Genomic DNA, 57,671 nt, shown 5'->3' on the forward strand with positions numbered 1-57,671 from the left:
ATAGTAAGATAATGGCTAGGATAGCCTTTTTAGTTTGCCTGAAATTTGTCAAAGTTATTCCAATCAGCATAATGAAAGTAAAAGAAAAGACAAACTGGAGGTTTAGACCAGTTTGTCTTCAATCTGAAATCGCTACTTAACGTGGCGATTTTTCTTTTTTGAGGGTTTGAAAAGCTATGATGGCTATGGAATAACTAACTACGGGAATGATTCTCCAGGATTTTATGAAAAATGGTTATTGCTTTCCATTCAAGGCACAGCGACTACTTCTACTTTTTCACCGCCCAGTAAGATAAGATAGGCATCAATCTGTTCAATACGGTAGGCTTGGCGTAGGGCCTGTGCGTAAAGTTGCATTTGGTGCTGGTAGCGATCGATCAGTTGCTTAGGGTCTTGGTAGCGATCTGTCTTATAATCAAAGACAACAATACGATCAGCCAACAAGATATAACCATCTATAATGCCGCGTAGGACAAAGTCTTCCTGGCTAGCAGGATCTGTTTTTAAGCTGGCAAAGGCAGCTTCGCGATGTAAAGTTACCTTGTGGTCCTGGATAAACTGGCCTAGTTCTGTCTGGTTAAAGAACTCATAGACTTTTTGAGTATCAAGGGCTTCTTTGACTGCTGTATCGGCATTGACCGCTTGACGGGCTGCTTCGATAACAGTATGGCTTATCGGTACTTCTAGCGGGATACGCTGCATGAGCTCGTGCATCGCTGAGCCGATTTGACGTGCTTCTACCTGTTTTGCTTGGTCAAAATCAGGTAAAGTAAAATCCCCTGCTCTAGCGGCTTGACTATCCATGATTTGCACGCCATCCAAATCCATAATCGGCTGGTAAAATGCTTTTAATTGACTTGGGGTTCGGACGGTTGGTAGATTGATCGCTGCTGCGTACGTTTGATTTAAGGCATTGACTTCTTCTACCATTGCTATGGCTTTTGCGATTTGCGGACTCTGTCTAAGATCTTTTAGGTCAGTCAGATCAAGCCTTGATCTTGGCTGGAGTGTACCGATTGCCTCGTCAGTCAGTTCAGACGCGCTAACATAGGCCACCTGATAGTCTAAGTCCTTAGCTGAAAAGGCGCTAGCGATTGCCAAAAGCCACTCTTGAAAAGACAGTAACTTTTCACGAAGGTCTGTGGGTAGCACCTTGCCTGGACTGCTTGTGGGGTACTTATCCTGCAGCTTACTTTGGCTGCCTTTTCCGACAAAGTACAGGCCTTTTTCAGCCCGAGTCATCGCTACATAGAGGAGCCGCATTTGTTCAGATAACGTGGCATGGCGCAATTCTTGTTTATTAAGCTGATAGGCCACTGTTTCAATAGCTACCTTAACACTTGCTAGCTGCTTTTCGTGCAGCTCTTTTTTTAAGTCGGTCAGCCATTTAATCCCAACACCCTGGTTACGGTTCAAAATCACAGGTGCATGAACATCTGTAAAACTAAAGCGCTGATCACAATTCATGATAAAAACATAGGGAAACTCAAGGCCCTTAGATTTATGTATCGTCATCACTGATACAGCATCTTTAGGCTGCTCAATAGGGACATCAGCCAGGTCATTGTCAGTTTCTAGGATGCGGTCAATCATTCGAATAAATCGCGATAATCCCTTAAAACCTGACTGCTCGAATTGTCCAGCACGAATGGCTAGCGCATACAGATTAGCTTGTGCTTGTTCGGCTTTAGCGCTTGTTCCTACATAGTCAAAATAGAAGCGGTCATTGTAAATTTGCCAGATTAAGGCATACAAAGAGTGACTCAGCGCATACTGACGCCAGGCTAAGAGCTGGTAGTGAAACCGTTCAATCTGCTGGTAGAGCTCCTCTGTGATCAAGTCAGGATGACTGCCTAAGCGGCTCAGGCTGTTTTTTAATTTGCCATAAAAGCTCTCAGCAACCTGATCTGGCTGAGACTGTAAGGCTATCCGAGCCAGCTGGTCTTCTGTAAATTGGAACATGGGTGATTTGAGCAAGGCGACTAAAGCATAGTCGTTGAGAGGGTTATTAATGGTGCGCAAGGTATCTAGCATGACCATGACTTCTACTGATTTGAGGTAATTAGCCTGACCACCATCGCCTACTACAGGAATACCATAGGCAGCAAATGTTTGAAAAATCTGTTCATTGCGGGTCCTTGAGCGGACCAACAAGGTTATATCAGAAAATGCAACCCCTTCTTCTTGATGGAGACGACTAATTTCTTTTACAACTAACTTGACCTCAAAAGCAGATAATTGTCCCGTTTCTTGATCAGGGGGCTCTTGGCCATCTGCTGCTTGTTCCTCGCTAGCCTCTTTTGTATCAGTATCATAAATCAGTAATTGAGGCACTATCCCACCAAGTTCTTGTGTTTGAGTGTCACTGCCTGCAAGCAGCTCATGCTCTTTTTCATAAGTCACATCACCAATTGTCTCATCCATGAGATGCCTAAAAACACTATTAGTTGCTGCTAGGACTTTGCTGTGACTGCGGAAATTCTCTTTTAACACAATGAGCTTGCCTTTTGTGGGATCCTGTTTAAACGTTTTGAATTGATGATTAAAAATCTGAGGATCAGCCTGGCGAAAACGATAGATGGATTGCTTAATATCGCCGACCATAAAGCGATTATGGCCATTTGCTAATAATTCCAAGAGGCACTCTTGCATATGATTATTATCTTGGTATTCATCGACCATGACCTCATGGTATTTGCTTTGAAAAGCCCTTTGTAGGTCCTGATTTTGCCGAAGAATATGAATAGCTAAATGAGCAATATCAGCAAATTCATAGCTATTTTCCCGTTTTTTGAGTTTGAAATAATGCGCTGAGAAATCACCCACAAACCTTTGTAAAATATTTAAAGCTGGTAAACTCTCTGGCTGATGGGCTATGATAAGCTCCAAATGGCGGAGCGTTTTTATCTGGTCCTGAAGGCTTCTAAAAACAGGATATTTGATACCTGAAACGGTTACCTGGTCCGAAGAAGGCAGCAGGGCGGTCAGATCCTGCGCCAGCTGACCTAGATGAGATTTACTATAGTAAAAATCAAAATGATTGGCCCACTCTTGCAAACTTTCAATAATAGCTAGATGCTTGGTATATTTGGCTGTTGGTTTACCCGTTTTTGTCGTTTGGCTATAATCAGGCAAATCTGTCACATCCTGTAAGGCATTCGCCGTTTGCAACATCACCTCAGTTAATTGTTGAATTAGCGTGTCTGGCAAGGCAGCATAGTCCTGATAGGTTTTTGCCCCGCGTAAAAAGACCTCCTCCAGCCAATAGCTGGGGTCAGCCGTTGACTGGGCAAACTGATAAGAGGCAAATACAACTTGCTTAAAACCAGCCGAATCTTTGCGCTGTCCTGAAAAATTTTTCACCAATTGGATAAAGGTGGACTGATCAGGACCTGCCATGTATTCTTCAAAGAGCTCTTGGTAGACCTGATTTTTCAAAATATCTTGCTCAGACTGGTCTTGGAGGATACGATAACGCGGAGCAATTCCAATGGTATAGCCGTATTCTGAAACTAACTTTTGAGTGAAGCTGTCCATGGTTCCAATATCTGCTCGTTCTATGGCTTCGATTTGTTCATTTAAGTAGTTTTTCCAAGCTGGATCTTGCTGTTTTTTAAGTTCTGTGACTAATTTTTGGTGCAGCCGTTCTTTTAGTTCAGTGGCTGCTTTGACGGTAAAAGTTGCGATAAACAGGGAGTCAATCGGTATTCCGCGCAGGATTTTATCAACGATACGCTCAACCATAACAAAGGTTTTACCTGAACCAGCCGAAGCAGAGACAAGTATATTTTGGCCACTGCTATAGATGGCTTCGATTTGTTCTGGTGTCCGTTTTTGAACCTTATCAGAATGCAGCTCCTCTTCTTGGAGCTGTTTGATTTTGGCAGCTGTTAAAAAGGGTTCAAACCTCATCATGACTTTCTCCTTCTTGCATTAAGGCCAAAAAGCCCTCTTTTTTATTCTTAGCAGGCAATTTCACCAGATGTCTGGCTTGAGCCAAATCAAGGTCTGCTTCAAACCCGGTGATCGCCTTTAATTGATCGCCTTGGACGGTTTTACCATCTTGTGTATAAGGATTAATCAGAAAATGTCCCTTGGTGATTAGCTGTTTTGCCCGCTCAAATAAAGCCTGGTTATAGGTTAGCATTAACTCAATTTCCGCCTGACTATAAAGGCTATTGCGAAGGTAATAGCGACCATTGGCTAGATGTTCTTTTGCCTCTTCCATAAAAATGCCGCGATAAGTCAGTTCCTGATAGACTGCCTCAACTAACTTACCACCGATTTCTTTAAACTGATTGAGTTCCAGTTTTGGTTCATGCATATGAAGATACATAGCACCGTAAAAAGGGCGCTGAGCTTGCTCACTTGCTTGCAAGGCTGATAAATAAGTAACCAATTGTGAATTGAGGCCATTGTAGAATTTACCAATATCAAAATTAGTCTGACTAGATTTATAATCCACCACTCCTAACTGACCATCTGCTAATTGGTCAAGCCGATCAATTGTCCCACTAATCTGGAGGTGATCTGATAAGGGTAAGATAAAGTGTTTCTCACGTTCTAAGACCTGTAAATCAGTTTGCTGCTCCAAAATCGTAGCTGTTGACCAAATAATGTCTTTTAAAATTTCAAAGTCATAGCGACCTTCAGCCGTTGTTTGGTAATAAGTAGCAATATCTCGGTAGTGATTAGCTTGTTCAATAGCTGCCGCAACCTTTTGGTCAAATGGTACCGCACTGTGATCTGATAAAATCAATTCAAACACTTTATGTAGATAAGTACCATGATTATTGGCCTTTGCTTTAGAAGTTTCAAGCTGGTGTAAACCTAGTACATATTGGAGGAAATACTTGTATTGGTTGTTATAAAAGCTCGTTAAGGCAGAAGCAGAAAGCTTTAGCGGTTGTTCTGGCGGGAATATAAGAGCTAAAACCTCTGGTGAGAGCGGCTGTGTTTGTAAACGTTTAGAAGCACTAGGCCAGCTAAAATGCTCCCTCTCTAAACGACGTTTGACATAACGCAGCATGACTGTCCAAAATTGGCGTTCCCCATCATTTAGTTCTTCCGTCACATCTCCTTGATTAATCGCAACCACGCTGGATAAGAGGGACTTGAAATTGCCAATATCAGTTGCTTCCATTGAGAAGCGATTTTTCCCGATAGTAGTCAAAGGAATGCCTAATGACAGCAATTCTTTCAGATAGGGTGATAGCTCTTGGCTGACATCATTTAAAAGCGTTGGAAAGCTAATCACCAGCTCTTGGGTCGCTGACTGATACAAAGACATAGCAGTAAAATGATTCTTTTGGCTATTATCATAACTTGGTATTGGCATTTGATGCAGGGCATCCTGGTGCTCATTGCTAGCAAGGCGTTCTTGATCTGAAATCAGAGTAGTGTTAAGAGCTGGTTTTGGAAAATACGACCGAGACATTCCAATAGCATACACAAATTTATTTGTATGTGGCTCAATGAGGTCATAAGATTTGATGGTCACCACATCAACAGTGGCAGGTACAACCCGGTAAGTTGCCGCCTGCATGCCAGCTCTAAGCACGGCCAAGCAATGCGACAGCGTCATTTTTTCTTGTGCAAATAAGGAGAAAAATTGCTCAAGCAAAGCTGTAAAAGCCTTCCAAACTTCCAAATCTTTGTCCTGCTCAAGTGCTGGTTTAGTTAATGATATAGCCTGAAATTGCTGGGGCAACTGGATAGCTACTAAAAAATCTCGGACCTGTCTGACCAATGCAGCTGCCGATTGAGCTCTTTGACTTAACAGAGTTTGGAGCGGTTGTACCACTTTTTTTCTAATCTCATTTAAGAACGCCAAATCAAAAGTAGCACGACCTTGCTGGTCATAGCTCGTTTTAGTAAAAGGCTTGGCAAAATCCCCTAGACCATTTAGGTCTGCATAATTGAGATAGTATTCCAGCTGGTCACTTTCTGGTTGCGTTATCCCTCCAAAGAGGCCCGATTTCAACAGATGACACAAGTCATCAGCGCGCCAATGATATTTTTTGAGGCGATAAAGGGACTCAACAAATTGGACCAGTGGATGATTGGTCATGCTTTCAGCTTTTCCTAAATAATAAGGAATCTCATACTTATCAAAAATCGGACCGATTTGCTGATAATATGTCTCCACATCACCCAATAAAACCAAGTGATCCTTGTAACGGTAGCCTTGATTGAGCTTTGCACGGATGGCTTTGGCGATGTGTTCAATTTCTTCTTTTTGGTTAATGGATTCCCACAGGGCGACCCTACTTAAATCAGCAGCGGAAAAATCAACTGATGTCTCCGTGAAATCATGCTGCGCTTCGACAGCTTTTCCTAATTTCTGAAAGGTTTGAGGATAAGTATCTGTATCGGCTAAATACTGTGGCTGCACCTGATAGCGACCGGCCAGCTTAAGGAGAAACTCTAGACTGGCCTCATAGACATTACCTTTTGTATAACTAGCACGAAAAGCCTTCTGGCTACAGTAAGCACCTATAATGACTTGCTGGCAGTAGCGATGAAACAAGTCAACCAAGGCTTCTTCTTCAGCTGAAAAACGGGTGAAACCATCAATCACAATTACTGTTTTAGCCAGTCTATCATTCAATTGACCTGTCAAAATACTTTTAGCAAACAGGCTTAAAGGACTACTTGCTGTCAAAGCATTCGCCTGCATAAGGTCCGTGACCCGCGCAAAAATGGTGCTTAATTCGCTGGTCTTTCTGGGGTTATCCAAAATCAGATCGCTAATAGATAAATGTGACTGTCGTAGCTCTTTAAATAAATCAACCAGCTGGTCAATAAAGCCAAAATCTTCTTTGAGAGCATAAAACATCGGAAGGTCTTCTTGATCTAATTGCAATAAGGCTCGATAAAACAGCATGGTCAGGCCACTATCATCCACTGGCTCTGACTCAGTCACCTGATCTAGTAAAAAATAACGAGACATCTGGGCAAAACGGGTGATCACAATATCAAAAGATGCCTGCTCTGGTAACAATTCTAAGACTGTTCGTTCTTTTTCAAAAGATAACGAATTGGGGGCAATATAAAAAACCCGGTAGCCTTTTTTAGCAAAGGCGTCCGCTTCTTTTACGAGCAATCGGGTTAAATCGTGGTGCATTTCTGTGTATAAAAGTTTCATAATGCTCCTTTATCAGTTCGACGAATCAATACTCTTATTATAGCAAAATGCGAACAGGAATGCTCAGTCAAAATGCATAAGAACAGCCAGACAGCACGACCACGCAACGTTTCTAGTAAAAGAGTCCCTCACAAAAAGCAAGTAACACAGCTAAGCCAGGGAATAAGAAAGAAACGGCACCGCCCCTTTGTTTTATCCAAGGAGTCGGAGCCTCAAGCCTAGCTGACAAGCTGTTTCTACACCAAGAATCACAAAAACAGCCACCTGTGGTTGAGCTAGGTCTCCGTAACAAGCTCAAATCAACTAAGTCCTCGCAAAAAATCCAACCCCACTACAATCAGCTAAAGGTCTAACTAAAATCGGCTAAAAATCCTAACCAGTCCAAACCAGCTCAAAATCCTGAACCTGCCAGCAAAAAACAGCAGGAAACACAAGCCACAAAGGCTGAGGCTACTCTGCTGCTAGTTGTTGTAAGAGTGACGCAAAAGGCTTAGATCAAAAAGGCTTTTTGCTTAGAGTTATACTTGCTTGCCTGTCTCTTAGATTCGCTAGCTAGGAAATGGTAGAGGCCATACCTAAACGTCGTTATTGGTGAGTAAGTTTATCTAACTCACTGACTAAAAGGTCTTGGCGCTGCTGAGTGCGCCTTGTCGCACCTAAAAAGATAAGCAATAAGACCATAAGTACAATGGCTGCAATAAATGAGGCGATATAGATGGGTTCAATTTGTAGAGCATCAGCAACAACCATGGCATTTCCATTTTCATTTGGCACACGGTGTCCTCGCACGAGCAGCCGATGCGTATTAACACCGTAGGGCGTACAAGTTACCAAAGTTTGATAGTCCTTGCCCTTAACAATCTGTAAATCTCTTAAATCATTTGGCCTAACAATTCGAATTTGATCAACTTCATAGCTATAGGAGTGATTTAAAATACTGACTGTCCATCGGTCGCCTATTTTTAACTTATCAAGATCTGAAAATAAGCGTGAAGAAGGCAAACCGCGGTGACCTGATAAGATTGCATGGGTTGATTGACCACCGATTGGGAGACTACTGCCTTCAATATGCCCGATAGAGGTTTGTAAAACCTTGTCATTGGTCCCATGATAGAGCGGTAACTTGACATTGATCTTTGGAATCGTGATATACCCCATGTTGCCGGTTTGATCAATAGACAATTGTGAATTATAGGCTTCGCGTTCTTTGGCTGTTAAGTGCCAATGAATACCACTGCTTTCAAATTGGCTATTATATTGCTTAGCACGCTGTAAAATGCTCTCATACGCTTTTGTATCCATGTGTGTCACACGTTCTTGGTAAGTCATGATTGCTCTTGATTGGTGAAAGGAATTCCAATAATTAGCAAGTAAAGGATAGACCAACAAGCCTACCCCCACAAGCAATATAGCGACAAGCACAATGGTGCTAAGATGTTGTCGGATTTTTTTCATTGATGTTATCGTTGTCCTGTCTGACTTAGTGCAATAAGTTTAAGATTGGAGGCGACGTTTGGCGACAAAGATGACACCCACTGTAATAACTAGAATCCCTCCAATTGCGTAGAATAAGATTGTACCAATACCACCTGTTGATGGAAGTTCCGAGCCTTTATTATTTTTCACTGTAGGCGTGACCAAAAGGTTATCTGAGTTAGTCGCGTCACTCGCCCCACTACCAAGAGTAATGGCTTGTGGCTCAGACAATAAATTATAACCGGCGGGAGCTTTTTTCTCTACTAAATAGTAGGTCCCTTCCTTTAGGCCTGTGATGGTCACTAAGCCATCTGCGTCAGTTTTGTACTCAGTCGCTTGATCTTGACTACCCCAGGCCACATCGTCAGGATTACTGAAATCCAAAAATTGCCCAGCAGCATTTTTCAAGATAAAGACCGCACCAGAAAGAGCAGCATTACTTGAGCCATCAACTTTTTTAATGGTGATTTGACCCTCTCTGACAGTAACCGACTTACTTGGCGCGTCTGTTTTGTCATTGGGATTTATCGTAGCCGTATTCGTATTACTAGGTAGATCGCCTGAACCTGGCTTAGCCGCCTTTTTCAATACACCTGTATAGGTAACTGTAATGGTGTTAATGCCTTTATAGAAAAAATCATCAGCTGCGCCATTTTGGTTGTTTTCTGTCGGTGTATTTGTGCTTGCCCAAGGAATCGTCAGCGTGAAGGCATCATTAGTTTCAGTGAGGGAGTAATGACCTTTTGACTTGTCCGTTCCTTGTGTCAAGGTGGTGATTTGGCCAGCCGCATCAGTCACCGTTACAGTATAATCTTTATTTAAAGCAATTGCTGCCGCATCAGGTATCTTGTCTTTGAGGACATATTGATAAACTTTTTGAGCGCCATCATAATTAACAGCATTCTTATAAGTGATTGTGTACTTAATGGTGTCACCAACAGAATAAGAGGTTTGATCAACCGTTTTGCCACCGCCATCACCCCAACTGGCATTGGTATTTTTTTCATGAATGGTGGCATTTGGTGAAACAGAGGTGACCATGACCACCGCACCATTATTGACATCACTTGCAACATAATAATAACCATAATCACTGACTGTCAACACTTCTGAACCATCTGCATCATTTTCAGTGGCTGTTTTGACAGGTGTCTCTTTTGCCGAAATTGCCTTAGCCCAGTTAGCAATATCAGTTGCTGAAGCATTGTCTTTTTTACTCACATAAGTGCGTCCGCCGTTGACTGTGGTGGCAAATAGAGTATCAAACTTGTCAGAGGCTTTATAGGCTTCTTCTTTTCCTGCTGGAATCATGTATGCGACGCCATCTTTATTGGCATCACTTGCACTTGAATCTGCAATGTCAGCATCAAAGATTTTATAAGCACTGTAGGTAGCACCTTTTTGAGTATCGGTAACAGTGATGGTTCCTGTCATTGCAGCGATAACTGGGACAAGCAAGGGTGAGGTAGTTGTCCCTAAGGCGAGAGCTACTACTAAAAGTAATTTTATTAATCTCTTTTTCATTTCTAATTCCTCTATATCTTTTTACGAACGTAAATGCTGCTTGACTACTTTTTTATAATATAAAAGTAAGCCAGCGGGTAAGGCCAGCAAAAGCCCAACCACTAGATAAATGTAGGTGCCAATACCACCTGTACTTGGCAACTCAGTGCCTTTACTATTTGTTATTTTAAAGGTAAAGACTGTTGAGCCATCTGGGAGGGCAACCCTACTTGGGCTTATACTGTTGCCATCTTGATCCAAACTCACATCTGTAGCAATCACTAAGGTTGCCAGATCTTTCTTTGGCAAGAGGTAACCCGGCGGAGCCTGAGTTTCTGTAAAATAGTATTTCCCCAAAGGTAATTCCACATAATTTTCATTACCAATAATTAAGAAACCTTCCTTGTTGGTTACGACATGGGTATAAAGCGGGGTACTTTCCTTATGTCCTGCTGCGTCGGCAGCATAAATATCAAAAACAGCGCCAGCTAAAGGTTCATCCATCTTTTCGGCATTGACTTTTTCTAGTCGAACCTTTTGTTTAATGCGCGTGTTAGTAAAGGTAATAGCCACATCACCTTTTACTGTAAGCGCAACTTCCCCATCAAGATCATAAGCCTTATCACTTGCACCATTGGCCAGATTTGTTTCAACCACATGCTCAGTCGCTTTAAATTCATCCGTTACTTGTTCATTAATGCGGATTGCCGTCCCATAAGGAACATTAACAAAGGTCTTGGTTTGCCCATCTTTAAGTGCCAAGTTGGCCTGTTGAAGAGAGTTACTGGTTTCAAAGATAAATCGGCGTGCCTTGTCTTCTTCAAGCCCAACAACCGTCTTTGAAACACTAACAGTGTATGTCTTTGGCTGCCAAACAGCGTAAAGGATATTTGAAGCATCTGGCTCATTGTCAATTCCAATGACTTGGCCAGCCTTAAATTCAACATGACCTGTGTTGGCTAAATCTTTATCATGATTCCAGCCAATTAGATTGTAGCCTTCTCTTGCAAAATAGTCATTTTCTGGTATTGTTGTGGTACTGTTCAAATCCATTGACGGCAAGGTAACCTGATTGACCACACTACCATCAGCCAAGGTTTTTGTACCGCCATTACCATCGTATTTAATCGATGTATCCCCTAATTTAATATCACCTATAGGAATAATCACGGGGTTGATGGTAATATTCTTAGCAGCATCTGCTAAGTGCGCATCAATGACGATGGAATCATAGGGATTGTACAGTTTTCCATTGTACCACCAGCCACGAAAACGGTAACCATCTGGCATGGTCGGGCGTCTTAAGAGCGCAGAGTGAGAAGCATCATCATAGGAATCAGCATCGATTGGTTCATTACTTGTTTTAACCTGATTACCTAAAGAGTCTGTAACAGGTTTTCCATCAAAACCAACCGCATTATTGCTATAAATAAGGTGATAGTCTCCTACTTTGCGCCAAATGGCTTTGATGGTTATGTCCTGAGTAACCGCACCAGAAAAATTATAGGGACGCATGGTTCCATCGGGATTCACATAATACCAGCCAATGAGTTTGTAGGCATCTTTTTCATACTTGTAGCTTGGACTTGTCCTAACATTAGGCAGTTCAGTATTTTTAGTGTAGTAAGCTGTTTTTGTCTTAGCAGGGTCGGATTCTCTGGTATCGTATTTATAGTAGTAAGTGCCGGTAGAATCTTCAAGGTAATCACGTGAAATATCTTTATAGTCCGGGATATGTTCACCATAATAAAGGTCCAGATAAGTTTCGTCTGCTGGTGATAGTTGCCCACCATTTGGATCAATGTTAACCTTGTATTTAATTTTTTTCCAACCCGCGTAGACTTTCACGTCATGGGCAGGCATAGCCGTATTAAAATTAAATTCCTGGGTTTGCGCCTGATCCTTATACCACTTCCCATCCCAGACATAGCCTGGTAAACTTGGTTTTGGCTGATTGACGGTTGTAACTGGTTTAAATGTAGATAAATTTTCTTCGTATAAGACATCTTTAGCCTCAAAATTAGGCAAAGCTGTATTATCTAAAGGATCAAGATAGTGAATTTTATATTGCTTGCGCTCATACCAAACCTTCAAATTAAGGTATTCTCTATAATAACTGCCATAATTATCATAATAGGAATCGGATACCGGAATAGTTGTATTCACACTGGTTTGTTGTCTAGCTGCATCAAAAAGGCTATTGTCTTGATAGAGACGTTGGTAAAATTTTACATTAAAACCAGTGTACTTTTCTGTAAAGGTAAAGACATCTGCTCCTGCTCCCCCACCTGTATCAGACAAGACATAGCTACCATCCAAGGCCTGTTTGTAAAACAAATAGGTTTGGACTCGCTGCCCTGCTGGGTATAGTCTAATGTCATAAGGATTTGCGCCGCGAACATTCCCAGGGGCAATAAATTCACCCAAATAGCTCATACCAGTATAACCAGAAGTGGTTAAATAGCGCCAAGAGCCGGTTTTCCATTGATAGCCATTTGCAGCCAAGGTTGTCCCATAAAGACCGGTATAGGTTTCTGCATAGGATGAATTGGTCCAAGGATAGTTGTTATTTAAGTAATCCCTTTCAGCATAGCCTCCTTTTGCAAAGCGTATGGTTACCAGCTGACGATCATAATAGACATTTATCACACTGGAACCATCATCTTTAATCATGACACTGGTCTGAGTAAAGGTATCATTGACTTTGAAACCTTTTGGCAAGTTAGCATTTATATCTGCCAACGATAAGGTCTCACGGCTCAGTGCTAAGCCTGAACGTGTTACCTGGCCAGCATATTCATAGTTTTTTTGCGCATCTGTTGCTGTCTTACTATCAGTAATGGATTGCTGCCAGTAATTAATGGTATAGGTTGTTTGGGCAGGAGCCCAATGAGCATATAAAACGGTATCGCTCGTTAGGTATTGATTAAAGTCAAATAAACTACCACCATTTTCAGCCGTATACCAGCCAGTGAACGTATAACCCTTTCTGGTCGGATCAGTTGGTTTTACGGTAGAAGCCAGCTGATCAGTCGTCAAACGTCTAGGAGCCACGTAGGTAACCCCAGTTGATAGGTCTCCTGTATCAAAATCCATTTTATGGGATTCTTTAAAAACGGGATATAAATCAAGATCTCCAGAAACAGCCAAGGCTTTGATTTCAGAATCCGTTAAGGGACTACCATCTGCTGTTTTTGACCAGCCAACAAACAAAAGGGTTGAGCTTGGTGGGGTTACCTTGTAGGTACTCAAGTCAGCCGTTCCTTTTCCACTACTGTCTAGAGGCACCTCATAACGTTCGTAGATATTTTTACCCGCACTATCATCAAATAAGGTAACGGTGGCAATCTTATTCATAAAGGGTCTAACGATGATTTCTTTCGTTTGAGTTACCGTAACAGGTTGCCCAAAAACAATAGGATCACCATATTTTCCTGTTGCTAAGTCATAAGTGTACCAACCATTAAAATGTTCCCCTGGCTTAATAATTGGAATTCCCACTTCACCAAGTGATTCTCCGTTTTTAAGGATTTGCTGATGCGTTTGCAAGCCAGAATCCGTTAAAAAATGATAGTCAGTTCCATCGTTATTTTGAAAATGATACGTGAATCGAGGAACGATGCTATTATCTGCTTGCACGATGGCATAAATAGAGAAAGAATTGGTTTTAAAAGCGACATCGCTTCGACTTTGTTGGGACTCTGCGCTAGCTTTTGATGCTAAAACTTCAGTTTGCCCATCATCTTTAAAGTGGACAATTTGCAGCTCATCATCTTTGGCATCCAAGGCGTGATCATAAGTGACGTCAACCTTGACAGCTTCAGCTGGCTCTATTTCTTTACCGTCTGATAAAATGCTTATGTCATAAAGCTTAAACGTTTTGATCTCTTTATCTTGCTTTTCTACCTGAGCCAGCGCTTTTGCTTTATAGCTTTCAAAGGCATGATCTTGTCGCTTTAATTCTGTCACTTTTAACTCTGCATTGTTTGGGATATTGGCTGCTTTGGTGAAACTAACCGTGACCAAATAATCAGCTCCGCGATAAGACAGGGGCGGTTGCTGCTCCTGCTCTTTAGCCCTATCACCTGCTTTTTCTTGGTTAGCAATCGAGCTGTTTGCTTTTACTGGAGCATCCGATGACTGCTGTGCTATAGAACGTGCTGAGCTTTCTGGCTGATTAGGCCGCAAGCTTAGCCCAACCTCACTAGTCTTGCTACTATCAACTGTAATAGCAGGTAATAGTAACAAGTAAGTGGTCAAAAAAATTGTTAAAGGTACCAATACCCACAAACCAATCTTCCATCGCCGCTGACTTTGTCTATTCCCTAGTGAGTCTATAATCAAAGCATGGAACTTTTTTAGCATCTACTATTTTCCCTCCAAATCTAATGAATAAAACCAAGTTTATCTAAAGGCCAAATTCTAAAAGCTACCTTTCCAACCAGCTGCTCTTTAGCAATATCGCCAACAGCGGTGTTACGCGAATCAATGGATGCTTGGCGATTATCACCCATGACAAAAATTTTCTTATCTGGTACTTGATAAGGGTACTTAATATTATTCTTTCCTAAAGCTTTATTAAGGACATAGGGTTCTTTGAGCTGCTTTTGATTGACATAGACATTACCTCTAGTGTCGACATTCACCCAATCTCCTGATTGGGCAATGACTCGCTTAACCAAAACCTTATTATTATAATAAAAGGCAATCACATCTCCTGTTTTAAAGTCTGAGCCTTTAACCGTTAGCACCACATCTCCTGCAACCAAGGTTTTATTCATCGAATGACCATAAATGCGTAAAACGGGTAGCCATAAAACGGCTATTAAAATAGCACTTGCAGCAACCGCCATAAGCACATACACCGTATTTTTCACTACCTCTACAAAACGCTTTCGATAATTCAAGCGGTCCAGCTCCTTAGCCAACGTCTCTGAATTAATCTTTTGTGTCATCATCCATCCCTTTCACAGCTGACTGTTCCTCTATATTGGCCAAATAAATATCCGCTGCTGCTTGGGCGGCTTCAAAAATACCGCTTAATTGCAGAGCGGCTTCTGCCAGGTTGCCGGATGCCTTTATTTTAATTGACCGACTTTCTAACTCGGATTTCATTTTATTGATTTCTTGTTCTTGTTTTTCAATTAAAATTTGCTGCTCCAACATCATTTCGAGCAGCTCTTTTCTTTTTAATTTTTTTAAAATTGTCACTTACCTCCCATCTTTAACACAAAAAGTTCAGTAAATTCTACCAAATGCGCTTCTAATTGTCGAAAAATAATACTTTACTTAAACACATATAATCTATCAAATTTTTTATTATTCGTCAATTCGTAAGATTAAATTTTTAGAATTATAGTTTCTGACGTCATACATTGGACCTGATCACCGTTCCCTTATTCCCTAAACCAATTAAGCTAACTCTTGGGCAGACATAGGATGGTTTGTCACAAGCACTTGCCAAAGTGTGGTATTTTCTTCCCAGCTAAAGAAAAAAGATTGAAGAAAATGACCAAAATGGACAATATCTTCAATCTGAAATAGCTTTAGTGCCAATTAATTTTGTGAAGGGGTAATAAGTAAAATGGAACCAGTTTCCTGAAAGAGAAGCAAATTTGCTAATGTGCTTGAGTAACATAGAAGCCAAAGCTACACAGTTCATCTCATTCATTCCTTGTAGTGTTAGAGCAGTTTTAAGGATAGACAAGGCAGGTTAGAGTCACAGCCGCATTAGGAGCTGCTACTTCTTTGCCCACTATTTACTAACTGCTTATGCTAGCTGCTCTCATACCAAAGCATATCTATTATTTTAGGTATTCTGCTCTAATGTTAGCTGTTAATATCTATAGACTACTGAGCTTTGGCTTTTACCCAAGTGTCTTGGTCAGCCAAGAGGCCTTTTTTTCGAACATGAGAAACATGACGATTGCCTAAAACATAAAAACATAGAGGCTCTTCTTTCCAATGATCGCTGCACGTTACCCCAATCCGGGCACGGCTGCCGATGACTTTAGGCCTTGCTCCCATTTTTAAAGTCAATTGAGAGCTTGCTAGTGACTGGCCATCAAAAACCTTAGTGATATTAGCTAAGCGGGTCAATTTTCCCGGGCCATTGGCCTCAGGTAGCTGCCCTTTTGTCTCCAAAGCTCGTATCAAAATCGCCTCTGGAATGTCTTTTGGACGTGTGACAAGGTTTAGCATATAATAACCATACATCTGATAAACATACCAATGACCTGCCTGCAAATACATGGCTTCGTTACGAGGAGTTCTGCGACCCTTAGCACTATGACAAGCACTGTCATTTACCCCTAGATAGGCCTCTGTCTCGACAATTCGCCCAAGGCATATTTCACCTAGATAGAGGTCCATACCTAATAATTGCTTAGCACTTGCTTGGGTATCTGTCAAAAGCAAGTCATGAAACGCGGACTCCATACCATCCTCCTTTTGGTTATAGTCTTTTCAAAGCTTCAGCTCAAGTAAGCTAGTCGTGATAAGCCCAGAAAGAAGCAAGTGGCTGCACTTGCTGTGCCTAACGCTCAGCCAGCTACTCCTATTAATCGCCCGCGTGCCTCCTGGCCTTGGTCTCACCAGGAAAAATGCGCCAAGAATTCAGCTAAGTGATCACACAGATACTAACGAATCTCGGCTTGAACTTCCTCTACTAAGGATTTGGTAATCTTCTCCATGTACTTAGCAACTTCTTCATCTGTTAGGTTATCTGTCGGATTTTGGAAAGTTAGACTGTAAGCCATTGATTTAAAACCAGTCGCAATTGTTGGGCCAAGATAGACATCAAAAAGTTTCACTGCTTTAAGTCGTTTAACCCCAGCTAGATTAATCGCGTCCAAAATCATTTGATGGCTAGTGTCTTGTGGCACCAAAAGAGCAATATCACGACTTACAGCAGGGTACTTAGTAATGTCTTCAAAGACAAATTCTTCTACCATCAAGCTTTGGATAAGGGCTAAATCAAGTTCGGCCACATAAGTCTCTGTAATACCATACTGACTTGCGACCTGTGGATGCACCTGCCCTATTATCCCAACCAACTGGTCTGCAACAAGAATTCGTGCGGTACGACCAGGATGCATGTGAGCCAGGTTGGTTTCTCTCTCAAATACAGCTGAGATACCCAATCTCTCAAAAAGCATTTCCAAGATACCTTTGGCATAGAAGAAATCAACTGGTGTAGCTGGTGTTTGAAAGTCTTTTTCACTGACTAGTCCTGTGACTGCAAAAGCAAAATGTTCTATCTCTTGTGGCAAGTCAACTTGTGGGTCCTGCCCTTGTTTAAAAATTTTGCCAATTTCATAAACAGCCAAATTACTATTTTTACGAGCCCGATTGTAGGCTAAGGTATCCAAGATCCCTGGAATAAGGCTTTGCCGCAGCGTAGAACGCTCAACAGACATTGGCCACATCAGTTCTGTTAATTGACTTGGCGCGAGGGTAAAACTGACTGCCTTTTCTTGAGTGGTTAAAGCATAAGAAATGATCTCATTAAGCCCTGCACCTTCAGCTAAACGTCGAACCTTGCGGCGTAAGGTTTGCATAGCTGTCAACTCACCACTAGTGCCAGCAGTTTGAGGTAAGGTTGTCGGAAGCTTATCGTAGCCATACAGTCTCGCAATTTCTTCTACGAGATCTGCTTGAATCGTAATGTCCCACCTACGGCGTGGAACTTCGACTGTAAAGGCTTTAGCATCCCCATGAATGGCAAAGCCAAGTCGATCAAAAATAGCCATCAGATCAGCGTAGCTGAGTTCCGTGCCTAAACGGACATTCACATAATCCAAAGTGGATAAAACAGGTACAGGTGTGCGATCAACACTACCTGCTTGGACAACACCCGATAAGACTTGACCACCAGCTAGTTCTTCTAATAATGCTGCTGCATAATCTAATGCGGTGAGAACCGTATCATGATTGATGCCTTTTTCAAAACGCGAAGAGCTCTCTGAACGTAGGTTTAAACGGCCACTTGTTTTACGAATAGCTTGGCTGTTGAAGACTGCTGCTTCAAGGACAACCGTTGTTGAGCTGTCATCAATTTCTGTCGCTTGGCCACCCATGACTCCAGCCAGGGCGACCGGTTGATCCTCAACCGTAATCAAAAGATCACCTGCCAGCAACTCCCGTTCTTCGCCATCTAAAGTCACTAAGGTTTCACCTGTCCGTGCCTGCCGCGCAGCAAGGTGACTACCGCTGAATTTAGCATAATCAAAGGCATGCATGGGCTGGCCAAAGGTTAAAAGCACATAATTAGTGACATCCACCACATTATTAACCGGTCGAATTCCAGCATTCATGAGACGATTTTGCAGCCACTGCGGACTGGGCGCAACGGTGACATCTTCGACCACACGTGCAGCATACATGGCAACCTGATCAGTTTCGATACGGACTGAGAGCTTCTTAGCAGCTGCTGCTGACACTTCATGAGGGGTTTTATCTGTAAACGTCAAAGCCTTATCATAGATAGCTGCCACCTCATAGGCAACACCTCGCATGGATAGGGCATCGGCACGGTTTGGCGTAATAGATAATTCAATAATCTCATCATCCAAGCCCAAATAGTCAAAGACACTCTCACCTGGAATAGCATTATCTGGCAAGATCTGGATACCATCCACAAATGCTTTAGGAATAATGCTCTCAGGCAAGCCTAATTCTTGAAGGGAACAAACCATACCAAGTGATTCCATGCCGCGAATTTTACCCTTTTTGATTTTGTAATTATCGGCAATACGCGCACCTGGTAAAGCAACAATCACTTTAAGATCAGCAGCAATATTTGGAGCACCACAAACAATTTGGCGCGGCTCATCCTCACCAGTGTCAATGAGACAACGGTGCAAATGGGTATCTGGCACGTCTTCACAAGTTAAGACATGACCAACTACTAGCTTAGAAAGACCAGCTGATGGGACAGTAATCCCTTCAACTTCAATGCCTGTTGTCGACATCTTTTCTGCTAGAGCTGGCGCTGGAACATCAATAGCGACAAGTTCTTTTAACCAATTATAGGATACTAACATAACTTTTTTCTTTCTATTTTGCAAAAATAACCTAAGTAGGCCAGGGCTTATTTGAATTGTTTAGAAAAACGACTATCACCAAGGTAAAAACCACGAATATCATTAATACCATAGCGGAGCATGGCAATGCGTTCTTGTCCTAAACCAAAGGCAAAGCCAGAATAGCTCTTTGCATCAACACCGGACATTTCTAAGACCCGAGGGTGCACCATTCCTGCTCCTAGGATTTCAATCCAACCTGTTTTTTTGCAGACATTACAGCCCTTGCCCCCACATTTAAAGCAAGAGACATCCACTTCGACTGATGGTTCTGTAAATGGAAAATAAGAAGGCCGTAAGCGAATCTTGCGATCTGCTCCAAACATTTTTTGAATAATCAACTCCAAGGTGCCTTTTAGGTCAGCCATTGAGATAGCTTTGCCCACCACTAACCCTTCAATTTGATGAAATTGATGAGAGTGTGTCGCATCATCTGTATCGCGGCGAAAAACTCGGCCTGGCGAAATCATTTTCAAAGGCCCTTTTGTAAAATCATGTTGATCCAAGGTCCTTGCCTGCACCGGAGAAGTATGTGTTCTAAGAAGGATTTCTTCAGTAATATAAAAGGTATCTTGCATATCACGCGCTGGGTGTCCCTTAGGCAGGTTCATGCGCTCAAAGTTATAGTAATCTTGCTCTACCTCAGAGCCATCAATAATTTGAAAGCCCATCCCTAAAAAAATATCTTCAATTTCTTCACTAATTTGAGTTAAAATATGGCGGTTTCCACTGGCTATCTGACGGCCAGGCAAGGTGACATCTAGGCTTTCAAGTGCTAACTGGGCCTGGATTTTTGCTGCCGCAACAACCTGAGCTTGTGCCTCAAACGCAGCCGTCAGCACATCACGAACCTGATTGACCTGCTTGCCGACAAGAGGACGCCTATCACTTGGTAAATCCTTCAAACCTTTTAGTAACTCAGTCAAGCTGCCCTTTTTCCCTAAAACAGCCACCTTTAACTCCTGCAATTCCTTTGATTGATCGCCAACCATTGCTTGCAGCTCTTTTAAGGTTTGCGTTTTTAGCTTTTCTAATTGTGCTTGTAAATCCATAATAACCCTTCCTTGTTGGTAAGAAAAAACGTGCCTCAGCTCCATTCACCTTCGGAGCGTTGACACGCGGTACCATCCGTTTTTATCTGAATAGTCAGACCTTAATTGGCTTGTCTTATGCGTGAGTGAATTCCTAATGCTTTGCTTAAGAAGGCTTTCAGTCTATGGCCTTCAGTCCCTGATAAGTTCCCTATTAGTACTAGTCTCACCGACAACTATTTAATTAACACTAGTGTATCAAAATTTTCTGATTTTGACAACGACGACTTTTTAGCCACAGCTAGACAAAAGCTGCGCAGACAGCGTTCGCTACTGGGCAGGTGATTGTTGTGGGCTACTTTTTGCTGAGGCTAATCTGGCCACTATAGTAATCAACCTCTAGGCCTTTTTGCACATTAGGGACAAAGACGTTAAATTCTAACGAGCCATCGGCAGCTTTGGCTTCAATATGGCTGCCGCGCGCCAGCAATTCTTCCCCCTGATAAATCAGTGTTACTCTATAACGCACCCGGTGATGCTGGTCCAAAGCTCGACGAACGAGTGATTCATAGTAGTTTTGTCCCGTCGAATCAGCGGCGTTTGCTTGATTAGCCCAAGCAAGCTGTGTGGCGATGTTTTGGGGATTACTGGTTGAGGCATCAAAGCCTTTTAGACCACCAACCAAGGCATAAGCCAAGACATGACCCCGATCAACAGCATGGTCGTAGGTTCCAGGTAACTGGTGCAATTGGTGCCACCCTGCTGGCTGAAAGGTGGTATAGCCCTGGCCGAGTTTCTGACGATTTTGGTATTGGCGCGTCTGTTTGCTTAAAAGGGCATTGCCTTGTGTTGGAACGAGGCGACCTTGTACGTGTTTTGTCTGGTTAACAGCATAGACCTTACTACGCACATTAGCATCTAGATTAGTCCGGTTTTGATTGATAATAAAGGCTCCTGCGCCATTCCAAGTAATAGCAGAGCCCAGTTGTTTTCGTACCTGCGGGGTTAAGACCGAACTTGCTAAAGCTTTTGAAGGGCGGGCTGGATTAGCTGAATCACCAAAAAATGCACCAGGCAAGGGCTGCTTAACCAACTGATGGTAAAGATTTGTAAAAAGCTCTTCTTGATCTTTTTGGCCACTTAGAGCTAAATAGCCAAAGCAAAGCATTACTAAAATCACTAATAGCAGATTAATCTGCTTTGGGTGAAAAGGTTTTTTTGACATGGTTCCTCCAAAGAAAAAGTAGGCCAGAGCCTACTTCCCAGTAAATTTGTGAACTAATTCTGCCCATTTAGCCAGTGATAAGATTGATGTCACATGCTGTCCATCGCCAATCACACCATAGCCAATCATTAGACCAACTGCTAAAAATAAGACAGCAAGCAAAGCGACAAGAAAGATAAGGGATAACTGCTTTAGGACATATTGCCAACCTGTTCTCATTGATTAGTCCTCACTAATACGTTCGATATTAGCACCTAATTGTGCCAACTTTTGATGAAAATGGTAGTAACCGCGATCTAAGTGTGATAGCTTGGTGACCGTTGTGGTGCCCTTTGCGACCATGCCCGTCAAAATCAGCGCTGCACTAGCCCGCAAATCCGTAGACATAACTGGGGCGCCTTGGAGTTCCTTACCACCATGAATCATAGCAGTATCCCGCAAAATCTCTGAATGTAATCCCATCCGGCGCATCTCTTCCAAATGTTGGAAACGGTTCTCAAAAACAGTCTCAATCATGGTAGATTCCCCCTTAACTACCGCCATCAAGGCCGTAAACTGGGCCTGCATGTCCGTTGGAAAACCTGGATGGGGCATGGTTTTGACGGTAACTGGTTTTAAACTAGCTGTATCAGCTTGTACACGGATACCCCGTGCTTCTTCGGTGACTAAAACCCCCATCTCCAATAATTTGGAAATTAAGGGACGATTATGTTCCCAGACAGCATCTCTAATCAAAACATCACCAGAGGTCATTGCAGCAGCTACCATGAAGGTACCCGCTTCAATGCGGTCTTGGACCACATCGTGTTCTGTCCCGTGGAGCTGTTCCACACCCCTGATAGTTAAGGTTTCGGTGCCTGCTCCCTTGACACTAGCGCCCATTTTGTTGAGCAGCTGAGCTAAATCGACGATTTCTGGTTCTCTTGCTGCATTTTCAATGACAGTTGTTCCTTGCGCTAAGGTAGCAGCCATCATCAGGTTTTGTGTTGCTCCGACTGAAGGAAAATCCAAGTAAATGGTTGCGCCCTTTAAACGATCAGCTGAAGCTGTAATATCCCCGCCCGTCTGACTGATTTGAGCACCCATTGCTTCTAGTCCCTTGAGGTGAAGATCAATCGGGCGACTGCCAATGGTACAACCACCCGGCATTGAGACCTTAGCGTGGCCATTTCTGGCAAGTATTGGCCCTAAAACCACAATAGAAGCCCGCATTTGGCTTACATACTCATACGGAGCAACGTCCAAAATATCACGAGAAGCATCCACTGTTATTTCATTTTGCTCTTCATCAAATGTAACGGCAATGTCAAGCCCCCGAACTACATTATTCATGGTATAAACATCTGATAAAATCGGAACATTCCGCAGTATTGTTGTACCTTGTGATGGTAAAATTGTCGCCGCTAATAAAGGTAGCACTGCATTTTTTGCCCCTTCAATGACGACTTCACCTTTTAGCTGGGTTTGACCACCTTCAATAATAATCTTATCCACCCGATAACTCCATTCTTTTTTTCCAATCCTATAATAGAAATTATATCATATTTCTTGATTTGGCACCCTGTCTTGACCTTAAAACAGAGTATGTCCCATCTGGACGAGCTCTAAGATAAAGTGGCTAACAAGATAACCTAAAACAATAGCCAGGAAAAAAATAAAGAGTTTGAGTTTACCAAGATTCTCTGGAAGACGACGAATAAAGCGCGACCAATCAAAGAGACTCATCAGTAATTGGTAAGAAATCGCAATAAAAAGCAAATGACAGGATAATATTAATAATTGATTCAGATAATTCATAACTCTATTATAGCAAATTCCAATTAGTTTAAACAGCTAAAAAAGAGTCTTTCACAAGACCCCATTTTATTTATTACCAACATTAATTCGGTTAAGGGCACGGCGCAATGCCACCTTAGCCCGACGAACGTCATCAATGTTATGTGTTGATTCCCCTTGCGCAATTACACGTTCTGCTCGTAATTTTGCTCGCTCTGCACGGCTTACGTCAATATCACGATCACGCTCAGCAGAATCCGCTACAATAGTAACTTTGTTATTTTTTACCTCAATAATCCCACCATTGATAGCAATCCAGTCAACCTTATCTGATTCACCAACACGGCGAATTTTCATTTCATGAATCGTGAGTGGTGCAATCAAGTTGATATGTTCTGGCAAAACTCCCATCTCTCCTTCAGGCGTTTCAACCGAAATAAAAGTTGCATGGTGATCATACTTAATACCATCAGGTGTTACTACTTGAACAGTCATTTGGGTCATGGCATCACCTCACTAAAAGCCCATTTTTTTGGCTTTTTCGAGAACATCATCAATGCCACCAACCATACGAAAGGCGTCTTCGGGAATCTCATCATGTTTACCATCAAGAATTTCCTTAAAGCCACGTACTGTATCTTCAATAGAAACATAGGAACCGGGTTGTCCGGTAAATGTTTCGGCAACGTTAAAGTTTTGTGACAAGAAGAACTGGATACGGCGTGCTCGGCCTACCAAGGTTTTTTCTTCATCAGACAATTCATCCATACCAAGGATGGCGATGATGTCTTGTAATTCGCGGTAGCGTTGAAGAACACGTTGAACTTCTGTTGCTACTGCATAATGCTCTTGTCCAACAATTTCAGGTGTTAAGGCCCGAGAACTTGAGGCTAATGGGTCAACAGCAGGGTAAATCCCCATTTGCGTCAATTTACGTTCAAGGTTAGTTGTTGAATCCAAGTGCGCAAAGGCAGTAGCTGGCGCTGGGTCAGTATAGTCATCGGCTGGCACGTAGATGGCTTGGATGGAAGTAACAGAACCTTTTTTCGTAGAGGTAATGCGTTCTTGCAATTGCCCCATTTCAGTACCAAGAGTTGGTTGGTAACCAACAGCTGATGGCATCCGTCCTAGGAGGGCTGACACTTCAGAGCCGGCTTGAGTGAAGCGAAAGATATTGTCAATAAAGAGCAAAACATCTTGACCTTCGACATCACGGAAATATTCGGCAATGGTCAGTCCAGTAAGGGCAACCCGCATCCGTGCTCCAGGTGGCTCATTCATTTGACCAAAGACCATGGCTGTTTTTTCAATAACGCCTGATTCTTTCATCTCCCAGTAAAGGTCATTTCCTTCACGTGTTCGTTCCCCAACACCGGTAAAAACAGAAATACCTCCGTGTTCTTGCGCGATGTTATGGATCAGTTCTTGAATCAAAACGGTTTTACCAACTCCGGCACCACCAAACAAACCAACTTTTCCCCCTTTTAAGTAAGGGGCAAGTAAGTCAATAACTTTAATTCCTGTTTCAAGAATTTCTGAAGCAGTTGATAGTTCATCAAAAGCGGGAGCTTTTTTATGAATAGGTTCGCGAAGCGCTTCTTGGTCAAATGGCTTTTCAAGGTCAATGGTATTCCCCAAAACATTGAAAACCCGCCCTAGCGTTTCTTTACCTACTGGCACGCTAATTGGCCGGCCGGTATCAAGAACTTCTAAGCCCCGTGTAAGCCCATCAGTTGATTCCATAGCGATAGTTCGAACCATCCCGTCCCCAAGTTCAAGAGCAACTTCAAGAACGATTTTTTGTTGTTTATCACTATCTTTATAAACTATCAATGCATTATTAATCTCTGGTAGTGCATCGCCACTTGCAAACACAACGTCTACAACCGGACCAACTACCTGAGCAATTTTGCCTGAGCTCATTTATTTCTCCTTCATATCAATTTTGCAAAGAATATGATAACTAAGCTTCTATCATTATCCCTTTAGGTAACTCATCTCTTGTGATAAGTTTTTTATAACTAGTGCATTTTTTAAGTGCTTACCGTCACATTAGTCAAGTGCATTTGCTCCCGCTACAATTTCGGTAATTTCTTGCGTAATAGCTGCTTGACGCGCTCGGTTATATTGAATAGTCAAATCATTAATGACACTTGTGGCATTATCCGTTGCAGTTTGCATCGCTGTCATACCGGCTGCATGCTCAGCCGTTTTGGCATCGATGATTGCCCCATAAATCAAGCTTTCAGTAAACTGAGGCAATAACTGATCAAGGATAAGGTCTTTATCTGGTTCCAATTCAAAGCCTGTCACACCCGTTTTTGTTGCTTCTTCGGCAACTAAGTCAGAGATGGGCAACATGCGTTGAACCCGAACTTGACTGGTCAAGCTATTAACATGGTGATTATAGCAGACATACAATTCATCAAACAGTTCGTTTTGATACATTTCAACAGAGTGGGCAATAATTCGTCGAACATCTTCAAAACTTGGTTGATCCTGTAAACCACGTAATTCAAAAGAAACGTTCATTCCTCGTGCCTTAAAGAAATCAGAACCAATACTGCCAATTGAGATGATGGCATAATCATCTGCAGCATGATATTCTGCAATCATATCCATAACAGCTTTTAAAATCTTGGAATTATAACCACCGACTAGGCCCTTATCAGAAGTAATGACAATATAGCCTGTTTTTTTAACTGGACGTGAGGCCAACATTGGGTTATCAGTGCCAGAGTTAAGCTCTGATTTCAATAAGTCCGTTGTGATTTGACGAATTTTCGAAGCGTAAATTTGAAAATCGCGGGCGGCTTGCTCGGATTTTACAAGTTTAGCTGAAGAAACCATCCGCATGGCACTAGTTATTTTACTTGTTTTCTCTGTTGAATTAATTTTAGCTTTAATTTCACTTAGAGAGCCTGCCATACTAGAATCCTCCCTTATTCTTTAAAGTTAGATTGATCTTTAAATGCTTCAATAGCAGCCTTAAGGTCATCCTCATTAGGAAGATCTTTTGTTGAACGAATGGTCTCAAAGAGATCTTGATAGTGGGCATCAAAGTAATCATAGAGTGCTTCTTCAAAAGCAAGAATATCATTGACTGGCACATCATCCAAATAGCCATGTGTCAAAGCATAGAGAATGACTACTTGCTTTTCAACCGGTAGCGGTTTATGCAAGGGTTGTTTCAAAATTTCCACTGTTCGACGACCGCGGTTGAGTTTTGCTTGCGTTGCCGCATCAAGATCAGAACCAAATTGGGTAAAGGCTTCTAACTCATGGTAGGAAGCAAGGTCCAAACGCAGGGTCCCGGCCACTTTTTTCATGGCCTTGATTTGGGCTGAACCACCAACCCGCGATACAGATGATCCTGCATCAATCGCTGGACGGATCCCTGAGTTGAAGAGATTTTCTTGCAAGAAGATTTGCCCATCGGTGATGGAGATAACGTTGGTTGCGATATAAGCCGAAATATCACCTGCTTGGGTTTCGATAAATGGCAGCGCTGTGATGGAGCCACCACCTAGGTCATCTGATAACTTAGCAGAACGTTCTAACAGACGGCTATGAAGGTAGAATACATCCCCAGGATAAGCTTCACGACCTGGTGGACGACGAAGCAAGAGTGATAATTCACGATAAGCAACAGCTTGTTTAGATAGGTCATCATAAACAATCAAAACATGCTTGCCATTGTACATAAACTCTTCGGCCATCGCCACACCTGCATAAGGAGCAATAAAGAGCAAGGGCGATGGTTGTGAAGCAGATGCTGTCACCACAATGGTATAATCAAGGGCACCATACTTACGTAATGTTTCGACTTGAGTGCGGACTGTCGATTCTTTTTGGCCAATTGCCACGTAGATACAAATCATATCTTGACCCTTTTGGTTCAAAATTGTATCAATCGCAACGGACGTTTTACCTGTTTGCCGGTCACCGATGATTAATTCGCGTTGGCCACGACCAATCGGAACCAAGGCATCAATGGCTTTTAAACCTGTTTGCAAAGGCTCAAAAACGGATTTACGTTGCATAACCCCTGGTGCTGGATTTTCCACTGGTCTAAAACCGCTAGTTTTAATGTCACCAAGACCATCAACTGGTTGACCAAGCGGATTGACCACCCGCCCAATAAGTGCCTCACCAACTGGTACTTCCATGATTTTGCCGGTACGCTTGACAACATCACCTTCGCGGATTTCGTAGAAATCTCCTAGAATGATTATCCCAATGTCATTGGTTTCTAGGTTTTGGGCCATGCCATATGTACCATTTGCAAATTCAAGGAGTTCACCGCTCATGGCATTGTCAAGTCCACGAGCACGAGCAATCCCATCACCGATATAGGTGACAACACCAGTTTCTGTGACATCGAAATTTGGCTGGAAGTTTTCAATTTGCTTTTTGATTAAAGCGCTAATTTCTTGTGCATTAATTGCCAAAAGTCACACCACTTTCTATACTAATTTGGATTTAAATTCTTGTAATTGACCACGAATGCTGGTATCAATTACTTTATTATTGACACTAATGATAAAACCACCGACAATGGCAGGATTAATGTCTTCAATAATTTTAGCGGCTTTAACGCCAACTTTTTTCTCAACGATTGTACGGATTCGATCCTTTTGTTGGTCTGTTAAAGGAACGGTTGTCGTCACCTTGACCTCGAATTCATTTAATAGCTGAGCGATTTTAAAAGAACTAGCCTTTAATATAGAATATAAGAGGGCTTGACGTTGATTTTGTATAATGACATCAAGAAAATTATTCATATATGTTGAGCTTGAGTCTTTTAATAATCGAAGGATTTCTTCTTTATATTCTTGTGAAACAGCAAAGCTGCCTAGTACCTCATCCAAATCTGTTTGCTCAAATACTTGAATCAAAGCAGCAAGGTCTGTCTGCAATTGATCAAGCATTTGATGCTCATAATAGACTTCAACAAGGCTCTTTGCATACTGTTCAACAAGAGCTTGTTCTTTTTTAGTCATTAAGCTTCTCCTAGATCATCAAGGTAACGATCAATGAGCTGACTTTGCGCTTCTTTATCTAAATGAGCGCCCATGATACGTTCAGCTAATGTGACGGTTAAATCAGACATTTCAGCCTTGACACTTGAGATGGCTTCTGTTTTGCTTTGAGCAATATCAGCTTGCGCCTTGTCTTTTAAGCGGCTTGCTTCTTCTCTTGCTTCATCAATGAGCTTATCACCTTGTGCTTGACCGATTTCTTTGGCATCAGTGATAATTTTGCTAGCGTCTTCTTTGGCACCAGCCAACTCCGTTTGACGTTTTTGCTCTAACTGCTCAGCTTTTTGACGGGCTTCTTCAGCTCCGTCAATATCTTTGGCGATTTTTTCGGCACGCGCAGCAAAGATACCTGTAATTTGTTTCCATGCAAAAAGTCTGATGAGAACAAGTAAAAGGATGAATGAGCCAGTAGCAATAATGATATTACCTAAACTTGTACTATTAATGAGTAATGACATCTGTAACTACCTCCTTTCTTATTCTTCCTCATGATTAACTTTCTTACCAATATAACTTGATGATAGTAAGACGAATACATAGGCTTGAATGGCTGAAATAAAGATTGAAAAGGCAACCCAGATAACATTAATAATAAAGGCAACTGGAGCCGCAAAAACACTAACGTGTGCAAAACGCAGTAACAAATCAAGCACAATTTCGCCCGCATAGATATTACCAAATAGCCGAAGGGTTAAGGAGATGACACTCGTAAACTCTTCGAGGATATTCATCGGTAGCATAATTGGCACAGGTTCAATGTATTCTTTTAAGTACCCTTTAATGCCAGATTTGCGAATCCCTTCAAAATGAACAATCACTGCAACTAAAAGAGCTAGACCGAAGTCAGCTGCCGCATTAGCTGTAGGAGATGTCCAAAGATTGTATTCACCAATCTCAAGCTTGGTCATAAGACCAATGTTATTGGCAATTAGGACAAAGAAGAAAAGGCTGAAAGTGAGGAGGCTATAATTACGATTATATTTTCCTAAATTTTCTTTGGTGATTCCTTGGACAAATTCAAAAAACCATTCTAAGACATTTTGTTTCCCTTTTGGTTTGATAGTCATATTCCGACTGGCCCAAAAAATAAAGCCAAAAGCAATGACAACGGTCAAAAGAGACATGGCAAGAATAGTTAAGTCAAATGTAATGCCAAAGATTTGCACTGTTGGATTCATTAATTTTTCCAACCTTACCCCTCCTTTTCTATATTAACTAATCGGCAACAATTAGTTAACGAAGAAAGTAGAAGCAAGTAGTACGAAGAAAGTCCCTTCGATAAAGGCAACACCTAGGATTAATAATGATTGTAATTTAGAAAACATCTCTGGTTGACGAGCAGCCGATTTAGCAACATTGGCAACCATGATACCTTCACCAATACTTACGCCCAAAACAGCAATACCGAGTGCTAAAATTTTTAAATTCAACATTTGAATTCTCCTTATAAATTTTTTTACCCTGCTATTCTATTCCTTAAATAGCAGAATGTCAACCGAAATTCGTAATTGGATTCGCTTTCTTAAACCAAAATTTACCTATTATAATATGTTCTTATTTATTATGGTTAATAGATGCAAAAAGTGGCAATAAATTCTTAAAAGCCTGACCATTCTTGATGATTAATAGCAGATTAAGCCTAAATCCCATGAGCAAAAAACGGCCCAAAGCCGTCTTTGTTTCAGAAAAAAAGCAGTTCTAAGTAAGGAACGAGTTCTCACAAGATAGTATGGTAGAGCTCAAGATAGGCCTGGCTAGCCGTATCCCAAGAAAAGTCCCGTTTCATAGCATGTTCTTGTAGGATAGCCCAGTCATCTGGTTTATTGGTGTAAACTTCAAGTGCCATTTGAAGGGTTTTAGTTAGCCAATAACCGTCAAATCGCTCAAAGCCAAAGCCTGTTCCACTATGATCAAACTGATTATAGGCTTCTACGGTATCTTTGAGGCCACCGATTTGGTGGACAATTGGCAAAGAACCATAGCGCATAGCCATCATCTGCGACAAGCCACACGGCTCAAAAGCACTAGGCATCAAAAAGATGTCACTAGCAGCATAGATGTTTTGCGCCAGCGATAAGTCAAAGGTAATATGAGCTGACATCTTTTTTGCATAAACTTGACTAAACCAAGCAAAGGAATGCTCGTAGTCAGGATCACCTGTGCCAAGCACCACTAATTGGACATCGTGCTTGAGAATATGGTCGAGTTCTTGGACCACCAGATCAAAGCCTTTTTGCTTGGTCAAGCGTGAAACAATCCCAATCACAGGCACTTCGGGCCGTTGAGGCAGTCCCAGACGTTCTTGCAGGGCTTGCTTATTTTTAGCTTTGCCACTTAAATCAGCAACCGTATAATGATAGGGAATCAGGTTATCTGTTTCGGGATTAAAGAGTTCTGTATCAATACCGTTGAGAATCCCTGAGAGTTTACCTGCCTCCATGCGCATCAGCTGATCTAAGCCTTTACCAAAGGCTGGGGTTCTTATTTCCTTGGCATATGTGGGAGAGACCGTTGTTACCTGATCGGCGTACAATACCCCTGCTTTCATCCAATTGAGGCAGTCATGCCAGCGTAGAGTGCCATCAAGGTAACGTTCATTTCCGACACCAAACAAATCCCCCAGCATGCCTGGATCAAATTGGCCTTGAAATTCAATATTATGAATAGTAAAGACCGTTTTGATCGACCGATAGGCAGAAAGCCAATGGTACTTTTCACGCAAAAGGTAGGGAATCATCGCCGTATGATAATCATGCACATGTAAAATGTCAGGGATAAAGCCGATACGCTCCATGCTCTCAAGAGCTGCTAACTGAAAGAAAGCATAGCGTTCACCATCATCCCAATCACCATAGACATGCCCTCTGAAAAAATAATATTGATTATCAATGAAATAAAAACTGACACCCTCTTTAATGATTTTTTTAAGGCCGACATATTGGCGTCGCCAACCGACTTGGATGTCAAAGGACAAGACATCTTCCACTTGGTCGTGGTAGTTGTAATCAACCATATCATAGTAGGGCAAGATGACCGCAACTTCCTGACCGTGCTTAACCAAGGACTTAGGTAAAGCACCAATCACATCACCTAAGCCACCTGTCTTAGCAAAAGGTGCTCCTTCTGCGGCTACAAATAATACTTTCATTTTATAATATCCTCTGTTACATGTGTACCTTTTGGAATAACCAGCGGTTTTTCCTTTGTTCCGCGAATGGTCACACCATTATCAACCTCAACTAACTTATCAATAATCGCATACTCAATGGTTGTTCCAATACCAATTCTTACCTTGGGAGCTATAATACTATTTGCCACTTTAGTATTGACATCAATATAGCAATTACGAGAGACAATTGAATGGTCTACATGGCCCTTGATAATACTGCCTGAGGCAAACTGGGAATTATTAACATAGGATTCCTCAGCAAAATAAGTGGCTTCTTCATTTTTAATGCGCGTGTAAATACGCTGGTTAGCATACAACAAAGCATAGAACTTATCTGGCTCTAGCATATCCATATTAGCATCATAATAGGATTTTGCTGAGTGGATATTGGCTAGATAGCCCGTATATTCAAAAGCCAGGGCACCTTCACTAATGGTTAAGTCACGCAACAGATAACGCAGATTCGCCGGATTCTCCTTGCTAGCTTCTTTTTCCATTTGCTCAATGAGCCAGGGCGTGTTAACAATATAGATACCTGTGGACATTTTTTCGTAGGCAGTTGGTGCAAAAGCCCTACTCTTACCACGGACTATATCCCTTGTTTCATCAATGTCTAAAATATCATTGACATCAGTAATCAGCTCTTTTGGTGTTTTTTTATAAACAACCGTGATTTGCCGTTGATTGGCCTGATGCAACTGAATCACTTGTTCCAATTCTATATTACAGATAATATCACAGCTCATATAAATGGTTTGGTCAGAGCCAGAGCGTTTTAAGTAGGTTAAGATTTGATCGTAATAATCAGCATCTGCTTCAACAGATGTACCTTTGGAACGATAAAAACCTAGAAAAGAATGGCTAAGCAGGGTATTTAAGCCCCATTCGCGGCCACTACGTACATGGTCAAAGACCGAACGGATATTCTCTCCGCGGAAAATGCCATAAATATTGCGAACACCCGCATTCGCCAAACTAGAGAGGTGAAAATCAATCAAGCGAAATTTACCATCAAAAGGTAGGTTAGCAAGCGGGCGTGAATCAGTCAGACCTTCCATTTCATCATAGCTCATGGCGCTGCCTAGTATGGCGGAATATTTGTCAATTTTCATTTGTAACCCCCACTACTTCCTTATAACCAGTAACCTGGATTTGATCGGTCCCATCAATGACGACATTATCGCCAATTTTAGCACCTTCACCAATGATCGCTCGCTTAATTACTGCTCCTTCACCAATCGTGACATTGCTCATAATAAAGGAATCGCTCACCTGCGCATGCTGTTTCACCTGAACATTCGCTGATAGTATCGAATGGTCAATTTGACCCGAAATATAGCAGCCATCTACAACCAAAGAATCATTGACTTGGGCTCCTTGCGCAATAAAATTGGGTGGTGCAATATGGTTACGTGAATACATTTTCCATGAGCGATCGCGGCTATGGAGTTCATTATCTTCACCGATATATTCCATATTAGCTTCCCAGAGAGATTCGATGGTTCCGACATCCTTCCAGTAGCCCGCAAATTCATAAGCATAGACCCGCTCACCAGAGTTTAAGTAAGTTGGAATGACATGCTTACCAAAATCAGACATGTCCAAATTGTTCTTTTCAGCATCCACTAACATGCTACGGAGGCGCTGCCAACTAAATATGTAGATCCCCATTGATGCCTTAGTTGATTTAGGCTGCGCTGGTTTTTCTTCAAATTCGACAATTCGGTTATGGCTATCAGTGTTCATAATGCCAAAACGACTAGCATCTTTTAGAGGAACATCTAACACTGCCACAGTAAGACTAGCCTTATTAGCCTTATGGCTTTGCAGCATTTCGTCGTAATCCATTTTATAAATATGGTCGCCCGATAAAATCAAGACATACTCTGGATTGACACTGTCAATATAGTCAATATTTTGATAGATGGCATGACTGGTCCCCTGAAACCATTTATTGCCCTCGGTTGCTGAATAAGGTTGCAAAATTGTGACACCAGCATCAATGCCATCCATCCCCCAGGAGGAACCGTTACCAATGTGGTTATTGAGCAAGAGCGGCTGGTATTGGGTAATCACACCAACATTTTGGATGCCTGAGTTGGCACAATTTGACAAGGCAAAATCAATAATCCGATAACGCCCACCAAATTGCACTGCAGGTTTTGCTATCGTTTGCGTTAGTTTACCAAGCCGGGTGCCTTGGCCACCGGCTAGTATCAAGGCTAACATTTCCTTTTTCATAAGCAGATCTCTCCCCTTCTACTTTTTACGACGTTTGATTTTCCAAATACTTGCCCCAAGTGCTGGCAATGTGAAACTAAGGGTTTGCTGGTAGTCTTTCCATGGTTGTGTGAGCGTAGCCGTCTGTGGATTATGCTCTTGCCAGACGCCGCCAAATTGTACCATTTCAGTATTAAAAACTTCTTCATATATCCCTTTTTGAGGGACGCCAATCGTAAAATTTCTGCGCTCAACAGGTGTCATATTAAAGACACATAATAACAAGTCTCCCTTGTCATTTTTGCGGCAAAAACTTAGAACGCTTTCTGAGGCATTATCAGCATCAATGATTTCAATACCATCATAATTGTGATCATTTTGCCATAACATATTATGGTCACGGTAGAATTGATTTAGGGTGGCAGTAAAACCAAGCATCTTCTTATTTAGTTCGTCGTCTAAATTTTGCCATTCAAGTTGATCATCGTATTTCCATTCCAAAAATTGGCCAAACTCTGAACCCATAAAAAGTAATTTTTTGCCTGGATGACAGACCTGATATGTTAGTAAATTGCGAAGCCCGGCAAATTGATTGTAGCGATCACCCCACATTTTATGCATAAGACTCTTCTTACCATGGACAACTTCGTCATGAGAAAATGGTAAAATGTAATGTTCCTTAAAGCAATACATAAAACTAAAAGTGAGAAGATTAAAATCAAATTGGCGATGAATGGGATCTTCAGCATAAAACCGTAAAATATCATTCATCCAGCCCATATTCCACTTATAATCAAAACCTAGCCCATTTTTTTCGATAGGATGGGTAATAGGCACGTATGACGTTGCCTCTTCTGCGACCAGCATGACATCAGGATAGAGGTCATGGATGGTCTGTGTCAGTCGCTTTAAAAATGCAATTGCTTCTAAATTTTCATTGCCACCATAGATGTTAGGTTGCCAGGGTCCTTGATCGTAGTCAAGGTAGAGCATATTACTAACCGCATCAACGCGCAAGCCATCTATATGGTAATGTTCAATCCAAAATAAGGCGCTAGAAAGTAAGAAAGACTGAACTTGGTTTTTACCAAGATCAAAATTCAGAGCACCCCAGCCCACATTCCTGGCTCGGTCAGGATCTTGATACTCAAAGGTTGGCGTGCCATCAAAGTAAGCAAGGGCATCATCGTTTTGTGTAAAGTGACCAGGCACCCAGTCAACCAAAACGCCGATGTTGTTGAGATGGCATTCTTCAACGAAAGCTTGAAAGTCCTCTGCTTGGCCAAAGGTTGCTTCAAAAGCAAAGTAACCCATCAACTGATAACCCCAGCTCATCCCAAGAGGATGAGCCATTAGAGGCATGAACTCAACATGCGTATAGTTCATCTTCTTGAGATAGGGAATTAAGTGTGCTTGAAGTCGTTTCATATCATAAGGCTGGCCTGCCGAATCCATCCGCCAAGAATTAGCGTGCACTTCATAAATGGAAACCGGCCGGTTCTTATGACCAAAGCGTTTTCTGCGCGCCATCCACAAACCATCACGCCATTTTTTCTTAGCTAGGTCCTTGACCACGGCAGCTGTACCGGGACGCTGTTCAAAGGCAAAAGCTAGCGGATCAATTTTTTCGACCCATTGGCCGCTCTGACGCTTGACCAAATATTTATAGAGTTGACCTGGGACTGCCTTGGTAGTGAAAACTTCCCACACACCAGCTTCGTTTCGGATCATTGGTAACTTATGAGCCATCCAGGCGGTAAAGTCACCAATAAGATAGACTTCTTTGGCATGTGGCGCCCATACCCTAAAGACATAGCCCGTCTGGGTATCACGCTGGCTGCGATGGACCCCCAAGTATTCTTGCACACGGATGTTCTCACCAGTGCCAAAGGTATATAAAGCTAGCTCGTCATTCATTTCCTGCTACCTTTCCTTGTGAATTTTTTCGTTAAAAAGAAACAAAAATAACCTGAAAACTCAGGTCATTTTGGTATGTCAAGGATCACCACTGACAATTCATTCATTAGAGAATCTGAAAATTGAAAGCGCTTATCGTTACTTTCAATTATAGCATAGTTGGTCTCTTTCAGCAAACGTTTACGATTATTGGTGAAAATAATTTTAAGCTTCTGCTTATCTTCAACCGTAAAGCTGATAAAACCGCTATTTGGCTTAGCTGATTCAATGTAAACATGCTGCCTAATCTCTGAAAATGTAGGATATGAAAAATAGGGTGATTTCGTTTTCAATGCGAGCAGTTTTTTTACAAATGCAATGGTTGGTTGCTCACGGCTTACATAATCCCAATTAATTTGATTGACGTCATCAGAAGCATTATAAGAATTCATGGCCCGTTCTTGATCTTCTTGAGTTAGCTTTTGGCCTAAACCAGTCGGATATAGCTTGGTTCTTAAAAATTCTTGGCCAATTTGCATAAAAGCTATCCCCTGCATCAAAAGATTAATAGCAGTTGCTACTTGTACACGCTGGCGGTGGGTATCATCACTGTCTTTAGGATGCAAAGCCCATAAAAGATCGTTAAGATTGTAATTGTCGTGTGCTTCAACATAGTTTATTATCTGACTAGGGCTTTGGTAGGTGCCTATTTCATCACTACCTAGGAGGGCTTTGGCAAGAAGGCCTTCGCTGGCTAGACCCGACACAAAGCCTTTTTCTAGCGAGCCATAAACTTCTGCTCCCTTAATAGCATTTCGTTCATCATCATTAAAAAAGCCAATCCCTGGCAGTTGATCAGCGTTACGCTTGATTGCTTTTTGCTGTGACGGCAGACCATTTCCCATATCCCAGCCCTCACCATAGATCAGAATCCGTGGGTCAACAGCATCAACTGCTGCTCGGATACGCTGCATGGTCTCTACATCATGTAAGCCCATTAGATCAAAGCGAAAACCATCAATATTATATTCTTGCAACCAGTAAAGAACCGAATCAATCATATACTTGCGAAACATCTCTTTTTCACTAGCTGTTTCATTGCCACAACCAGAACCATTTTGAAAGCTACCATCTGGGTTCATTCGGTAGTAATAATCCGGAACAGTTAGTTGAAAAGCAGAATCCTTATTAGAAAAAGTATGATTATAAACCACATCCATAACAACGTTTAGACCAGCATTGTGATAAGCTTGGATAACTTCTTTTAATTCCTTGATTCGGGTTGCTGGCTGGTCAGGATTGGTCGTAAAACTAGCGTCAGGCACATTATAATTTTCAGGATCATAGCCCCAGTTGTAGTTATACTGGCCGCTGTGGTCAAAGGTGTGATGGTGGTCAAATACTGGCTGCAATTGAATATGCGTAATACCAAGTGTTTTAACATAATCAAAGCAGGTGCTATCTCCAAAGCGGTTTTTAGTGCCAGTTTCAATCAAGCCCTTAAACTTACCGCGATGTTTAGCAGAAACACCTGAACTCACTGATTGGGAAAAGTCGCGCACATGCATCTCATAAATAACAGCCTGGTTCGGATTCTCTAAGCGCCAGCTAGCGGCCTGACCATGCCTTACTTGAAACCCCTTAGGCACTAGCTCAGCTTGGGCAACCACTACTGAGCGTTGACCGTTGGCCGTCGTAGCAATTGTATACGGATCACGAGAATCAGCAAATGTCCGTTTGCGATAATAGATGCGATAACAATAGGCCTGATAATTATAATCGCCTTCAAGTTTTAAAAACCAGACACCATGAGTATTCTTACGATGGTCATTCGGGTCACTGACACTGCCACGGCCCATTTCTAAAACCGCCGAGACACTAGCATGTGCAGCCGTTGAATGATACAAAATCAATTGAACCCTTTCTGCCGTAGGCGCCCACAAGCGAAAAGAAGTTTCAAATGGAGAATAGCGAAAACCTAACCAGTCATCAAACCCCCATTTTTTGTCAAAAGCTTGGCTGTTAGTTGCCATATCATAGGCATCACGTTTGCGCCTCTTGTAGTGTTTGCTTGCTACTGCCGCCTGACGTGAATAATAAACCCTAGCATCCCCATCAACAAGCCAGACCTCAGTTTTAGGCAGGCCCTCGGTTCGCTGGATAGCATAATCCCCCGTCTGGCTTTGCCAAAACTGTTCTTTAACGATGACGTAAACTTGGTTTAGAAAATAAGGAGCATCATAAGCTAGGCAGGCAACTGCCCCAAAGCTGTCATAGCGTGAAAAAGAGGCCTCTTGACCTGCCTGACCATCTTGCCACTGCCATAGATTGTGCTTAAAATAATTTCCGCTGGGAGTGTGGTAATGTACAATAACAGTATTTTTCATTGCTCAGCCCATTGATTGCCCTGCTCTTCTAAATCTTCGACTTCATGGGCAAATTTCTTAGCAAAATCATCCAGTTCTGCCTCTTTGGGATTAATAGTATAGGCATCATCAGAAATCAAATCAGTATCAGCAAAGAACGTAATATGATTTTTTAAGTTTTGCAAAACAATCGGAGCATCACCACCGTACTCACCATCCAAGTTAATCATCATGCGTTCATTGTTTTGAGGCTCAATAATCACTTTTTTTGTTTTAATATACTCAACACGGCGATCCTTGATGTGCTTTCCGCCATCTATTACCAGTCGCAACAAATGCACAATTTCAAATAAATTAGCTGTTTTCACCAATATTAAAGTGAATTTGCCATCGTCTAGTTTTGCGTCTGGAGCAATCTGTTCAAAACCACCCACAGAGTTAGTAATAGCCGCAAAAATCATTGAGACCTCGCCTTCAAAAACACCCTTATCATGGGTGATTTTAACCGGTACATTTGTCACGCGAGGCAATAGCTCAACACCCTTTGCGAGATAAGCCAGGTAGCCAAACATCGTTTTTAACTGGCTGGGCACGCTGTAAGTCAACTCCGTTAAGCTACCCGCGGCAGCAATATTAATAAAATAATGGTCTTCTCGAGCTTGGCCAATATCCATCTTGATCAGTTGGTTTTTACCAATGATTTCAGCAGCTTTAAGCGGATTGCCACGAGGGATCTTCAAGGCCCGCGCAAAGTCGTTAGTTGTCCCCGTAGGAATAACAGCGATCTTTGGTCGGCGCTTTAAGGGAGCAACGCCGCTTACAACTTCGTTAATCGTTCCATCACCACCAGCAGCGATGATAAGATCAAAGCCGGCCTGACTAGCCCGTCTAGCCTCGTTTAGGGCCGAATGTTTTTGAGCTGTTGTTTGAAAAGCTGAGGTCTCATAACCAAAGCCTTCAATAATATTTAAGACATCAGCCACATTTTTTTTCATCATTTCTTGACCAGATGTCGGATTATAAATGAGACGAGCTCTCATTTGTTTTTTCATGTTTATACCTCACTACTACAATTGACGGAGCCAATCTTCATCTTGTATCTCAATACCAAGCTTGAGAGCTTTATCTAATTTTGAGCCGGCATCACTACCTGCAATCACTAAATCCGTTTTCTTAGACACACTAGAAGTGACCTTAGCTCCTAAGGCTTCTAATTTGTCTTTGGCTTCTATCCTGGTTAACTGTTCTAATTTTCCCGTCAAAACGACCGTCATGCCAAAGAGCTGTGCCGTTTTATCTAATTTTTTCCCAAGATAGTCAAGATTAACACCAGCCACACGGAGTTCATTTACCAGCAGATGCACTTCTTCCTTAGCAAAATAACGAACTAAAGAATCGGCAATCACACTCCCTAGGCCATTAATAGCGGCAATCGTCTCCCGCTTAGCTTGCATCAAATGCGGCAGTGTTTCAAACTCTTCGAGCAAAAGACGGCTAGCTTTCGCACCGACATGCCGAATACCCAAACCAAACAAGAGTTTATCAGCCGAATTAGCTTTCGAAGCGGCAATAGCAGCTAATAATTTGTCCGCTGACTTTTCTTGTACCCCATCTAGGGCTAGTAAATCAGCCTGGGTTATATGATAAATATCAGCCACATCTTGAATTAAATTTGCAGCAAAAAGCTTATCAACCATCGCTGGACCCAAGCCAGCAATGTTCATAGCATTGCGGCTGGCAAAATGTTCCAAACCACGCTTTACAAGACTCGGACACAAAGGATTAATACAGCGTAAGGCCACCTCTTCTTCAAGATGAACAAGCTCACTGTGACACGATGGACACAGCGTGGGGATGACTAATGGTTCTTGGTGGCTGCGCTTATCTGCCACCACGCGCAAAACGGCAGGGATAATATCACCAGCTTTATAGACCACAACCGTATCACCCAGCCGAATGTCCTTTTCGGCAATGTAATCAACATTATGAAGAGTGGCTCGACTGACTGTTGTTCCGGCCAACTGCACAGGGCTTAAATTAGCTGTAGGGGTGACCACGCCAGTACGGCCAACAGTCCAATCAACCGAGAGAATTTTAGCTTCTTTTTCTTCAGCAGGAAACTTATAGGCAATGGCCCAGCGTGGGGCTTTAACTGTAAAGCCAAGCTCTTCTTGCATGGCTAGGCTATCAACCTTAACCACAATGCCATCAATCTCATAAGAGAGCTGTTCACGCTCCGTTTCGATGGTTTGAATAAAGTTCCAAATGACTGCCATATCACCCGATGCTTGGCGCGTAGGGTTGACAGAAAAACCCAGCTCATGTAGCTTTTCTAGCACAGCTGTTTGACTGCTTGCTTGGCTTGGGCTAGCTTCTTGATATAAAAAGGTGCCTAATTGGCGTTTAGCTACCACTGAGGTGTCCAACTGCCGCAAGGTCCCAGCGGCAGCATTACGCGGATTAGCGAATTCTGTTTCACCATTTTCGTGCCGCTCTTGATTAATCAACATAAAAGAATGCCTGGGCATGTAGGCTTCTCCTCGAACGGTAATATCAATGGGTTTGTTTAACTGCCTAGGAATGTCTTTGACCTGTTTGAGGTTTTCTGTGATATTTTCACCCACACTCCCATCACCACGCGTAGCTCCAGTCACTAATTTACCTTGCTCATAGCTTAGGGAGATGGATAAACCATCAATCTTTAATTCAGCAACATATGTGGCATTAGGAAACTCTGTTTTAATCCGGCGATCAAAAGCTAGTAATTCCTCGTGCGAAAAGGCATCTTGAAGGCTATATAAGGGATAAGGATGTTGGTATTTTTCAAATCCTTTGAGAATTTGCCCGCCAACAGCCTGTGTGGGACTATCTTTTTGGACCCATTCGGGGTAGCTAGCTTCTAGATGTACTAATTCTTGATACAAGCGATCATACTCAGCATCAGACACCGAAGGGTTGTCATTTGTATAGTATTCGTGACGATAACGATTTAGTAATGCGGTTAACTCTTTTATTCGTTTTTCCATATCTTTATTTTATCATAAAAGTAACCTTTTGCATGGCTGGCCGCTACTGAATTCCTTAAAAGCTTAGCAGGAAAATGTCTAAGCGGTGCGACTCTTGCTCGCTAGGGGACTTATGCTAGCAAGACCAGACTTTGCTTACTAGTTTTGAGCCTAGCTAAAAAAGACCGGATCAAATCCAGTCTTTGCCAAAATCAGTTCTTGTTTAGCGACAGCTCTACTTCGTGAAGTCAATCCGCTTGGCCATCTTGTCAATGATAATCGAGCCAAGCAAAAGCGAAGCCAATTCACCCACCGCCGTGGTAAACCAGGTCAATAAGAATGGGGCATTAAAAAAGCTTAATTCAATAGCGACGGTAATCATGGATGCTGCAAAAAATAGGGAAAAGTAACAAAAGGCCTTGTTTAAAAAACCATGAAAGAAATAGTCCTTTTGATAGCGTTTGAAAAGCCAAACACCCAAGCTCACAAAGACTAAGGTTGATCCACCACCAACGAAAACATCAATTAAGCCAAAACTGTAAAGGTTAGCAATCATGCAACCAATCGTTACTGCATAGATGTATTTCTTATTATAGAAGGCTAAAAAATTCAACATTTCCGAAACGCGAAATTGGTACATGCCATAAGAAATAGCATTGAGGGGTGGGGTAATGGTCAAAACCACATAAAGGGCAGCAACCAAAGCTATGTGAACATAATCACGAACAGTATAATGTGTCATTGTATCTCCTTTGACGTACGACAAATCCCTTTTATGGGATGAGTGACGTGTGTAATATGCTTGGTGAAAGGGAATAAGCACCAAGGGTTGCCAGGCAACGCCCCTATTATATCACGCTTGTGCTCTTTTCGGATAGTCCTTTTAGACTTTTTCTTATTTTAAATAGCTGTTTAGGGGTTCGTTTTTCATTTGCGATACTGGCTAACCACAGGTAAAATAGCAGGCTAGACGGCTACTGGCACCAACAGGTGATAGCCACCATCACCTTTTTTTATCAAAGAAAAGAAGCTAACGCAACTCATCCGAGTTGGTTACAAGCCCAGATACAACTAATCAGCCTAGCCAAACAAAAAAACAGATTGAAATAAACAAGGCGCCTTTACCTGCTTCAATCTGTTTAAAATCAGTTTTTTAGGCTATTTGACTTTCATAATCCGAACCAAGTTAGACCGTTCTGCTTCTTCTAATTTCAACTCAATGTAGTGAATGGTTTCCTCTAATTGGGGTATAATGGAATATTCTAAGCCATTGACCCGCCGGCGGGTTTTTTCGATTTCATCAGCCATGAGCTGACAGTTTTTTTCAACTTCTGCTAGCCGCAACAGCTTGGTGAGCTGTGCTTCCATTTTTTGAATCGTATTATCCATTTCACTGTTGGAATTAAGAAAACTATAGGACAGTTGATTGGCGCTGTCTGTTGACGTTTCATTGATTAGAAACCGGGGAACGTGAACACTCATGATATTATCAACTTCAATAATTAACTGGGCTTCTCGCACAGGAACTGAAAATAACTCTTCAATCATCGCATCATTTTCAAGAGACTTAGCTAAAACAAATTCTTGCATATTATGCTGAAGCACAGCTTCAACTTCCTGGCGAAGGCGCGCATTTTCTCGTATCAGATCAATAAAATGACGCATGAGCTCATCGCGTTTATCTTTGAGGAGTTTATGCCCTCTTTGTGCTGTTTTTAAACGTTTTTTTAGGCCATTTAGCTCCATGCGGGTTGGTTTGACATTTAATCTTACCATTGACAAAAACCTTTCTAATACATTAGGACCTTAAGACGACACCTATCAAGCAGAGAAAAGCTATGCCTTACTTTCACCTAAATAATGGTCAAGCATCTCGTCTTTAATCCGTTTTAATTCGGTTCTTGGTAATATTGCCAATAGCTCCCATCCAAGATTTAAGCTTTCCTCAATACTGCGGTTAGTGTAAAAACCTTGGTTAATATACTCCGCTTCAAAGCGATCAGTAAATTGCACATATAATTTATCCGTCTTTGATAGGGCTGATTCTCCCAAAACGACAGCTAACTCCTTGGCTTGCTTTCCTTGAGCATAGGCAGCAAATAATTGATTCATCGTTGCAGCATGATCAGCTCGGGTTTTTCCCTCACCAGAACCTTTATCCTTTAAACGCGAGAGCGATGGCAAGATATTAATGGGCGGACGAAAACCATTATTATAAAGTTCGTGTGAGAGAATGATTTGACCCTCTGTGATATAGCCAGTTAAATCAGGAATAGGGTGCGTAATGTCGTCTTCAGGCATCGTTAAGATCGGAATCTGTGTGACAGAACCTTTCTTACCAACTAACCGTCCCGCACGTTCATAGAGGGTTGAGAGATTGGTATACAAATAACCGGGATAACCGCGCCGACCTGGCACCTCCCGGCGAGCAGCCGAAATTTCCCGCAGAGCTTCACAATAGTTGGTCATATCAGTCATAATGACTAACACATGCATACCTTTTTCATAAGCTAGATATTCAGCGGTGGTCAAGGCAATACGAGGAGTTGCTATCCGCTCAATAGCAGGGTCATTGGCTAGATTCATAAATAGGACTGAGCGATCAATAGCACCTGTTTTACGTAAATCATTCATAAAGAACTCGGCTTCTTCAAAACTGATACCCATAGCAGCAAAAACCACTGCAAAATGGTCGTCTGTATTGAGTACCGTGGCATGGCGCGCGATTTGTGCGGCCAATTCATTATGAGGTAAGCCAGAGCCTGAAAAGACTGGTAGTTTTTGGCCACGAACCAAAGTATTCAAATGGTCAATCGCAGAAATGCCCGTCTGAATAAATTCATCAGGATAGTCTCTAGCAACTGGATTGATGGCTTGACCATCAATGTCCAGGTATTTTTCAGGGAGCAAGTCAGGTCCATCATCAATTGGTCGACCCAAACCATCGAAAATACGACCAAGCATATCCTCAGAAACGGCTAACTCAAGCGGATGGCCGGTAAAACGTACTTTTGTCTTAGCCAGATTGATACCACTTGAGCTCTCAAACAATTGGACCATGGCCTTGTCTTCTTGTACTTCAAGCACTTGGCCTTGACGTTTTTCACCATTATGCATCCTGATTTCAACCAATTCATTATAATGTACCCCTTGAACGTGATCAACAATCATCAAAGGACCCACAACCTCGCTAACGGTCCGGTATTCTTTAATGGCAGGCATGCTAGATTCCTCCTTTTTCTAAAACGTGATGAATGTCTGATTTAATGGTTTGAGCTAAATCAAGAATTTCTTGCAGCCGGTCCTCAGCGATGAACTTACTACGAGCAATCCGATCACGTAGGGTAACCGTTCCTTCCATCAGCTCTGTAAAATAAGCTCCTAATGATAAAGCCTTTGTAGCTTCTTCGTTAAAGAGCAAAATATTACTTAGCATTGCCTCTTGCTTAGCAAAGGAGGTAAAGGTATCTACACTATCAAAAGCATTTTGTTGCAAATAGTCTTCGCGAATTTGGCGCGCGACAGCCATGGTCAGGCGGTCTTGCTCTGATAGGGAATCAAGTCCCACCAAGCGAACAATTTCTTCGAGGCTTGCTTCTGCTTGAAGAATCGTCATGGCCGCCGTCACCTTTTGTATCCAGTTACTCTCTTGGTGCTGACTGATATACTGGCCGACCTGGTCACTATAAAGCGAATAAGAAGTTAACCAATTAATAGCTGGAAAATGTCGGCGTTGAGCAAGCGGAGCATCTAAGCCCCAGAATACTTTAACAATCCGTAAGGTATTTTGAGTAACTGGCTCTGAAATGTCTCCTCCAGGGGGTGAAACAGCCCCAATAGCTGTAATACTCCCTTCTCTTCCTTGACTGCCCAGAGTTCGATAACGGCCTGCGCGCTCATAATACTCAGCAATACGACTACCTAAATAAGCAGGATAGCCCTCATCACCTGGCATTTCTTCTAAGCGGCCAGACATTTCCCTAAGTGCCTCAGCCCAGCGAGAGGTTGAATCCGCCATAACAGCAACAGAGTAACCCATATCGCGGAAGTATTCGGCAATCGTAATCCCTGTATAAATCGAAGCTTCACGTGCTGCTACTGGCATATTTGAGGTGTTAGCAATCAAAACTGTTCGTTCCATAATCGAATGGCCCGTACTAGGATCAATCAATTCTGGGAATTCATTTAAAACATCGGTCATTTCATTCCCACGTTCCCCACAACCAATGTAGATTACAATGTCCACATTAGCAAATTTAGCTATCTGGTGTTGGACAACTGTCTTACCAGCTCCAAAGGGCCCAGGAACGGCAGCCGCTCCGCCTTTTGCCACTGGAAAAAAGGTATCAATAACACGTTGGCCAGTAATTAAAGGTTCAACAGGCATGAGTTTTTTGGCTACCGGACGGCTCTTGCGCACAGGCCACGTTTGCATCAGTGTTCCTTTGTAAATACTGCCATCAGTTTGCTCAATTTCATAAACCACTTCATCCACACAAAAGGTGCCAGCCTTTATAGAGAGAAGCTTACCAGATACCTGGTTGGGTACCATAATCCGATGCTCCACCACTTGTGTTTCTTGAACTGTTCCTAAAACATCCCCTGTCACTACTTTTGTACCAACTGCAAGTGTTGGCTGAAAAGCCCATGCCCGCTCACGATCTAACCGCGCAACATCCACCCCACGAAGCAGAAAGTCACTAGATGTTGCCTGTTTGAATCGATCAAGTGGGCGTTGGATGCCATCAAACATCTCAGATATTAATCCTGGGCCCAATTCCACTGACAAAGGACTACCTGTAGAGATAACAGGTTCCCCAGGACCAAGCCCTGAGGTTTCTTCGTAAACCTGAATAGAGGCCTGATCCTGGCGCATTTCAATAATTTCACCGATTAGACCAAGCTGGCCAACACGGCAAATATCCTGAATATTTGCTTCTTCCATCCCAGAAGCCACGACAAGTGGCCCTGAAACCTTTATAATTTTTCCTTGGCGCAAGTTTCTCTCCTTTATTTCTGTTAAAAAGATTGTGTCCACGTCCTTAACTCTATATGCCGTTAGCAGACGACTCGCCTGCCCTGTTTGCTTTTAGAGGATATTTTGACCAACCGCACGTTCTACCCGCTCTTGAACACCTTTCATCCCTAATTGCAGATCAGCTTTATGAGTCGGTATAATCGTGACAGCTGGTAAGAGTTGTCCCTCATAATGGGCAAGGGTCTCAGGAATCATTGCAGCTATATCTTCAGTGATATAGATAATGCCAAAATCACTTTGGGCAAGTTTTCTAAGGGTATTGGTCGCCTCTTGGACTGCAAGAACAGGGAAAGTCTGAAAGCCAATCATATGAAAAGGTAAAATCGCATCCCGATTTCCAATGACTCCAATCTTATAAGCTTTATTGGCCATAAATAGGTCGCATCCTTTCTTTAATGTGTGCCATTGGCAATTGGTTAACAAGAGCAGAAAGTATTAAACGGATATTTTTGACTTCAAATTGCTTCCCTAGCAGGTAGCGCGGCAAGAGATAAGGCCCATCACTGTCATATTTAGCCTCATCAAATAAAGCAAAGAGCAAATAGTCACTGAGGTACTCTAACTCTGGCAAAGACAAGGCTCCTTGACTGAGCTTGGTTTGATAGTTTCGTAAATCATGAGCATACGGATTGGAAATCAAGCAATCGAATAAGTCATTCCAACCTGATCCTGCAAGCAGCTCTTGATAACGATGGATAGGATAGCTTCCCTGACTGGAGATAAGCTGCTTGATAAAGCTATTTGATTTGCCTAATTGCTGAGCTCGGCCCACTGTTATCAGATTATAACATTCAATTATTATCTTAACTGCCTGCATCACCTTGCCATCCTTTAAAGATTGGGCAATTGTCATCAAATGTTTAAAATAGGCTAAATCTGCCCCTATCTCAATAACACGACTATCTTGATAATCCAAATACTCTGCCCAGATAGATTGCACCTCATGTACCATAACAAAAGGATAGCTATCTGAGTTTAAAGTCGACACTAGCTGTTTAAGAGCTGCTTGAGAGCCAATACCAATGGGTAGTAATAGACTGTGCAAGTCTCTTTGACTGGCTTTAGCCTTTAGCAGAACTTTTAAATTGTGATAAGTATAGCGTAAGGTAAACAAGTCCACTAGCTCAGGATAAGGAGACTCCTGATAGGCCCACTTAAAGGTCTTCGCTAACTCCGTCATCAAGGCGTGCTCCACTAAGTCTAGTTGTCCAAGACTATTGACAGAAAGCTGATAAGGCGAAGCTTGAAAAAGCAAACCAAGTCTTTCATTATCTGGTGAGTTTAGCATTTGGGAAAATTGCTCAGCAGTAAATAAGTCTTTTTCTTTCACACTTATAGTTGTATTAACCTGTGTAAACCGACTCGTGTCCATAAGGCCTCCTAATCTTCGTTAAATAATGTTTTAGCAATTAAGGAGCATTCTTCTTGATAAATCGAAGCTATCAGATCATGGTATAAATAAGAATAATCTAGGGGGCCCGTTTTAAGCAAAAAGCCAGCTTGGCCACTAATCGTCACCGGAGAAAGGACTACCTGAGGAAAGTCATCCCTAAGTTGCTCAAGATCAGACGGACCAAATTTATCAGCTGTGATTTGACCAAGCTCAAGTGTTATAGCTTGGTCTGTATAGTGCTGTAAAACTGACGTCATAAAAGCGAGCTCTTGCTTTTGATCAAAGGCGATCATTTGGTCAAGAGCAGCTGTAAATAAAGCTTTAAGAACAGTCTGCTTAGCAACTAGGGTTGACTGCCGCTCCTTGGTTTTTAACTGTTGTAACTCAATCTGGTAACGTTGATTGACTTTCTTGAGCCGCTGGCGCTTTTCTTCATTTTTCGTTGCTAATAAGGTGGCTTTATTATTTTCAAAAGCGGCAGCTATTTTTTTGCTCTCTTTGTCTAGTTTTTCTTTTCCCTCACGATGCGCACGCTCAAGTACGGTTTGCTTCAAGTTTTCCAGGTCATTCACTTGACATCCTCCTTCTTCCATCATTACAACTAACAAAAGGTTAGCCGACACGAAGGGTTAAGATAAATGAAACAACGAAAGCTAAAATAGCATAGGTTTCAACCATGGCCGCAAGGATAGCACCTTTCATGAATTCTTCAGGCCGTTTCGCCAAAATTTGCATACCAGCAACTGCCACATTACCCTGATGTTTAGCTGAAAAATAACCGACAATAGCAATAGGTAAAGCCACAAAGAAATAGGCCAAGCCTTTTGCTACTGATAAGTCTGGTGTTAATTGCAACCAGATTAAGATGCCAATAACAAAGCCATACAGTCCTTGTGTCCCTGGTAGCAATTGTAAGATTAAGGCAGAAGCAAACTTATCAGGTTCTTCTTTTAACAGCGCAGCTGCTGCTTGCCCTGCCTTACCAACGCCATAGGCTGACCCCATACCACTAAAGCTAACCGCAACCGCAATTCCTAAAGCGGCAAAAAAGGCACCTCCATGGGCTGCAAAATACTGTGCTAATTGTTCCATTTTATTTTTCCTCCATCGGATTTTCTTTGTGAATAGTGATGTATTTTTCTGAAATTTTAAGAGGTTGGAAGGGCTTGCCGCCACCTTGATAGAATTTACCAAAAAATTCTACAAACATCAGTCTTGCCCCATGAACATAACCTGACAAAAGGGACAAGAAAATGTTGATGGCATGTAAAAGGGCAAACAGTAATATTCCAACTGTAAAGCGAGCCAGCGGTGGTAATATTCCTACAATCAGATTAAAGGCCGAAGCTATGCTCGCACCGGATAAACCAAGGGCCATCAAACGCGTAAAGCTTACGAGATCCCCGATATAGCCACTAATATTATAGAGATTATAAAGGCCAACTCCAAGGCCAAGTAGACTTCTTGCTTTAACAATTGCCACCAAGACCACACCAACAGCATTGAAAATGGCAAGCCACTTGCCAAGTTCCGCTAATAGAGCAAGACCTGGTACCAGCTTACCTAAAGCTAGTAGGAAGATCCCAAGCAAGATTAAACACCAAGCAAAGCCTGAACTATAGGCTTTAGCATAATCTTTCATTTTGACATGTTGTAACCCACCTAACAGTAGGCCAACCATGACCGTGATAAAACCAAAGATGACAGACAGCATTAAAATCGTCATCACATCTGTGCGGGTAGAAATTAAAACAAATGGCAATGTAAAGCCAAAAAAAGAACCATAGACTAGTCCCCAAAGGGCAACAGCGAGACTTAAACTATTAAAAAAACGAAGAAAACGTCTTTGCTTGTTAGGCAGCTTAAAAACTTGCAAGGCAAACCAGGTGACGCCAAATAAGAGTAAGCCATAACCGAGATCTGCTACCATCATGCCAAAAAAGGTAAAGTAAAATGGGGCTAGAATCGGAGTTGGATCTTGCTCATAATACTTAGGCAAGGCGTACATCTCAGTGAACAATTCAAACGGAGCAATCACCGGATGATTCACTAATTTGATAGGAACCTCATCCCAGTCAGCCTTGTCCACCTCAGACTCACTGATATAGATAGACGTTCCAAACCGCTCGGCAATGACTTGCTTAAGTAAAGGCAATTGCGCCCTTTCTACCCAGCCTTCTAGGGCGACGAGGTTCTTGGTGCTAGCCAACTGCTTTTTAGCTGCTTGTCTTAGATAAGAGCTCAATAAAAAGTCTGTCGCCAACTGCATTTGCTGTAGGGCCAACTCAGCAGCAGCGAGTTCCCTGGTTAATTGCTGGCGCTCCTTTTCATATTCTGCTAGCCTGTAAGCAGAGTTTGCCAGCATTTTAGCCGGTAGTTCCGGATAAGGGTAATCTAAAGCTTTAAATTGCAGCTCATCTAAAGGAATTGTTTTGCCCTTGTCCCAAAACAAAATAACACCATATTCCAACTGATTGCGAAAAACTTCCTCAAAGGCCAAGTCGGGATTGCCTTGCAACAGCCGGTAATAGCTATCATCACTAGTATTAGGAATTGTTCCTACAAGAGCTGATAAGTGCTTAAACTGAGTCAAGTCTTTTGGCAACACTTTAAGCTTAACCCAATCAGCCAACTGTTCTTGCTGGTCTTGGCACACAGCCATTGCCTTATCCAGTTCGCTGAGGCGATCCAATTTTTGGTTGATCTGGGTATAGGCCAGCTCGGCCTGCTCTTGTCGCTTAGGATTGTCAAGTTCAGCAACAGAGACACTCAAAGGTGCCTGCTTAAGCTTTGTGAATTTGCTTTTGCGAGGGATATAGTTCTCAAGCCTAGCCATTGTACTTTCTAAATGTTGCTGGCGGCGGGACAATTCTTGAAAGACCTGCTCCCCCTTTAACAGCTGGTGAGGACCATCTGCTAACTCTTGATAAATCTTAGGGATGTGCACCTGCTCTTGCCTAAAGGCTGCTTGCCAAGTAGTTTGCTTTGGCATGTCCTTAATTTCCACCAATTGGGTGCTTTGAAGAAGCTGTAAAAAAGTATCAAGCTCGTGGTTTCCCAATACAAAAGAAACCGTTTGCATTTGACTAATGGCCATATTTTTCAACCACCTTATCCACTATTTGCGAAGCCAAAGTCCGCTTTTTTTGCTTTAAAATGGCTTGCACTTGTGCTTCATTTTTGGTCAGGGTGTCTGTCAGATGTGTTGTTTGAACCTTTAATTCCTTTGCCAAAGCAGCTTCTTCTTGCTCTAGGCACTTCTGTATTTCCTGATCACACTGCTGCTTGACTTCTTCTAATTCTAGTTGTCGTTCTCTGGCATAGTCCTGAATCTCTCGCTCGTAGCTATCTTGAATGGCTTGTGCTTCTGTCTCGATTTGTGTCATCAATGCCAATATTGAATTCGTCACATTTTCCTCCTTACCCTTTTGGTTACTGATTAACTGCTACTTACTCGTCTTTAAGGAAAAAACAAGGTCCATTTCGAGATACCCTAGCACATAACTGACTGTGATTTTCGCTTGAGTATCCTAAGCATGGACCCTATACCTTTATTGCTAAATTCAATCTTTCCAATAAGCTTATCATTTGCTGAAACACCAGGTTTCTATGAAACAAAGCAAACTCAGGTCCTATCTGCTTGTCCATGACTGTCAAAGGCTTCATCAACCGGGAAAACCACAGCAAAGCTTACCTGGATCAACAATAAGCACAAGGTTCTATCCACCAAACACCAGTAAGATAGGACTTCTTACCAATGATCAATTATTTCTAGCTTGTAGTTCTTGTTTGGTAATCACCTTATAATTTTTAAAGGCAAGGCCTCCCAGATAACCAGAAATCAGACTTAAGATAATACAGCCCAGAGCCGTTATCAGCACCTTGGTCATTGGATTATAAGCAAACATAACCGCAAATCCAGCAATTGGGGTGGCTGTCCCAGGAGTATTATTGACTAATTGCATTAGAGCGATCAAGACCCCGCAGGCCGCGCCACCGACAAAATTGGTCACATAAATAGGGATTGGATTTGCTGATGTCACATCGGCTTGCGTCAAGGGTTCAATAGCAAAGGCAATATTGTCTTTACGTTCACCGAGTTTGAGTTTGTAAAAGAGGACCCCATTCATAAAGGATGATCCAAAAACAGCAAGTGCACCGATAGCCATTGGAATTCCTGTTAAACCAAGCATAGCAGTTAAGGCCATGGAAGATAGCGGAGCAGTTGCTACCACGACAATTGTCCCACCAAGGATAATACCCATAATAATCGGACTTGATTTAGCACTAGCAGTCAGGATTTCACCAATGGTTAACAAGGTTTTATCAATCACCGGAGTGACAAACTGGGCAATAAAACGAGAAATCGGGGTGGCAACAATGATAATACTAATCAAATCTAAACCACCAGGAATTTTTTTCTCCATCCATTTCACAAGGAAAGATACCAAGTAGCCAGCAATGAAGCCAGGTAAAATACCAAAACCAGATGTTGCTAAACCAATCATTACCGCATAAACCGGAGAAACGTCTAAAGCAAGCGCCACTAAACTTGCTGCTGCTACACCTGATAGCGACCCATTTGCTCCTCCAACTTCGCTGAGAAATTTAAAGCCCAGAACTTTACCAAAAAAAGCACTTTGAAAAGCTTCCACCAAGAATGAAGCACAGGCAGCCGCTGCCAAAGCACCCATGGCCTTTGCACCATGAGGCGCTTTGTAGTTAAATAAGGTAAAAATCGCAAGGACAAGGAGTAAAAGCCCTGTACCAACAAGAATATCCATAATGTTTTCCACCAATCTATAAGATTATTTTTATAACGTTTTAGTAAGACGTGCCATTGCTTCTATCTCAATTAAGGCATTTCTAGGTAAGGATGCCACCTGATAGGCTGTACGAATCGGGTAAGGCTCCTCAAACAGCGTTTCCATAATACGATTAAGCTCATCAAAATGGGCTAAATCAGCTAAGTAAATCGTTAATTTAAAAATAGCATCCAATGATAAATCTTCGCTTTTCAAAACATTCGCAATATTTGAAAAAGCCCGGCGGCACTGTGCTTCAAAGCCTGTTTCTAAGGTGCCACTTTCCGGACAAATCGGCAGCTGACCAGAGGTATATAAGATATTCCCTTCAATGGTATAAATTGAATAAGGCCCAACACGCTTGGGTATGGTATTCATCATAATCCTCCTTTAACTTTATGACCTAATAGTACATGAAATCGCCTCCAAAGTCAATAATAATTTATTATCTTAACAATATTTTTTTATTATGATAGTTTTTTATTGTCTTTTAACCTAAAATATATTACTATAGTATAAATAAGAAAACAAAGGAATGACCGGATGGATAAAGAACGATTAAGTTACTGGAAAACCGTTATGCATTTTTTAAACGGCGTGCTTGGCAGCAATTATGAACTTGTCTTACATGTCATTGACAAAAATGATATTTACATTGGTGAAATTATCAACAACCACATCAGTGGTCGAACAACTAGTTCTCCTCTGACAACTTTCGCTCTTGATTTGATTAACAAAAAAATTTACAAAGAAAAAGACTTTGTTACTAATTACAAAGCCATCGTTAGCCCACAAAATAAAGAAGTCCGAGGTTCCACCTACTTTATCAAAGATACAGACGGAAACCTAGACGGTATGCTATGTATTAATATGGACATCACTGCCTATAAAGACATGGCTGAAAATATTCTCAATTTAGCTAACGTCAATCTGACACACTTAGTGCCAACTAATAGCTCTGCTAGTAGTGACAACAATCAAGATGAGACTGTCGAAGTCCTATCTAGCAATATTCAAGATATTATCGGCGAAATGATTGATCCTGCCTTATTGGATGAGGGGATTCACCTGAGCCAAGAAGTCAAAATTGACATTGTCCTTAAGTTATATGAAAGAGGCGTTTTTCAATTAAAAGGGGCCGTTTCCAAAGTGGCTGAAGTGTTAAAAATCTCAGAACCCAGTGTCTATCGCTACCTAAAAAAAGTAGAAAATGATTAGCCCGCTTCCTCCAATCATAGCAACTACCAAATGGTGGTTGTTTTTTATTGTCACTATTATCAGAATTTCCCTATAACTATTTAATGAAAACAGCGTTATTTAGACATTTTTTAGCAATTTGTCTCATTAACAATTCATTATAAGCTAGGATTGTGCTAAAATAAATCTGGAACCATCCCAAAAATAAAGGAAAGCAGACCTGATAAGCACTATCTGGAGCTTTGGAGAGCATTTTTATCAAGGGATAATAAAAATTTCTCACGTTTACACCATGCCCCTTAGTGCCCATCACATTGCACTAAAAAGCTTATGAAACCAAAAAAGTTTTCACCCCTTCAACTCAGTCTACTCTTAGTAATCCTCTCACTCACATTTTTAAGCGACAGCCTGCACTCTAGTGTCGTCAGACAGCCTTTTACTCAAGTAATTGCCGAAGCTAAGACAGACAGCGCAGCCATTCTTCCCTTTAAGCATAAGCGCCAACTCATCTTAGGTAAGCTTGATGAGAAAGGCCGATCTACCTATGCCCATATCCAACTGCAAAGCAAGGATGAACCGACCCATAAGCGTCATAAGCGGCTCAAGACCAAACCTGTCGGCTGGCATAATTTTAAATTCTACTATGAAGATGGTAGCAAAAAGGCCTGGTTGATGAAGCGTGGTCATCTGATTGGTTACCAATTTAGTGGGCTCAATAATCAGCGAAGAAATCTAGTTCCCATGACCAGTTAGCTCAGTACTGGTCACTACAAAAAAAGGAATGCAAACAACCAAGATAGCATGCTCTATTATGAAAAACGCCTAAACGCTTGGCTAGCGCAGCACAAAAATGCCTATCTTGACTACAAGGTCACCGCCATTTACCAAAATGACGAGCTAATTCCACGTAAAATTACCCTGCAGTACGTTGGCTTAGATAAATCTGGTCAGTTACTGCCCATTAAGATTGGTGGTAAAGCTGTCCAAGATGCCAAAGGCATCAGCAGGGTAACGCTTGATAACGTATCACCAAATGCTGACATTGACTACCTGACAGGTCAAGCTCAAAACACTGTCCTATCCGCTAAAGAACAAAAACGTAAAGCACAACAAGAAGCCCAAGCCCGCAAGCAGGCCGAGGAGGCTGCAGCACAAAAGGCAGCACAGGAAAAACAAGCCAAAGAGGAAGCAGAACGTCAAAGACAAGCGGCAGAAAGAGCTGCTAGACAAGCTGCTGAAGCAGAAAGACAGGCTGCTGCCAGACAGCAAGCCAATGCAGCACAAGAACAGACACAAGCCCCTTCTCAACAAGGTGGAGGCTACTTCCGTGATGTCAGAGGAAGATGGCATCGCCCAAATGGTCAGTATGCTTCCAAAGCCGAAATCGCCGCAGCCGGCCTTCCTTGGAAATAGACGTGCAAGCGTCAAAAAACGTCTGGTACAATAATGTTTTTCAGCACGTAGATAAACTCCTATAGAATGGCATCATTTGATGTAGCCTAAGTGAGCCGTTAAATTATTAAACTCTTAGAAACGTTAATCTGGCAATGTTTCTGAGAATTATTAATGAGCTTCATAACGAAAAAAGATTGAAGAAAATTATCCAAAATGGACTTTTTCTTCAATCTGAGCGTATCGAAGAAATTCGATACGCTTTTTAAGTGGAGGATTTAGAGTTTATCATAAAGGAGTAAACAAATAGTTCTTATTCTTGATTAATGTTTACAATTCAAAAATGACTTCAAAATAGTATTAACTGTTCTTTGTATTTCCAACCGAAGTAATGGTGTTCGAAATCATTTCAAGCTGGTCCAAATCCCTCTTAATATCATCACTAGACTTATTCTCACCCAAAGCCTTATCCAATTTATTTCTTAATTGCTTCCCTCTGGTAATCAGGGATTCCAGATTTTCACTATAAATTCCAGAATAGTTAATTTTATTGAGAGAAGTGTTAAAATCCTCAATCCAGAAGTTAATTTGTGATTTAGTGTATGCATCAAGTGGACTTGAAACGGGTTCTGCTGCTTTCGCTTGACCTGGCTGAGGCAGCTCTACTGTAACTTCAAGCCTTTCATCTGTGACTTGCGCAGCAATTTTAGAAGGCTGTGCTGGTTCTGCTGTTATTTTCAACTCTTTTGACTGCTCAGTCGTAACTTGCTGCGGGGCCTGGCTTGGCATTGAGCCCGTTTCGGACGAGCTTGAAGCTGGCAAGCTTACTCCTTGAGAGATTGAATTATGAACCTCTGAACCCTCTGACGAAGAAGAGTTATTAGCATTGGCATTAGTATTGCTGGATTGTTCTGAGTTAGTCTGAACTGATGAGCTAGTGGCTGTTTGAGTAGTTTCCTGCGGTGTGGTTGGTGAAGAAACAGGCTGACTTGGCTCGATAACAGTAGGTTTAGATTCTTGATTTTCCTCAGTATTTTTTTTGATTTTTTCTGACTTTTCTACCTGATTACTGTCCTCTTCATCAAAATCAAAGGAATAATCTTCAACAGTTCTTTTTTTGTCATTAGAATTAATTTTCAATTGACTAGATTTTAATTGTTCTAGATATTTGTTGTACTCTTCAGCTCTTCTTTCTTTAGAAATCTCACCTTGCTGCTCAATGCTATTTTTATCTTCTAGATTACTTGCTGTTAACTTATACTTTTCTATTTCTTTTTCATTTGAAGTAGCTTTAAAATAATCAAAAAGAATTTCCTTTAAAGCATTCAATTTCTCGTTGGCTATTTTTATATTGGGAATATCTTCAGACAGCAGTAAGAAAGAAAAATTTTCCTTTACTTTAAAATCCGGAGTAACTTGTGATTGTCTTTTTGCGGTATTAAAAATCATATTATAAGTTAAATTCAGTTCATCTAGCGCATCATTTCTTCTTTCTTTATTTACTAATAGTAAGTCAATCTCTTTTTTTAATATTAAAATATCTCTTAATACACTTTTATACGCATCTAGTTTTTTCTTTACTTCAGGAGGCTGTTCAGTATAATCATATAATCTATCATACAATAAATCATAATAGCTATAGTTAATAGTAGATTGAATATTATCACTTACATTAGGTAGATAAAATGGAGCTGGGAATAACATTGGGTTATGCGCCTGAATAGAATAAACATCTACTAAGAATTTTTCTAAAGCCTCTTTTATTTGCTTTTGTATAAAATTATATTGTGTAATAGTTAAATTTGCCACTTGCTTTTCTTCAATAGTATATCCGTTTAAATCATCAGTCGTTACAGGTGTTAGTCGGCTTAAATACATGTCATACGGCGAAACACTATAACTTAGTTTAGAGGTTGCAACAGCATATACATTGTCTTGAAATTCATATTTACTCAAAATATAATTCACCTTTTCAATCAAAGCTAATAACCCATCTGTCATTCTCTTCAATGACCATTGAGGAATTTTTCCCCCCGATTTCATCTAATTTCTTTTTTATCTCTTCGGTTTTTTCATAGAAATAACGAGTCACCGCCCCTACTGGCTGTGCTACTCCCAATGCTGTGCTTAATAGTCCTAAAATAGTTAACGATTGTAAAAATTTCTTGCTCATATTCCTTCTCTTTTTCCACATTTTACACCCGTGATAAGTGCAACGCGAACTATCATATCAGCAATTGATACATCTATCTAACCGTTTTTTAATTAATTAATATTTTATTTGACTTGTATTATTTTACTCTTATCAATTCTAGCAGATTGTAATTGTATTATATCGTATTAATCCGCTTTCAGGATAAACATAGAGCCGTTTACCAGCAGTTAATTAGCAAAAGACGACTATTGCTTTTTTTAACCTTTTCATATATCGCATTAAAAGAGTAGGATTTACTCCATTTTATAATATATTAGTCGCAAGAAATTATCTAACTTTTAAATGCCTTTCACCTTCAAGCTCAGCTATACCTATTTTATTAGTCATTTTTCGTGCATCAGCCATTTTTACTCCCAAGATCTAAAGCAATATGCCCTTCCTTGGCCTCATGGTGGTGATTTTGCCAAACAAATAAGGGTAGCAATGGTGGGCGAAAGAATTCCTTAAAATCAAAAAAAGCACTCTGGGGTGATTCAGCCAGAATGCTTTCACATAATGTTTCTTAACCAGTAATCAGATAGGCAACACAAAGGGCAAGTAAGATGGCATTAAGCTAATGAGTTCAGTAACCAAGCAACCGTCACCCCACAAGGTGCTATTTTATTTTTAATAAATATCGCCCCTATGTCCAAACTCAAGTGCTAAGATAATCATCTTATTATCTTGAATATCACAAATAAGCCTATAATTAC

General features: G+C 41.7%; 45 protein-coding genes, 1 pseudogene and 1 riboswitch (1 of these 47 running past the window's edge). Of the genes and pseudogenes, 2 read left to right on the forward strand and 44 right to left on the reverse strand.

All coding sequences use genetic code 11. From position 1 onward, the window contains the following. Positions 1 to 249: 249 nt before the first annotated feature. The 41 genes from addA to GWD08_RS02405 form a co-directional block, all read right to left on the reverse strand. Complete coding sequence (gene addA / locus GWD08_RS02205) at positions 250 to 3,912, reverse strand: helicase-exonuclease AddAB subunit AddA (RefSeq protein WP_159564090.1); 3,663 nt, start codon at positions 3,910 to 3,912, stop codon at positions 250 to 252. Next, positions 3,902 to 7,147, reverse strand: coding sequence for an ATP-dependent nuclease subunit B (gene rexB, locus GWD08_RS02210; protein ID WP_159564041.1), 3,246 nt, complete (start codon positions 7,145 to 7,147; stop codon positions 3,902 to 3,904). Before rexB ends, addA begins: the two co-directional genes overlap by 11 nt. 585 nt (positions 7,148 to 7,732) lie before the next feature. After that, the gene (locus GWD08_RS02215) at positions 7,733 to 8,602 is read right to left on the reverse strand and encodes a class C sortase (RefSeq protein WP_159564042.1); all 870 of its coding nucleotides are present in this window, start codon (positions 8,600 to 8,602) and stop codon (positions 7,733 to 7,735) included. A gap of 39 nt (positions 8,603 to 8,641) precedes the next feature. Further along, on the reverse strand, positions 8,642 to 10,147 hold the full coding sequence (locus tag GWD08_RS02220; RefSeq protein WP_159564043.1) for a SpaH/EbpB family LPXTG-anchored major pilin: 1,506 nt from the start codon (positions 10,145 to 10,147) through the stop codon (positions 8,642 to 8,644). Between the two features lie 21 nt (positions 10,148 to 10,168). Further along, positions 10,169 to 14,491, reverse strand: coding sequence for an InlB B-repeat-containing protein (locus GWD08_RS02225; protein ID WP_159564044.1), 4,323 nt, complete (start codon positions 14,489 to 14,491; stop codon positions 10,169 to 10,171). Positions 14,492 to 14,511: 20 nt separating this feature from the next. Then, positions 14,512 to 15,084, reverse strand: coding sequence for a signal peptidase I (gene lepB / locus GWD08_RS02230; protein WP_408022825.1), 573 nt, complete (start codon positions 15,082 to 15,084; stop codon positions 14,512 to 14,514). Further along, positions 15,065 to 15,292 (reverse strand): hypothetical protein, encoded by a 228-nt coding sequence (locus tag GWD08_RS02235; RefSeq protein ID WP_159561646.1) that lies wholly within the window; start codon positions 15,290 to 15,292, stop codon positions 15,065 to 15,067. Before GWD08_RS02235 ends, lepB begins: the two co-directional genes overlap by 20 nt. Before the next feature lie 684 nt (positions 15,293 to 15,976). After that, the gene (locus tag GWD08_RS02240; protein ID WP_159564046.1) at positions 15,977 to 16,564 is read right to left on the reverse strand and encodes a DNA-3-methyladenine glycosylase; all 588 of its coding nucleotides are present in this window, start codon (positions 16,562 to 16,564) and stop codon (positions 15,977 to 15,979) included. Between the two features lie 200 nt (positions 16,565 to 16,764). After that, positions 16,765 to 19,170 carry a phenylalanine--tRNA ligase subunit beta gene (pheT, locus tag GWD08_RS02245; RefSeq protein ID WP_159564047.1) on the reverse strand — a complete coding sequence of 802 codons (2,406 nt, stop codon included), beginning with the start codon at positions 19,168 to 19,170 and terminating at the stop codon, positions 16,765 to 16,767. 47 nt (positions 19,171 to 19,217) lie between these two features. Continuing rightward, the gene (gene pheS / locus GWD08_RS02250) at positions 19,218 to 20,261 is read right to left on the reverse strand and encodes a phenylalanine--tRNA ligase subunit alpha (protein WP_159564048.1); all 1,044 of its coding nucleotides are present in this window, start codon (positions 20,259 to 20,261) and stop codon (positions 19,218 to 19,220) included. A gap of 334 nt (positions 20,262 to 20,595) precedes the next feature. After that, the gene (locus GWD08_RS02255) at positions 20,596 to 21,465 is read right to left on the reverse strand and encodes a DNA/RNA non-specific endonuclease (RefSeq protein ID WP_159564049.1); all 870 of its coding nucleotides are present in this window, start codon (positions 21,463 to 21,465) and stop codon (positions 20,596 to 20,598) included. 30 nt (positions 21,466 to 21,495) lie between these two features. Continuing rightward, positions 21,496 to 21,684, reverse strand: a complete 189-nt coding sequence (locus GWD08_RS02260; protein ID WP_159544175.1) for a DNA-directed RNA polymerase subunit beta — start codon at positions 21,682 to 21,684, stop codon at positions 21,496 to 21,498. A 3-nt stretch (positions 21,685 to 21,687) separates the two neighbouring features. After that, positions 21,688 to 22,959 (reverse strand): UDP-N-acetylglucosamine 1-carboxyvinyltransferase, encoded by a 1,272-nt coding sequence (gene murA, locus GWD08_RS02265; RefSeq protein WP_159544177.1) that lies wholly within the window; start codon positions 22,957 to 22,959, stop codon positions 21,688 to 21,690. A gap of 78 nt (positions 22,960 to 23,037) precedes the next feature. Next, entirely contained in the window at positions 23,038 to 23,262 is a 225-nt protein-coding gene (locus GWD08_RS02270; RefSeq protein ID WP_159544179.1) for a DUF1146 family protein, read from the reverse strand. Between the two features lie 66 nt (positions 23,263 to 23,328). Further along, entirely contained in the window at positions 23,329 to 23,745 is a 417-nt protein-coding gene (locus tag GWD08_RS02275) for a F0F1 ATP synthase subunit epsilon (protein ID WP_159544181.1), read from the reverse strand. A gap of 12 nt (positions 23,746 to 23,757) precedes the next feature. Next, positions 23,758 to 25,164: a F0F1 ATP synthase subunit beta gene (gene atpD, locus GWD08_RS02280; protein WP_159544183.1), complete on the reverse strand. Its 1,407-nt coding sequence runs from the start codon at positions 25,162 to 25,164 to the stop codon at positions 23,758 to 23,760. Positions 25,165 to 25,293: 129 nt separating this feature from the next. Next, positions 25,294 to 26,169, reverse strand: coding sequence for a F0F1 ATP synthase subunit gamma (locus GWD08_RS02285; protein ID WP_159564050.1), 876 nt, complete (start codon positions 26,167 to 26,169; stop codon positions 25,294 to 25,296). 14 nt (positions 26,170 to 26,183) lie between these two features. Further along, positions 26,184 to 27,692: a F0F1 ATP synthase subunit alpha gene (gene atpA, locus GWD08_RS02290; protein WP_159564051.1), complete on the reverse strand. Its 1,509-nt coding sequence runs from the start codon at positions 27,690 to 27,692 to the stop codon at positions 26,184 to 26,186. A gap of 15 nt (positions 27,693 to 27,707) precedes the next feature. After that, positions 27,708 to 28,244, reverse strand: a complete 537-nt coding sequence (locus GWD08_RS02295; protein WP_159549075.1) for a F0F1 ATP synthase subunit delta — start codon at positions 28,242 to 28,244, stop codon at positions 27,708 to 27,710. Next, positions 28,244 to 28,741, reverse strand: coding sequence for a F0F1 ATP synthase subunit B (gene atpF, locus GWD08_RS02300; protein WP_159544191.1), 498 nt, complete (start codon positions 28,739 to 28,741; stop codon positions 28,244 to 28,246). Before atpF ends, GWD08_RS02295 begins: the two co-directional genes overlap by 1 nt. An 18-nt stretch (positions 28,742 to 28,759) precedes the next feature. Further along, complete coding sequence (gene atpB, locus GWD08_RS02305; RefSeq protein ID WP_159544193.1) at positions 28,760 to 29,473, reverse strand: F0F1 ATP synthase subunit A; 714 nt, start codon at positions 29,471 to 29,473, stop codon at positions 28,760 to 28,762. Between the two features lie 39 nt (positions 29,474 to 29,512). Continuing rightward, positions 29,513 to 29,716: a F0F1 ATP synthase subunit C gene (locus GWD08_RS02310; RefSeq protein ID WP_159544195.1), complete on the reverse strand. Its 204-nt coding sequence runs from the start codon at positions 29,714 to 29,716 to the stop codon at positions 29,513 to 29,515. A 284-nt stretch (positions 29,717 to 30,000) separates the two neighbouring features. Beyond that, a complete protein-coding gene (glgA, locus tag GWD08_RS02315; RefSeq protein WP_159564052.1) occupies positions 30,001 to 31,431 on the reverse strand; it encodes a glycogen synthase GlgA in 1,431 nt (476 codons plus the stop codon). Beyond that, entirely contained in the window at positions 31,428 to 32,564 is a 1,137-nt protein-coding gene (gene glgD / locus GWD08_RS02320) for a glucose-1-phosphate adenylyltransferase subunit GlgD (RefSeq protein ID WP_159564053.1), read from the reverse strand. Before glgD ends, glgA begins: the two co-directional genes overlap by 4 nt. Then, complete coding sequence (locus tag GWD08_RS02325; RefSeq protein ID WP_159564054.1) at positions 32,554 to 33,693, reverse strand: glucose-1-phosphate adenylyltransferase; 1,140 nt, start codon at positions 33,691 to 33,693, stop codon at positions 32,554 to 32,556. The genes glgD and GWD08_RS02325 overlap by 11 nt, the downstream gene beginning before the upstream one ends. 18 nt (positions 33,694 to 33,711) lie before the next feature. Further along, positions 33,712 to 35,589, reverse strand: a complete 1,878-nt coding sequence (gene glgB, locus GWD08_RS02330; RefSeq protein ID WP_159564055.1) for a 1,4-alpha-glucan branching protein GlgB — start codon at positions 35,587 to 35,589, stop codon at positions 33,712 to 33,714. Positions 35,590 to 35,654: 65 nt separating this feature from the next. After that, a complete protein-coding gene (gene pulA, locus GWD08_RS02335) occupies positions 35,655 to 37,955 on the reverse strand; it encodes a type I pullulanase (RefSeq protein WP_159564056.1) in 2,301 nt (766 codons plus the stop codon). Then, entirely contained in the window at positions 37,952 to 38,986 is a 1,035-nt protein-coding gene (locus GWD08_RS02340) for a diacylglycerol kinase family lipid kinase (RefSeq protein WP_159544207.1), read from the reverse strand. Before GWD08_RS02340 ends, pulA begins: the two co-directional genes overlap by 4 nt. 15 nt (positions 38,987 to 39,001) lie before the next feature. Further along, on the reverse strand, positions 39,002 to 40,960 hold the full coding sequence (gene ligA, locus GWD08_RS02345) for an NAD-dependent DNA ligase LigA (protein WP_159564057.1): 1,959 nt from the start codon (positions 40,958 to 40,960) through the stop codon (positions 39,002 to 39,004). A gap of 214 nt (positions 40,961 to 41,174) precedes the next feature. After that, positions 41,175 to 41,681, reverse strand: coding sequence for a QueT transporter family protein (locus GWD08_RS02350; protein WP_159564058.1), 507 nt, complete (start codon positions 41,679 to 41,681; stop codon positions 41,175 to 41,177). After that, positions 41,679 to 41,797: riboswitch (PreQ1 riboswitch) on the reverse strand. (Overlaps the previous gene by 3 nt.) Before the next feature lie 300 nt (positions 41,798 to 42,097). Beyond that, positions 42,098 to 42,715, reverse strand: a complete 618-nt coding sequence (locus tag GWD08_RS02355) for a V-type ATP synthase subunit D (protein ID WP_159544213.1) — start codon at positions 42,713 to 42,715, stop codon at positions 42,098 to 42,100. Positions 42,716 to 42,775: 60 nt separating this feature from the next. Beyond that, a complete protein-coding gene (locus tag GWD08_RS02360) occupies positions 42,776 to 44,161 on the reverse strand; it encodes a V-type ATP synthase subunit B (RefSeq protein WP_159564059.1) in 1,386 nt (461 codons plus the stop codon). Between the two features lies 1 nt (position 44,162). Beyond that, positions 44,163 to 45,938, reverse strand: a complete 1,776-nt coding sequence (locus GWD08_RS02365) for a V-type ATP synthase subunit A (RefSeq protein ID WP_159564060.1) — start codon at positions 45,936 to 45,938, stop codon at positions 44,163 to 44,165. Positions 45,939 to 46,028: 90 nt separating this feature from the next. Further along, on the reverse strand, positions 46,029 to 46,349 hold the full coding sequence (locus tag GWD08_RS02370; RefSeq protein ID WP_159564061.1) for a V-type ATP synthase subunit F: 321 nt from the start codon (positions 46,347 to 46,349) through the stop codon (positions 46,029 to 46,031). Further along, the gene (locus tag GWD08_RS02375) at positions 46,339 to 47,349 is read right to left on the reverse strand and encodes a V-type ATPase subunit (RefSeq protein WP_159564062.1); all 1,011 of its coding nucleotides are present in this window, start codon (positions 47,347 to 47,349) and stop codon (positions 46,339 to 46,341) included. Before GWD08_RS02375 ends, GWD08_RS02370 begins: the two co-directional genes overlap by 11 nt. Positions 47,350 to 47,357: 8 nt before the next feature. Beyond that, positions 47,358 to 47,942 (reverse strand): hypothetical protein, encoded by a 585-nt coding sequence (locus tag GWD08_RS02380; protein ID WP_159564063.1) that lies wholly within the window; start codon positions 47,940 to 47,942, stop codon positions 47,358 to 47,360. Positions 47,943 to 47,982: 40 nt separating this feature from the next. Continuing rightward, on the reverse strand, positions 47,983 to 48,462 hold the full coding sequence (locus tag GWD08_RS02385) for a V-type ATP synthase subunit K (protein ID WP_159544225.1): 480 nt from the start codon (positions 48,460 to 48,462) through the stop codon (positions 47,983 to 47,985). A 1-nt stretch (position 48,463) separates the two neighbouring features. Further along, positions 48,464 to 50,467, reverse strand: a complete 2,004-nt coding sequence (locus GWD08_RS02390; protein WP_159564064.1) for a V-type ATP synthase subunit I — start codon at positions 50,465 to 50,467, stop codon at positions 48,464 to 48,466. Further along, entirely contained in the window at positions 50,457 to 50,780 is a 324-nt protein-coding gene (locus GWD08_RS02395; RefSeq protein WP_159544229.1) for a hypothetical protein, read from the reverse strand. The genes GWD08_RS02390 and GWD08_RS02395 overlap by 11 nt, the downstream gene beginning before the upstream one ends. A 351-nt stretch (positions 50,781 to 51,131) precedes the next feature. After that, positions 51,132 to 52,154, reverse strand: a complete 1,023-nt coding sequence (locus GWD08_RS02400) for a PTS sugar transporter subunit IIC (RefSeq protein ID WP_159549105.1) — start codon at positions 52,152 to 52,154, stop codon at positions 51,132 to 51,134. 30 nt (positions 52,155 to 52,184) lie between these two features. After that, on the reverse strand, positions 52,185 to 52,553 hold the full coding sequence (locus GWD08_RS02405) for a RidA family protein (RefSeq protein ID WP_159564091.1): 369 nt from the start codon (positions 52,551 to 52,553) through the stop codon (positions 52,185 to 52,187). 165 nt (positions 52,554 to 52,718) lie between these two features. On the opposite strand from GWD08_RS02405, the gene GWD08_RS02410 reads away from it, so the two are divergent. After that, entirely contained in the window at positions 52,719 to 53,393 is a 675-nt protein-coding gene (locus GWD08_RS02410; RefSeq protein WP_159564065.1) for a helix-turn-helix transcriptional regulator, read from the forward strand. Between the two features lie 309 nt (positions 53,394 to 53,702). Next, positions 53,703 to 54,785: pseudogene (locus GWD08_RS02415) on the forward strand (DNA/RNA non-specific endonuclease). Between the two features lie 339 nt (positions 54,786 to 55,124). On the opposite strand, the gene GWD08_RS02420 reads toward GWD08_RS02415, so the two are convergent. From GWD08_RS02420 to GWD08_RS02430, 3 genes are all read right to left on the reverse strand, one after another. Further along, positions 55,125 to 56,765: a hypothetical protein gene (locus tag GWD08_RS02420; protein WP_159564066.1), complete on the reverse strand. Its 1,641-nt coding sequence runs from the start codon at positions 56,763 to 56,765 to the stop codon at positions 55,125 to 55,127. Next, entirely contained in the window at positions 56,737 to 56,937 is a 201-nt protein-coding gene (locus GWD08_RS02425; protein WP_159564067.1) for a hypothetical protein, read from the reverse strand. The genes GWD08_RS02420 and GWD08_RS02425 overlap by 29 nt, the downstream gene beginning before the upstream one ends. A gap of 648 nt (positions 56,938 to 57,585) precedes the next feature. Next, positions 57,586 to 57,671: the end of a type II toxin-antitoxin system RelE family toxin gene (locus tag GWD08_RS02430; protein WP_159544238.1), read on the reverse strand. Its footprint extends 175 nt past the window's final position; the window shows 86 of its 261 coding nt (coding positions 176-261); its start codon lies beyond the right edge, outside the window; the stop codon is at positions 57,586 to 57,588.

The sequence above is a fragment of the Streptococcus halichoeri genome, assembly GCF_009870755.1.
Classification (GTDB): domain Bacteria; phylum Bacillota; class Bacilli; order Lactobacillales; family Streptococcaceae; genus Streptococcus; species Streptococcus halichoeri.

What these genes read in the sequence shown, in the direction of transcription:
- GWD08_RS02310 (WP_159544195.1), bottom strand. Translation starts at nt 29,716, where the DNA reads ATGTTGAATTTAAAAATTTTAGCACTCGGTATTGCTGTTTTGGGCGTA.
- lepB (WP_408022825.1), bottom strand. Translation starts at nt 15,084, where the DNA reads ATGATGACACAAAAGATTAATTCAGAGACGTTGGCTAAGGAGCTGGAC.
- addA (WP_159564090.1), bottom strand. Translation starts at nt 3,912, where the DNA reads ATGAGGTTTGAACCCTTTTTAACAGCTGCCAAAATCAAACAGCTCCAA.
- glgB (WP_159564055.1), bottom strand. Translation starts at nt 35,589, where the DNA reads ATGAATGACGAGCTAGCTTTATATACCTTTGGCACTGGTGAGAACATC.
- GWD08_RS02375 (WP_159564062.1), bottom strand. Translation starts at nt 47,349, where the DNA reads ATGGACACGAGTCGGTTTACACAGGTTAATACAACTATAAGTGTGAAA.
- GWD08_RS02255 (WP_159564049.1), bottom strand. Translation starts at nt 21,465, where the DNA reads ATGTCAAAAAAACCTTTTCACCCAAAGCAGATTAATCTGCTATTAGTG.
- GWD08_RS02325 (WP_159564054.1), bottom strand. Translation starts at nt 33,693, where the DNA reads ATGAAAAAGGAAATGTTAGCCTTGATACTAGCCGGTGGCCAAGGCACC.
- GWD08_RS02270 (WP_159544179.1), bottom strand. Translation starts at nt 23,262, where the DNA reads ATGAATTATCTGAATCAATTATTAATATTATCCTGTCATTTGCTTTTT.
- GWD08_RS02340 (WP_159544207.1), bottom strand. Translation starts at nt 38,986, where the DNA reads ATGAAAAAACAAATGAGAGCTCGTCTCATTTATAATCCGACATCTGGT.
- GWD08_RS02275 (WP_159544181.1), bottom strand. Translation starts at nt 23,745, where the DNA reads ATGACCCAAATGACTGTTCAAGTAGTAACACCTGATGGTATTAAGTAT.
- GWD08_RS02410 (WP_159564065.1), top strand. Translation starts at nt 52,719, where the DNA reads ATGGATAAAGAACGATTAAGTTACTGGAAAACCGTTATGCATTTTTTA.
- GWD08_RS02405 (WP_159564091.1), bottom strand. Translation starts at nt 52,553, where the DNA reads ATGAATACCATACCCAAGCGTGTTGGGCCTTATTCAATTTATACCATT.
- glgD (WP_159564053.1), bottom strand. Translation starts at nt 32,564, where the DNA reads ATGAAAATTGACAAATATTCCGCCATACTAGGCAGCGCCATGAGCTAT.
- atpF (WP_159544191.1), bottom strand. Translation starts at nt 28,741, where the DNA reads ATGTCATTACTCATTAATAGTACAAGTTTAGGTAATATCATTATTGCT.
- pulA (WP_159564056.1), bottom strand. Translation starts at nt 37,955, where the DNA reads ATGAAAAATACTGTTATTGTACATTACCACACTCCCAGCGGAAATTAT.
- GWD08_RS02355 (WP_159544213.1), bottom strand. Translation starts at nt 42,715, where the DNA reads ATGGTAAGATTAAATGTCAAACCAACCCGCATGGAGCTAAATGGCCTA.
- GWD08_RS02425 (WP_159564067.1), bottom strand. Translation starts at nt 56,937, where the DNA reads ATGAGCAAGAAATTTTTACAATCGTTAACTATTTTAGGACTATTAAGC.
- GWD08_RS02360 (WP_159564059.1), bottom strand. Translation starts at nt 44,161, where the DNA reads ATGCCTGCCATTAAAGAATACCGGACCGTTAGCGAGGTTGTGGGTCCT.
- GWD08_RS02220 (WP_159564043.1), bottom strand. Translation starts at nt 10,147, where the DNA reads ATGAAAAAGAGATTAATAAAATTACTTTTAGTAGTAGCTCTCGCCTTA.
- ligA (WP_159564057.1), bottom strand. Translation starts at nt 40,960, where the DNA reads ATGGAAAAACGAATAAAAGAGTTAACCGCATTACTAAATCGTTATCGT.
- GWD08_RS02390 (WP_159564064.1), bottom strand. Translation starts at nt 50,467, where the DNA reads ATGGCCATTAGTCAAATGCAAACGGTTTCTTTTGTATTGGGAAACCAC.
- GWD08_RS02285 (WP_159564050.1), bottom strand. Translation starts at nt 26,169, where the DNA reads ATGGCAGGCTCTCTAAGTGAAATTAAAGCTAAAATTAATTCAACAGAG.
- rexB (WP_159564041.1), bottom strand. Translation starts at nt 7,147, where the DNA reads ATGAAACTTTTATACACAGAAATGCACCACGATTTAACCCGATTGCTC.
- pheT (WP_159564047.1), bottom strand. Translation starts at nt 19,170, where the DNA reads ATGTTAGTATCCTATAATTGGTTAAAAGAACTTGTCGCTATTGATGTT.
- GWD08_RS02240 (WP_159564046.1), bottom strand. Translation starts at nt 16,564, where the DNA reads ATGGAGTCCGCGTTTCATGACTTGCTTTTGACAGATACCCAAGCAAGT.
- GWD08_RS02215 (WP_159564042.1), bottom strand. Translation starts at nt 8,602, where the DNA reads ATGAAAAAAATCCGACAACATCTTAGCACCATTGTGCTTGTCGCTATA.
- GWD08_RS02420 (WP_159564066.1), bottom strand. Translation starts at nt 56,765, where the DNA reads ATGACAGATGGGTTATTAGCTTTGATTGAAAAGGTGAATTATATTTTG.
- GWD08_RS02295 (WP_159549075.1), bottom strand. Translation starts at nt 28,244, where the DNA reads ATGACTAAAAAAGAACAAGCTCTTGTTGAACAGTATGCAAAGAGCCTT.
- pheS (WP_159564048.1), bottom strand. Translation starts at nt 20,261, where the DNA reads ATGGATTTACAAGCACAATTAGAAAAGCTAAAAACGCAAACCTTAAAA.
- atpD (WP_159544183.1), bottom strand. Translation starts at nt 25,164, where the DNA reads ATGAGCTCAGGCAAAATTGCTCAGGTAGTTGGTCCGGTTGTAGACGTT.
- GWD08_RS02350 (WP_159564058.1), bottom strand. Translation starts at nt 41,681, where the DNA reads ATGACACATTATACTGTTCGTGATTATGTTCACATAGCTTTGGTTGCT.
- GWD08_RS02225 (WP_159564044.1), bottom strand. Translation starts at nt 14,491, where the DNA reads ATGCTAAAAAAGTTCCATGCTTTGATTATAGACTCACTAGGGAATAGA.
- GWD08_RS02400 (WP_159549105.1), bottom strand. Translation starts at nt 52,154, where the DNA reads ATGGATATTCTTGTTGGTACAGGGCTTTTACTCCTTGTCCTTGCGATT.
- glgA (WP_159564052.1), bottom strand. Translation starts at nt 31,431, where the DNA reads ATGAAAGTATTATTTGTAGCCGCAGAAGGAGCACCTTTTGCTAAGACA.
- GWD08_RS02385 (WP_159544225.1), bottom strand. Translation starts at nt 48,462, where the DNA reads ATGGAACAATTAGCACAGTATTTTGCAGCCCATGGAGGTGCCTTTTTT.
- GWD08_RS02370 (WP_159564061.1), bottom strand. Translation starts at nt 46,349, where the DNA reads ATGGCCAATAAAGCTTATAAGATTGGAGTCATTGGAAATCGGGATGCG.
- GWD08_RS02235 (WP_159561646.1), bottom strand. Translation starts at nt 15,292, where the DNA reads ATGTTGGAGCAGCAAATTTTAATTGAAAAACAAGAACAAGAAATCAAT.
- GWD08_RS02260 (WP_159544175.1), bottom strand. Translation starts at nt 21,684, where the DNA reads ATGAGAACAGGTTGGCAATATGTCCTAAAGCAGTTATCCCTTATCTTT.